This is a genomic window from Pseudoalteromonas sp. DSM 26666, assembly GCF_900116475.1.
GTDB classification, from domain to species: Bacteria; Pseudomonadota; Gammaproteobacteria; order Enterobacterales; family Alteromonadaceae; genus Pseudoalteromonas; species Pseudoalteromonas tetraodonis.
In genome coordinates this window covers 46,242-103,912 of sequence record NZ_FPAR01000004.1, presented here as the reverse complement: position 1 = coordinate 103,912, position 57,671 = coordinate 46,242, and the positions used below count along the sequence as shown (strand labels likewise).

The window sequence follows — 57,671 nt, the reverse complement described above, 5'->3', positions numbered from 1 at the left end:
TACTGCAAAGTCAGAGTCCATGGCTAAATAAAAATGCCCTTTGGCGACTCTAAAGGTGGCGTCTTGTTTAAACCAAAAGTCAAAGCCTGCTTCTTTTACCAGTAATATTGGATGTCGTTGCTGTGATTCAACCGGATATAAAATGACATCTTTAGCTAAATAAGGATTAGCCGTGGGCAATAGCATTTCACTTTGTGGCTGGCTAATCTGTGCAAGTGCTTCGAGCCAATGTAGCGACAATTTTTCAATTTTATAGGGGGTGTTATACCAAGCAGCTGTGTGTTCAGGCTCTACATCAGGATGAATAAGCACTAAACGCATGTTGTGCGGAGTTAACCACTGCATAGCCATTTCATGCGTGCTGGCTTTAAAGCCCTCCATTAAATAGTCACCCTGTAAGTAATTAACTTCATCGTAATGTTGCATGTTAATACTTAAATTACTGACCCAATCAATTAGGCGAGACTTTTCTTGGTTATCAAATGCGATTTGTAATAGTTTTTGCTTATCTTGATATAGGCGAGGTAATTTGCTGGTGTTGTTATTAATTAAACAAATGTATTCAAACACCATTTCAATAATATCTTCGTAGTATTCAATGCCTTCATCGGTCAGCGCCATACTAATATTAAAGTCTTTAAAATTACTGCCATTAATTCCGCCACCTGCAGAGAGGGCATTGATCCAACCTTGCTCTTTAAGCACAGAATACAACGAGCCTTGCCCTTCATAACCTAGTAAGTGCGCAATAAAGCTGACCGTTTTATGACGATAAAAATCGTCAATGTTTGGCATGGCAAAGCTAATAATCAGCTTTTGTACATGTTTGTGTGGCTCAATATGAAGCAACTTACCCAAGTCTTGGCTGCGATAAAGCGGCGCTTCTATAGGTGGCTTTAATTGGTGTTTATCTCCCTTTATCTGGGAAAAATACTGGGTTGCCCATGCCTCAAGTGTATCTAATGACTCATTGGCACAAATCACTAAAGTCATCCACTGAGCTTGGTAATGCTGATTAAAAAAGTCACGTAATTCATCACTAATACAGCGCTTTCTATCTGCTAACGTTTGTAAGTTGCCTACGGAAAATTTAGCAAATGGGTGTGCAGGGTTAACCGTTTCTTTATGCACTTGATAAATTCGACGGCCATCGTCTTTAATTTTTAATTTAAACTCAGCCTCAATAGCATTACGTTCTTTTTCTGTTTCTGCTGGGTTTAGTGTAGGCGCTATAAAAAACCGGCTAAATTGCGCTAATGCTGTTTCAATATGATGGTTATTAATATCAAAGAAATAGCAGGTATGCTCTGTGCCAGTCCACGCGTTGGTATTGCCACCAGACTGCGAGACAAAATTATTAAAACTTCCTGATTCAGGATAAAGGTCAGTGCCTAAAAACAACATATGCTCTAAAAAGTGCGCTAGGCCTTGTCTATCAAGTGGATCATCAAAGTGACCAGCGTTAACAGCCATGGATGCGGCAGCTTTTGCTGAGTCTTGATCGTGCACTAAAAGTACTTTTAGACCATTGTCCAGTGTTAGTGTGCGGTAAGCTCTGTTATCATTGGTGCTGATTTTCAAATGATGCTCCTGAAACTAAACGTATAATTGTTAACAACAGATGATAACTTCAGGAATGCAATGCTATTTACCTGAACATCATGAAAGAACTATTTTAAGAAAATAAATAGGTTTGAGTTATTAATATAGCGGAAATTCGAGCAAACTGGCTACTGTTTTATATTCTTTAATTGGTTGATTTTTTATGAAAACAATCTTGATAATGCGTCATGGTGAAGCAATACCGATGCACTCTGATGATGTCAGTAGAAATTTGACTCCTTTGGGCCATCAGCAGGTAGAAAAAATGGGGCTGTGGTTACAAAAAAAGCATGCTCCAACGGGGTTATTAGTGAGTCCTTATGTAAGAGCGCAGCAAACAGCTGAGGGTGTTAAAAAAAATAATACCTTTTTATTTGAAGAGACCTGCCAAGATATTATTCCTGAAGGTAACCCGCAGGTTGCTGCAGATTATTTAGAAACGTTAATCGCGCTTCATCCGGAATGCGATACTTGGCTTGTGGTTGCCCATATGCCTATGGTGAGCTATTTGGTTGATCAGTTGTGTGCTGGGCACATGCCTATTTTTAATACCGGCGCTGTTGCACAAATTAGTTATGATGAAACTCGCCATAAAAGTGATTATATCACCATCAATGCACCAGCGAATGTAGATGCATAGCGTGTAAACGAGCATTTAGCTAAGCCACTTTCTGTTAGATAAATGCCACTACTTTTAGGTATTTGTCTACAGTAGAATTGTTAACCACATACTAAAACTCACCACACTCAAAACTGTCGATAAAACAACCGCACTGGCTAACGTATCTTGATGTTGTTTTATTTGGCATGCAATTAAGTACGCATTAACTCCCAAGGGCGATGCGCTCAATAATACGAGTACTTTTAAGAGTGACTCATTAATAGCAAATACGTGTGTGCCTAACACTAATACTAAGGCGGGCAATATAACTAGCTTTAACAGGCTGGCAATAGCTGCCGCTTGCCAGTTATCGCTAATTTTATAAAAAGCTAAGTTTGCGCCTAAAACAAATAACGCACAGGCAATGGCAGGTTTAGCTAAAAGCGCTATGCCATTAGTTAAATCAGCAAATAAAGTAATCCCTGCTAAATTTACCAACAAACCCGTGCTAATACTCAATACGACAGGGTTGAGTAGCATATTTTTGGCAAATGTTGACCAAGAAAACGCATGACTGGCACTGTTTGCACTAATTAAAAAGGTAAGGGTGAACAATAGCGCGCTATGAAAGGTGATGATCATAAAAATAATGCCCATCATTTGCTCACCCATGGCGGCTATGATAATGGGCAAGCCCACCAATACGGTATTTGAATAACTACTGCCAAGGGCAAATACACTGTGACGTTCATATTGAGGATGTTTAGAGAGAGTGTAGCGGTCAATAATGAGCGCAAAAAAATAAATTAAAATAACGGGAATATAAAAGCTTAAAAAGCCATTCAAGCTCACGCTGGTTTTTAAGTCTGCCTGGGCCATATTTAAAAATAAAAAACTGGGTACACTAATGTAAAAAGTAAATTTACTGAGCCCTGTTATATGAATGCGTTCTAAAAACTGACTTCGGCTTGCTATGTAGCCGCATAACACAATAAAAATAAGCGGAAATATAATCGAAAATATATGCACTAAAAAAGACTCTTATTGATTGGCTCTAGTGCTCAGCGTCTAAACTCATCACTTTGCGGTAAGTTAATTAATATGAGTACCGCCCCTTTACCGCCATACTCAAGCGGAGCTTGGTGCATAGCAATTACATCGGGGTGTTGCACTAAATATTGCGGTACTTTATGCCTGAGGATATGGCCGCCAATTCCGTGTACAACACAGGCACAATAGTAATGCTTTTTTTTACACTCATGAATAAGCCCTGCGAGTTCATCTTTGGCTATCTCTTTATTCAAGCCATGCAGGTCGAGGGTTAAATCAGGAATAAAATCCCCTCGACGAAGTTGTTTGGCTAAAAAACGATCCTGACCCTGTTGCACATAATTAACGGTACCATGTGTGTCTATATCGGGCACATATTCATCAGAAAAGAAAAATTCTGACTGTTGTTGCTTTTTTTGCTGGGCAAATTGCTTCGCTTGTGACACTTTAGGTTTATTGCTAAAACGGTGAGTGTCTTGTTTAAATACACGCGCACCACTGATACTTTGACGAAACAAGTCAATGTCGTCAGGACTAATTAGGCTGTTTGAGTGGGGATCTTTTTTCATAGCGGCAGTCTAAACAAAAAAGCGGTAAAAATCGAGTAAAAAGGTGTGATACCCAAGCAGCTTTGAGGTGCATAGTACAGCGCCATTAAGGTTAGTTTAAAAGCGATTTATACTGCGTTATTGATTTGAACAATAGAGTGACTATTATTTGCAATCAAAGCCTTACCTAAATCGCTTTTAACACTAACTGCGCTCGCACCTAGAGGTGGCTTGGGTATACAATAGGGCAATCATGGGGCCAATGATGCACCCCGATTGAGTTTATTTTTTTTGAAAGTAGCAGGCAGATAATACTGATGAGTGAATTACTAATAGAAGAAGCAACCCTAGATGAAGCTGTTGCAGAACTTTCAACCTTACACGATTGGCTTCGTTGGACAACTAGTCAATTTGCAAGTAGCGGTATTTTCTTTGGTCATGGCACCGATAACGCATGGGATGAAGCGGTAAGTTTGTTATTACCAGCGCTTAGTTTGCCTATCGATGCACCCAAAGAGCTGATGCATGCGCGTTTAACCAGTACTGAAAAAAATCGTTTAGCGGGCTTAATTGCCGAGCGCATTAACGATTTTACCCCAGTACCTTACCTTACCAACATTGCATGGTTTGCTAACATGCCATTTTATGTGGATGAACGCGTATTAATTCCTCGCTCGCCTTTTGCTGAGCTTATTAATAATCGCTTCACCCCTTGGTTAGAAAAACCAGAGTCAGTAGGGCGTATTTTAGATTTATGTACAGGCTCAGGTTGTATTGCTATTGCCTTGGCACAAGCGTTCGAGAATGCGCAAGTTGATGCGGTTGATATATCCTATGAAGCGCTTGAAGTGGCTGATATTAATATCACTGACTATCAACTAAGTGACCGCGTATTACCGATTCAGTCTGACGTATTCAGTGGTGTACCTGGGCAAAAATACGACTTAATCGTAGCAAACCCACCGTACGTTGATGCTGAAGATATGGCTGATTTACCACGTGAATTTCACCATGAACCAGAGCTAGGATTAGCATCGGGACACGATGGTCTTGATGTAACACGTACTATTTTAGATCAAGCTAGTGAGCATCTAACAGATAACGGTTTGTTATTTGTCGAAGTAGGTAACTCTATGGTACATATGGATGCACTGTATCCAGGCGCACCATTTGAATGGATTGAGTTTGAACAAGGCGGATTAGGGGTGTTTGTTATTAGCAAACAACAACTAGATGCCTACTTTGCACAGTAATAATTAGTACTAGCCATTCATCCGAAATGGCTGGGCAAAACAATAGCCGAGTTAATCCTCGGCTATAAGTCATTAGGAATGAGGAAAGTTAATGGCAGGTAATAGCATAGGGCAGTTATTTAAAGTGTCCACCTTTGGCGAAAGCCACGGCGTTGCATTAGGCGGCGTAGTAGATGGCACGCCCGCAGGCCTTGAAATCACTGAGGCCGACATACAACACGATTTAGACAGACGCAAACCTGGGCAAAGTCGCTATACCACGCAGCGCCGTGAGAGCGACCAAATCAAAATTTTAGCGGGCGTTTTTGAAGGTAAAACCACTGGTACCAGCATTGGTTTATTAATTGAAAATACCGATCAACGTTCACAAGATTATGGCAAAATTAAAGATGTATTTCGCCCAGGCCACGGTGACTATACCTACTGGCACAAATACGGCCTTCGCGATTACCGTGGTGGTGGCCGTTCATCTGCGCGCGAAACCGCTATTCGGGTTGCCGCAGGCGCTATTGCTAAAAAGTATTTAAAGCAATTTCATGGTATTGAAGTACGTGCGTGTTTGAGCCAATTAGGGCCAATTAAAGCCGAAAATTACGATTGGGATGAGGTGGAAAATAACTTATTCTTTTTCCCAGACGTTAGCAAGCTTGAAGCACTCGATGAATATATGCGCGAGCTTAAAAAGCAAGGTGATTCAGTGGGTGCCAAAGTAAAAGTAGTGGCTAAAAATGTGCCAGTTGGTTTAGGTGAGCCGGTATTTGATAGGCTAGATGCCGAACTTGCCCATTCATTAATGAGTATCAACGCTGTAAAAGGCGTTGAAATTGGCGATGGCTTTGATGTGGTTGAGCAAAAAGGCTCAGAGCACCGTGATGAGTTAACCCCTGATGGTTTTACCTCAAATCATGCCGGTGGGGTGCTTGCAGGTATCTCTACAGGGCAAGATATTATCGCGTCAATTGCACTCAAACCGACATCGAGTATTACCATTCCAGGCAACAGTATTAACACTGAAAACGAAGCGGTGGAAATGATCACTAAAGGCCGTCACGACCCATGTGTTGGCATTCGTGCAATCCCGATTGCCGAGGCGATGATGGCCATTACTTTAATGGATCATTTACTACGTCAACGCGGTCAAAACCCGCATGTTCATCATGAGCATGGGCCAATTAAAGGCGCTATTTAAGCGCGCTTTACTATAAATTAATAATAAACGCGCACTAGCGCGTTTATTATGTACAGGCTATACGTCTTTATTGCCGCTCAATAATTTCCATGTGCTTAGCGCACCTAAAAATAAAGAGCAGTTATTATGCAAAAAAATAATCAATCTCACGTTACACAAGCTGAATATAAAGCCACCATAAAACGGCTTGAAGAGTTTAGCCGCTTTACCGACAGCAGCATTGGTATTCCGTTTACTAAATTTAGTTTCGGTGTCGAATCATTGATTGGGCTATTGCCAGTGGTAGGCGATTTAGCCGGGCTTATTTTATCTGGGTATGTACTAATTGAAGCGCAGCGATTGGGTGTTGGTAAGCGAGTAAAAAGCCGGATTATTTTAAACATGTTAGTTGATTTTGTAGGTGGGCTTATTCCATTTTTTGGAGATATTTTTGATGCCATGTTCAAAGCAAATACGCGCAATACCCGCATACTTAAAAAGCATTTAAGCGATAAGCTAACCACAAATCCATAAACCATTTAAGTTAATAAATGTGTAATTAGCTCCCATTATTAATTATTTATTTGGTATCAAAGAAGTACTTAGCGATGACCTGTTTTTGTTGCCCAAACTGATCAGAAATTCCAATTCCAATCCCAATTATTTCACCTTGTGCTTGCGGTGGCTCAGCTTGCATGACTTTATTAAACGCAGCCAATGTAGGGTTTTGCTCATTTGCAAGTAGGGTTAAATGTGGCTGAAAGTTTTGAAACACATTTGGGCTACCATAACGCTCAAAGGCCACGAGTTTATTAGGGTAATGCTTTACCCAACTTGGTACTGGCGCTTGATGATCGCGAAGTGGCTCAAGTTTAAGTGTCACTTCATCGGCTAAGCGTTGTAACTGATAAGATTTTTCTAAGTCTATAAAGGCCCAATTACTGGCAGATACACTAAACCCATTGGCTTTAATTTCAAAAGGTTGATGTTTCTTTACAATACGCTCCACCACCTGCTTAATTTCATTTTGTGCCTCTTGCGGATAATCAGTCAAATATAATGTGGCATGCACGGGTAAGCCTTGCTGATAAAACGTGGTTATTTGCTGTTTGGCTAGTTCATTGCTGGTTGTAGCCATGAGCTCAACAATTGGCGAAGAGGGAATAGCAAACACGTTAATACTCACGCTTTTTGCATAACTATTGGCAGAGGCACTCAGTAGCGCTAAAAAAGTAAGAATGCTAACTGGCCATGCTTTAGTGGTGTGTTGTTTAACCATAAGAGTGTATTCATTTAGGTTTTTAGTTTGCATATGGTAAGCGCAATTAGGTGTTCAGTAAATAAAGGCATAAAGTTTTTAAATTTCTGATTTTGTGACTAATATTATTTTAGCTCAAACAATTAATGATTAACTTACTTCATAGGCTTTGAATATTGCTAAATTGCAATTTTCAACGACGTATATTTACTGCTTTTAAAAGTGTCGCAAGGAACGTTCAATGATATTTAAAGCGCTTAAAAAGTTAACAAAAACAGTACGCTTTTCTATTCGTTTGACGGTTGTGGCAGTATTTGTGTTGGCAACGTCTATTACCGCTATTATAGCTACAAGCTTACAGTATTATTTCAGTGAAAAAATGGCGCTCGAGTCGAATGTGCAACACTTTAATATGACCACTCAATCGGTTGCTGATTACCTAACACGCATTAATGAAAAATCTGAAAATACTTTATATATGATGGTAAAAAACACCTCGTTAGTCGGTGAAAACCTTTCAGATAAAACAGAGCTACGAAATGTATTAAGTGAAATGATGGATTTGAACCCTTTGTTTTATGCTTTTTATATGGGCTATAACAATGGTGACTTTTTTGAGGTTATTAATCTTGAAAGTAGTGCGATGATTCGTCAGCGCCTTGGTGCAACGGATAATGACCGCTGGGTCGTTATTCAAATAAAATCTGAAGAAGGGCAAAGAATACAGCAAACGCTTTATTTTGATGCGTCATTTAGCTTAAGAGAAAAAACCAAAAAACCGACGTATTTTGATCCCCGCGAGCAAGCATGGTTTAAGCAAGCAAACTCACAGCAAGTAAACAAAACCAAGCCTTATCTATTTACCCATTTACAAACCTCTGGGCAAACGTATTCGATTAAGATAGCGGGTAAAAACCATGTGCTTGGCTTAGGGATTATCGTTGATAACATGTCTAATTATTTAATCGAACAGCAACAGCGTTTGGAGATGCACAGCTCAACACAGTTACTTATTTATAACCGAGAAGGAGAAATTATTGCATCAAATCAGCCCTTTAGCTCAACGGTTGAGGCAAGGCTAAATCGGTTGATACTGGATGAGCAACAGCAAAAAATAGTTGCCAAATATCCTACTATCACAGTTTCAAATGAAACCAATTGGGCACCTATGGATTTTAGTGTCAGTGGTAAGCCTAAAGGCTACAGTGTTGAATATATAAATGCGATTGCTGAACTGTTGGGTATTAAGGTTAATTATATTAATGGACTCAGTTGGCAAGAATTACTTAATTTATTTGAAAATAAGCAGATAGATGTGATTCATCCGGTACTTAATACAGCATCGAATAATGCATTGGGTATGCTCAGCACACCCATGGTAAGTTTGCCTTTGAGTATTGTTAATCAACAAAACAATCCACCAATTACCCATATGCAGCAACTTGCTGGTAAGTCAGTTGCGGTGGGAGAGGGCTGGTCAATTGTAAAAATATTACGAGCGCAATTTCCAGAAATTAACCTCGTGGAAGTTCCCAACACAAAGGCGTTGTTAATGCATGTTGCCAATGGTGATACTTATGCGGGAATAGACAGCAAAGCCGTATTGCAATATATACAGCAGCAATTTTTTATTGAGGGGATCCAGTACAATCCGCTTGATGAAGACAGTGCCGCGCTTTTTTCAAATGACTACCATGTATTGTTTCAAAACCAAGATGCACAATTAAAAGCTTTGTTTGATTACGCCGCCACGCAACTTCCTCTGCAATTTAAACAACAGCTTAGTGATAAATGGCTCAATACTAACTCAGGGAAAAAATCAAAAATTGTAGGCACTGTTCCTGATGAGCAATTAATCACTTTATTGGATGATGATAGTAACTTCTCTAAGCTACAGTTAGTGAACATTAATGGTAAAGAACAGTATGTTTTTATTAAGCCACTATCTGATTATTTAGCGCTAGCTAGTACGGGCTATTTAGCCATTATGGTTTCTAAAGAAGATGTATTGAGCTCCACAAGAGAAAAAATAAAGCTTTCAATAATAATTACGGTTGCCTGCTTAATTATGATGTTACCAGTGTCGTGGTTTTTTGCATCCCCCATTGTCGGTCCTATTAAAACGCTGGTGGGTGAAAACAATAAAATTAAAAATCGGCAGTTTAAACAAGTCTCGACTTTAAAAAGTCATATTAAAGAAATTAATACGTTAGCTTACTCTATGGTTGATATGAGTAAGTCGATACAGCAACATGAAGACAGTCAAAAAGCACTCATGGCGTCGTTTATCGAGTTAATAGCACAAGCCATTGATGATAAATCTCCCTATACAGCGGGGCATTGCGAGCGCGTACCTGAACTCGGTATTGAGCTTGCTAAGGCCGCTTCAGAGTCAGAGTTACCCGCTTTTAAAGGGTTTAAGTTTAAAAATGATGATGAGGTTGAAGAATTTAGTTTAGCCGCTTGGCTACATGATTGCGGTAAAATAACCACTCCAGAGCACATAGTTGATAAAGGCACTAAGCTGGAGACTATTTATAATCGTATTCATGAAATTAGAACGCGTTTTGAGGTACTTTGGCGAGATGCCGAACTTGATTACTATAAATCATTGCAACACAGTCCTCAAAATCAGCTCGACTTAACCAAGCAGTTGGCAGCTAAACAGCAACAGTTGCTGGACGACTTTGCTTTTATTGCACAATGTAATATTGGCGGCGAAAAAATCACAGAAGCTGCCCTTGAGCGTTTAACTGCGTTGAGTAATATTACTTGGCAGCGTCATTTTGACGATAAGTTAGGGCTTTCACCAGTAGAAATGTATCGCTATGAAGGGACTGATGACACGCTTCCCATCACAGAAAAATTACTCAGTGATAAACCTTGGCACTTAATTCCTCATGATAAGCCGATTGAATATGATGAGCGTTTAGGGATTAAAATTGCCCCATGTAAATATAAATATAACCTAGGGGAGCTTTATAATTTAACAGTTTCAAGAGGCACTCTTACTAAAGAGGATAGGTTTAAAATTAATGAGCACATGATAAGTACGATACGTATGCTCGATACACTGCCGTTCCCTAAAGAACTTGAGCGCGTACCGCGTTATGCCTCTACCCATCACGAAACATTAATCGGCACAGGCTATCCGCGTAAACTCAATGCGGATGACTTATCGATACCAGAACGAGTATTGGTGCTAGCTGATATTTTTGAAGCCCTAACGGCGGCCGACAGGCCCTATAAAAAGGCAAAAACACTCAGCGAGTCGATGAGTATATTAGCCAAAATGGTGGCCGATCATCATGTTGATAAAGCCGTGTTTGAACTGTTTTTAAGTTCAGGTATTTATCTTGATTACGCTAAACGCTACCTCAGTGCTGAACAAATAGATGAGGTAGATATCTCTCAATACTTGTCATAACAACAATGAGCATGACTTAGCGTGTGTAAACTTAAAGAGATTTATGTGAACATCGCTTTAAATCGCTAGCTTTTTACTTTGTGCAGAAAAGTACGTACAATTCGCCTCGTTTTTAGTGCGCTTTATATTAGTTTTATATGGCTATAAAGCATCGGGTTCAAACGAGTATACGAAATATTTATGCATCAAATAGCGGATTTAATTTCTATTTTCGAACACACTTTTTTCCAAAGCTATAATACGCGTTTGGTAAAAGGTGAGCACGAGCCTATCTACATTCCCGCAAATGATACAACCCCGTATCATCAAATTGTGTTTGCCCATGGTTTTTATGCCAGTGCACTGCATGAAATAGCCCATTGGTTAGTGGCAGGTTCTCAGCGCCGCTTAGTTGAAGATTATGGTTATTGGTATTGCCCCGACGGGCGCGATGCTTCACAGCAAGCAGAGTTTGAATCTGTAGAGGTAAAACCCCAAGCAATAGAGTGGGCGCTCAGTGTGGCCGCGGGATTTGATTTTAACGTATCGGTAGATAATTTAAATGGTGAACAAACCTGTCGATTTGCGTTTCAATCGCGTGTACATGCAAAGTTATTACAGCTGCTGCAAGACGGATTTAACCCACGTACTACAAGATTACTAAAAGCACTGTGTAAATTTTATAACACAACGTGGCCTTTAAATGCTGCGCAGTTTTCATGGCATTCTCCCGAGGAGCTAAAAGATGCAGTTTAAGTTAGGGCTGATTGTAAACCCGGTTGCAGGATTGGGCGGTAGCGTGGCGTTAAAAGGCAGTGACGGCGAAGACACCGCCGCTAAAGCCATTGCATTAGGCGCTGAGCCTAAATCAAATAGCCGCACTAAAGCTGCACTTGAAGTGCTTGTACCTCATCAGTCAAATATTACTATTTATACTGTTAATGATGAAATGGGGGAGCAAACAGCAAAATCACTCGGCTTTAATACGCAAGTGGTTTATCAAAGTAGCTCACCCACAACCAGTGACGATACTGAAGCGGCAGCACGTTTATTACAGCAGCAAGGTGTAGATTTAATTTTATTTGCAGGTGGCGATGGCACAGCACGTAATATTTGCCATGCGGTAGAAGACTCTGTACCTGTGTTGGGCATTCCTGCAGGGTGTAAAATTCACTCTGGAGTATATGCCATAACGCCAAAAGCTGCAGGCCGCGTAGTTGAAATGTTAGTTAAAGGTGAGTTGGTAACGCTAAGCGATGCCGATGTCATGGACATTGATGAAGTCGCCTTTCGCCAAGGAACAGTAAAAGCAAAACGTTATGGCGAAATGCAAGTACCCAGTGAAGTGCGCTATGTACAAGCGGTTAAAAATGGCGGTAAAGAAACCGATGAATTGGTACTTGCTGATATTGCCGCTTATGTGGTCAGTGAAATGGATGCCGATACCCTCTATGTAATGGGCAGTGGCTCTACCGTTGGCGCGGTGATGGAAGAAATGGGGCTTGAGAATACGCTGCTCGGTGTTGATTTAGTTGAAGATCAAGCTTTAGTAGGCCAAGACTTAACAGCTCAACAATTACTTGAACTTACGACAGGGCGTGAGACAAAATTAGTGATCACTCTAATTGGCGGTCAAGGGCATATTTTTGGTCGAGGTAATCAACAACTCAGTCCTGCGTTAATTAAAGCGATAGGCCGCGATAATATTATTGTTGTGGCTACTAAAACAAAATTACAGGCTTTAAATGGCCGACCGCTAATTTGTGATACCGGCGATAGCGAGTTAGATGATGAATTAAGCGGTTATATCCGTGTAACCAGTGGGTTTAACGACCATATTATGTATGCAGTAGGTCATCAAGATGGGCTGCACCTTGAGGAGAAGTAACACATGAGTTTAGTAAATTACATAGATGCTGCGCAGCAATATTTTGATGATTTAGTGATTAAAGCCACTGATGATGAGCTATTTGCCGGCGGTTATTTACGTGGTCACTTTGATTTAGCGGTAGGGTATGCCCAAGTTGAGGAGCTAAATTTAGAAATTACTGAGCTAAACGACACCGTTGAAAAAAGCCTAGTAAAAGCCTATCGCAATGGCGAACTTAATGAAGACGATAAAGCACTCGTAGTAAGAATATGGGATGAAGTAAAAGCACTCGCATAAGCTTTTTTATTCATTTATAACTGCGCGGCCACTGAGCCGCGTTTTTTTGTGCCTAAAAAAGAACTTGTTTATTCAGTTAAAATTTACCTCATTCCTTAGATACGCTAAAGTAGCACAGTCTAAATTCTAGGGAACAAGTGAAATGAATAACAATAATGATGCGACAATGCCAACGGGCATAGTTGCGCGATTTTTAAATTTTGTTGAGCGGGTAGGTAATAAGCTGCCTGATCCAGCAATTATCTTTTTGTTTGCCATGTTATTAATCTGGTTTTTGTCTTGGTGGTTTTCAAGCGTCACATTTGATGCAATAGACCCTCGTACTGGCGAAGCCATTATCATTAATAACATGCTTGCCAGCGATTCGTTGGCCACTTTTTTATCTTCTATGGTAAAAACATTCACCGGTTTTGCACCACTGGGTGTAGTGCTGGTTGCAATGCTAGGTGTGGGCGTTGCAGAGCATTCGGGCTTTATTAATACCGGCCTTAAATTAATGCTCAAAGTAACGCCTAGAAAATTACTAACACCCTCAATTATTTTGGTGGCTATTGTGAGCCATACGGCTACCGATGCAGGGTATGTGCTAGTTATTCCTCTTGCTGGGGTAATATTTTTTGCCGCCGGTCGTCATCCGCTTGCCGGTATTGCAGCGGCATTTGCTGGGGTAAGTGGTGGCTTTGGGGCTAACTTTATTCCATCTGGAATTGACCCATTACTGCAAAGCTTTACCCAAAGTGCAGCACAAATTATTAATCCGACAATGAGCATTAACCCGCTTAATAACTGGGGCTTTGCTTCAGCATCAAGTTTATTTATTGTGATGTTAGGTTGGTATATCACCGATAAAATTATTGAACCACGTTTAAAAAATTCACCCGTTGATGGCGAAACTCAAGACCTACCAGCATTTGAAGATGCGCGTAGCGACGAAAAGCGCGCCTTTCTTATTGCAAGTAGCGTAATGATTGCAGGTATTGCATTATTAGCGTATGTATCCGCACCCGCTGATTCAGCGATGCGCAGCAGCGATGGTTCTTTAACAAACTTTAGTTCACCATTAATGCAATCAATAGTGCCGCTAATCTTCTTATTATTTTGGATCCCAGGCGCAGTATATGGCTTTACCGTAGGCACCTTTAAAAGCTCTAAAGATATGATAGATGCGATGAGCAAAGCCATGAATGGTATGGCGTATTACATTGTTATGGCATTCTTTTGTTCATTATTTATTGCTGCATTTAGTAAATCAAACCTAGGTGCATTACTGGCAATTGAAGGGGCTCAAGTATTAAAAGCAATGGAGTTACCGAGCTCTGTAACGGTAGTAGGGATTATTTTCTTAACTGGTTTTGTAAACTTATTTGTTGGTTCAAGTTCGGCTAAGTGGGCACTATTAGGTCCGGTATTTGTGCCTATGCTAATGCAACTCGGTATTTCGCCAGACTTAACGCAAGCGGCGTACCGTGTGGGAGATTCTAGCTCTAATATTATCACCCCGCTCATGCCATACTTCCCGCTGGTGGTGGTGTACTGCCAAAAATACGTTAAAGGCACAGGCATAGGTACGCTTATCGCGATGATGCTACCGTATTCAATCGCCTTTATGATTGGCTGGAGTATCTTCTTGCTAGGCTACTGGGCACTCGGTATCCCATTAGGGCTTGATGCTAGTTACGTGTACCCAGCGGTAGCGCCTTAATAAATATAATCGCTATAACAAAGTAGAAGCCCCACCATGAACTGGTGGGGTTTTTTAGAACTTTAAATTAAGCATAATTTATTTAATCGGATTAAATAATAACTCTCTTAGCTTGAGTGTGCATTGAGGGACTTAAAGTAAATGAATAACAATAAACAGATTAGTAGTGTATTTACATATTCATATTTTTGGATAGCTATAATTATACCGGTTGGCTTATCTTCTTTACTGATGAGTTTTATTTTTATAAACGATGGCCTATCAATTGAATGGCCGAATAAGAAAACCTTATCTGTTTTCTTAGAGTATATGAATGTTCCCTTATGGATTTTAGGTTCAGCATTACCTCTTGCTACTTTAGCAACCGCTAACTTTCGTGCATTACAGTTTCAATCTAATTTGAATTACCAGGAAAGAACAATAAAAAGGCAAGAATTTGAGCATAAAATAGATCTTTATCATAAAGAGTTAACTCTATTTAAAGAAAAATTCTCTGCAGTTATATTTAATGGTAACTTTAAATGCATTCGACCCGAAGATGCTACACTAATTTTTACACGCTTTTATCCAAAACCAACAAAAAAAGAAGATCCATATTTCGAGATAGATATTGAGAAAATAGAATATATATATGAATTTATGAAACTATTCGAGGCTAAAGTTTTTGAATTCGGGAAAATAGCAAACACTAAAAGAAATAAGCTGAAGTTTATAAACTTATTGTTTCCAGACTTTTCGGAAGAGCAAAAAATAGAACAAGAGAATTCTATAAATATATATACCTTAAAAATAATATATCTTTTAGGGATTATGGACGCGACTCTTTTACAAGTTTGTCATGCTATAGGTATTCGCCACTTTTCAATTCAAAAAGAGCCTATTACTTTAATTATAAAATTAATTATAGATATTTACGCATTACAAACTAGCTTTCTTGACGATGGAGAGTCTAAAAATAGCTTTTATTTCTCTCAAAAAAGACAAAGTGCCTTAGTCGATATTTTAAATTTATGGATAAAATATAGTTCAATTTCTAATGTTAAGGCAGATGAATATACCGCTGACGACTTTCGACATGAGTGCTTTATAACAGAAGTATTGAGAAGTCAGCCCAGATAGAAATTAATTACAAATACATAAAATTTGATTTCTTTTTAAAGAGTTATTCTTAATAAAGATTAAATTATATTTTACGATTAATTCTCTAAGTTTTATATGTAGTTAAAAATTTAACGCCTAGCTGCTCAAACCTTTCACCTTGAACCTATTACCTTCAAATTCCAGACACAAAAAAACCTTGGCACTTTCATGCCAAGGTTTTTTTACTAAAGGGTCGTTGCTTACTTAGCGGTAAAGCTAACTGGGCGACGTTCTTTACGAGGGCCGCTACGCTTATCAGGGCGTTGACCATCTTTATTAAAGCTACGCTTCTTGTCACCAGCAGGGCGTTCAGAACGCTCGCCGCGTGGCTCAGAAGGGCCTTGATCTTGTGTTAATGTCATACCCATTGGGCGTTTACAAATAAACACTTTTTGGAAGTGATCAAGTACATCTTTAGGCATGTTTTGCGGTAATTGTACCGTACTGTGACTGTCGTGAAGACGAATGTCACCAATAAACTTGCTTGAAATGTCTGCTTCGTTAGCAATTGCGCCAACAATGTTCTTAACCTGAACACCATGCTCACGACCTACTTCGATACGGTATGTATCCATAGGGCCTGCATCACGGCTGTTACGCTCGCGTGGTTTACGCTCAGCGCGCTCACCACCACGTTCAGGGCGTTCGTTACGACGACCACGGTCATTGCTACGAGGATTACGATCATTACGTTCGTTACGCTCACGCGGTTGAATCTTAACTTCTTCAACTTTAATTGGTGATTGTTGCTGTGCTAAACACAGTAACGCACCCGCTAAGTCTTCAGGAGCAAGCTCAAGTTTTTGTGCCATGTTGGCAGCCACTTCATTGAAGAAAGTAATATCTTTGTTTTCAAGAGCAAGCGTAAGCTTTTCTTGTAAGGCATTGATACGTTTTTCTTCAACAACTTTAGCTGTAGGTAATTCAACTTGTGCGATTTCAGATTTAGTATGACGAATGATATTTTTAAGTAAATAACGCTCGTTATGCTTAACGAAAAGAATCGCTTTACCAGTACGACCAGCACGACCTGTACGGCCGATACGGTGAACGTAGGCTTCAGAGTCTTGTGGAATGTCGTAGTTGATAACTAAGCTTAAACGGTCTACATCAAGACCACGTGCCGCTACGTCTGTTGCAATAACAACGTTTAGCATGCCGCTTTTTAAACGATCAACCGTGCGCTCACGCGCTTGCTGGTTCATGTCACCGTTAAGTGGCGCTGCAGAGAAACCTTCGCGCTCTAATAACTCAGCAAGCTGCACTGTGTCGTTACGCGTACGTACGAAAACAATAGCACCTTCATATTGTTCAGCTTCTAAGAAACGAACAATCGCTTTGTTTTTATGTACGTGTGCATTCCAAAACACTTGCTCTACTGATGATACAGTTGAGTTGCGCGCAGAAATATGAACCTGTTCAGGGTTATTCATATATTTGCTGCTGATGTTTTGAATTTGCTTAGGCATAGTCGCAGAGAAAAGACATGTTTGCTTTTCACGCGGTGTTTTTTCCATGATGCTTTCTACATCATCGATAAAGCCCATACGTAGCATTTCATCGGCTTCATCAAGTACAAGTGCTTGTAAAGCATCAAACTTGATAGTGCCACGGTTTATGTGATCGATTAAGCGACCTGGTGTAGCAACGATAATCTGTGCGCCACGACGAAGTGCGCTCAGCTGGATGCTGTAGCTCTGGCCACCATAAAGTGCCAATACTTCAACACCACGAGTGTGTTTTGCATATTGTTCAAATGCCTCAGCTACTTGGATCGCAAGCTCACGGGTAGGTGTGAGTACAAGGATCTGTGGCTGTTTCACAGACGGGTCAATATTATTTAGTAATGGCAGTGCAAATGCTGCTGTTTTACCTGTACCCGTTTGTGCTAGTCCCAGTACGTCCTTTCTTTCTAGCAATAACGGTATACATTGAGCTTGGATTTCAGATGGTGTCTTGTAACCCAACTCTTCAACTGCCTTTAAAATTGCAGGAGAAAGATTTAGAGATTCAAACGTGACTGGTTCTGACATTAATACGCCTCAACGAATTTAAAGAGGCGCGCATTGTATAGGAAATGCGAGGCAAATGCTTGTATAAATTACAACTAATTTATATGTGCTTGATGTTGGTCGAAATTTAACCAGCTTCAATTGTGCGTTAATTGAGCTGGTTAACACTCTGTCTACAAAATTACTGGTAAAGGCCTAGGTTTTCTTTAGCATAAGCTTCAAATTCAGTGAATCCACCAATATGAGTTTGGTTTACAAAAATCTGCGGTACAGTTGGGCATGGTTTGCCTGCAGACTTCTCTAAATCTTCTTTACTGATACCTTCTTTGATGATGTCGATGTAGCGGTATTTAAAATCATCGCGATCATTAGCAAGTTGCTCTGCAACATCTTTAGCGCGAACACAAAAAGGGCAGCCTTCACGGCCAAAAATTACTGTTAACATAACGCTCTCCTCAAATTAGCTGACCCTAGTGTAACTAATTTCATTTTTTATTACAGTGCAAAAAAACGATTATTGCGTTCGCTTTTTTTAGGGCCTGTAAAAAAATAAAAATATTTTATAAAAAAATCTTGAAATAAAATTGCCCGCCCATAAATAGTTATTTGAGGACGCCTGATGGGTCTTCAGTAAATCAGAACTATTTGAAAATTATATTATTAATTAACTTTTGCCGTTACTTGTTCAAACGAAAAGTAGCAGCAATATATCGCTTAAATATGAGGATATTATTATGCGTACAGTAGATTTATCACCCCTATACCGTTCATTCATTGGTTTCGATCATTTAGCATCATTAATGGATGCCGCTGCACGAACTGATAAGCAGCCAAGTTTTCCTCCTTATAACATCGAAGCACTTGATAAAGACAAGTACCGTATCACTATGGCAGTCGCTGGATTTAGTGAAGACGAGTTAAGCTTGCAATCTGAAAACAACACTTTGGTTGTATCAGGCACTAAAGCAGGTAAAGAGCAAAATGATGAGCGCAAATTTATTCATCAAGGGATTGCCGAGCGTAACTTTGAGCGTAAGTTCCAGTTAGGCGACCACGTTAAAGTACTTGGTGCAGACTTAGCCAATGGCTTACTAAGCATCGACCTTGAACGTGAGATCCCAGAAGCGCTTAAGCCACGTAAAATCGAGATTGGCTCAGGCAATATGCTAGAAAGCAAATAGTTAAGCTAGCACATGTATTTTCCCTGTGAAAAGCCGCCATTTGGCGGCTTTTTGCGTTGTTAGTCTTTTAAGTTTATTTGCATTTGTTTTAAAGCGTTAATTTTATCTATCGCAACTTGCAGTTGTTCTTGTGAAAGCTTTTTTTGTCGGCCTTTAGCCAGTAATTCTTCAAGTTTTAATATTTTGGCTTGTGCAGCAATAACAAAACGTTGCTCTAGCTGTCTTTGCTGTTCAAGGTGGAAATCTTGATATGCCTGGTGATTATTTAAATCACCGCTGTACTGAGCAACTGGCTGAGTATTTTTTACTATGTTGGGTAAATAGGCAGGAGAGGTTATTGGTGGCAAAGGCTGAGGGCTCGTATTGTTAGTTGTAACCGTGTTTAATTGCGTGCTTTTCAGCTCTTGGGTCATGTCAGCAGTAGTCAGCTCAAGTGACGTTATTTGCTTAACACTTTTAGCTTGGTTAAGGGAATCAATATTCTTTATCGTTGGTTTACTAGTATATTGAGTAAAAAGTGCGTACATACCAACACAAGCTACAACAACAGAAACGAAAACTTTTTTGCTCATAAAATTACTCCTGTCTTATTTTGCCACTTGAGCCAAGTATCCTCATACTGTTGTACCGCTTTTTGTTTTGCGATGGCCTTTGTTGCTTGGTATCGAACGGTTTCATCTTCTGGCGAAAAGTACTCAAACTGATGCTCATAACTGTGTATCACCACCCATTCACCACTGGGTGTACGTATAACAGGAGAAATAGTGTTTTCTTTAGTTGTGAACGCAAGTTGTACAACCCAGCTACTTTTGTTTTTACGGTTTAATTCACTGTTGTATTGAGCATATATATCTTGTTTTCCTGATATTACTAATGCTTGTTTTAGCGTTTTGTTACCGGCCAAGGTGCGAAAACTTACAGCATTGGCTCGATGAGCAAATTGAGCTCCATGGGCTTTTACGTGGCTTAAAAATTTAAACTGCGATTTATTGGCTTGATAAAATGCTTTAATTTCGCTTTTGTTTACTTGTTTCTCTAGTTTTTCAAGAACGGGGCTTTGCATATGCATCATTGTATTTATACCTAGCCAGCTTTGAATGGAGGGGCGCAGAATATCTCCTTGAGCTATTTCATACAGATGTTCAATATCAATATTCTGTTTTGCCAAAATCGGTTTGGCTTTTGAAAACGCTATATTGAATTGCCGTTTTTTTATTAATTCACTTTTGAATAGTTCACTATCTCCTTTGTGGAGTTTAAAGCGTACCTGCATTGATAGTGAATCGACAAATTCATATAAATTAATAGCGTTATACAAAAGAGGGGTTAAATCAAACTGCTGCATTTTTTTGATGGCGCTTTGCACATACTGGCCATTTTTAGGGTAGGGGCCTAATGTGTGTTTAAGCCATTGGTTATCATAAATTTCAAGCTTTATCGGGCTTGACTGTGCGATTATAGCTAATTGTGAATCGAACAGATTTTTTAAGTAACGTTCAACATGGTATTGAGTACTAAAACCAACGGCAGATTGTCGTTTTATTATCGCAGGGGTTTTTAGCGCAGCTTGTTGTAATAAAAACTGATTCTCATACAGACGAGTTCTAACTTCATTGATTGTAATATCAGGGTTGTGCTTTAAATAAGCACGATGCATAAAGTTAATTTCATCACTGCTGTATTGTGTAAATGATGCCATTACTAGGGAGTGGTAAGACACACCTAGTAATGTAATCACTAAAATAGCCATTTTTTTCATTAGCGAGCAACCATGGCGTGGTTTAATAAGTGCACCACCATTGCTATTGCATGGGGCACGACCTGCTTAGCTATATTAAGGCGATCAAAATGATCTTCTGAGTTGAGTACAATCCCACCTTGTGCATAAGAAAATGAACCGCCTTGAGTTAATAATGGGCGAACATCTTGGCTATTTTTATCTAAAGGCGAGAACGTTTGCATTGCTTGAGTAACGAGTGATAAATCGTTGAGCTGCTCTTGGTCATAGTAATCGTTTACCCAACTTTCCCAACTAGAATGATTTAGATCTGATGTGGTCCATGTGTGGTGAGGTTGTAATAAATCAGTAGTATGGAACACAAACCCTAATACTTGCGGATTGCCGCTTTGTAAGTAACTTTGATACCAATATTGCCCTAAATTATCGATAGGTTGAAATGGCATTTCTTCAAAGTCATCGTACATAGAATAGGTTGAGTTGCTATCGATTCTGTAGTGAGATTCTGTTACACCATAACTGTTATATTTTGAAGAGTCGGCATTGAACCAACCTGTTTCTCCCCCTTTACCATCATCAAGATAGTCACCTTTAAGCCAAGCAGATGCAAGATTATCAATAGTTCCCCAAACGGTGAGCTTTTCATAATTATAACCACCAAAATCGTTTCCATGTTGGTCTGCACCTTGGGTATGATTTTGAAAATGCCAATAGCTTGTATATTTAACTATACTTTGCGCTGCTCCCCATACTGGCGCTTGAACACATGAACCTGTAATAGCACCACAGAAAAAGGTGTCTTCAAAGTCATCTACATCATAAGCAGCTTGTCCCAGCAGCTCGGCTAATTCAGAGATTGTCAGATTGTTTTGTGCAGCGTACTGACGTAGGGCAGCATATTCGGTGCTGGCTGGGTGTTGCTGCATATAATTTACGGCATCAAGAACAATACGTTTGTGAGTTTCTTGACTAAAAGCTTGAGCTTGGCCTGTACCGAGCAATAAAAGTGTCGCTGCCATTAATTGTTTTTTCATTTTATTCTCATCATAGTCTGGAGTATGAGGTGCTATTAAAAAATAAGCTCATTACACTGACATGACAAATAAATTAAACATTTAATTAACAACATTACCTATTTTGGTACTTTAATATTAACTATCAAGAATGCTGCCGTCAATTGACGGCATTTATATTTAAAGCTTTTCAATATTATTTAAATAGTGGCTAGCTTGCTCTAAGGTTTCTTGGCGCAATGATTCATCTTGTTTATCCCAATTGCGATAAACCATGCCTATCCGTGGATTTTTTTCAAGCCGCTCTCGGTGTGTTTGCATAAATTGCCAATAGAGGCTATTTAACGGGCAAGCGTCTTTTCCTACTTTTTCTTTCACCTTATATTGGCAGCTTTTACAGTAGTCGCTCATTTTATTTATATAGTTGCCGCTAGCCGCATAAGGCTTGGTAGCAATGATGCCATCGTCAGCAAATTGACTCATGCCACGGGCGTTAGGCATTTCTACCCATTCAATAGCATCGATATAAACACCCAAATACCATTCATCCACTTCATCAGGGTTAATAGCGGTTAGTAAACAAAAATTACCTATTACCATTAAACGTTGAATATGATGGGCATACGCGCTGTCTAAGCTTTGTGTTAATGAGTGGCTTAAGCAGTTCATTTTTGTTTTACCATTCCAAAAATAACGTGGCAGTGCACGGGTTGCATTAAGCTGGTTTTTGTTAGCGTAATCGGGCATGTTTTTCCAATACACGCCACGCACATATTCGCGCCAACCTAGTACTTGGCGAATAAAGCCTTCAACCTGAGAAATAGATATTTCATCTTGGCGTTGTTGGTATTCTTTGACCACACGGTCGATAACATAGCGAGGGTGTAAAATTTTGGCATTTAACGCAAATGATAACCGGCTGTGATAAAAGGTATCTTTATCAGGGCATTGATCTGTCATCGCATCTTGAAATTGACCAAAGCGGGGGAGTAAATGTGCACAAAAGTGATCAAGTGCGCTTATTGCTTGTTTGCGGGTTGTTGGCCAGCTTAATTGGGTTTCTATTTGCCCAAAGTATTTTATTTTATGTTTATCTAAACGCTCAATGATGGTGCTAACATCATTTTTAAATAACTTGGGTTTGGGGATATCGGCTAAATCGCTTTTTGAAAACTTATTACGGTTATTCGCATCAAAGTTCCATTGACCACCTTGAGGTTTGTCATCGTCCATTAAAATATCAAACTGCTTTCGCATTGCCCGATAAAAATGCTCCATAGTGACGTGTTTATCTTTTTTAAAGCGTTTGTCTATATCGTTAAATGCTAATAAAAAATGCTCGCTGTCACAGGCAGTCACAGCTAATTCGCTGTTAGTGGCAAAGTCGTGCAGTTGTGTTTTTAAACGGTACTCATCTGGGTATTGATATTCAATTGAGGTGCATTCATGCTGCTTAGCTAATCGAGTTAAAAGAGCGGGTAAGTTATCATCGTCTTTGGTGTCATCTAACGTTAAATGCAACACGTTAAAGCCGGCATCTTTTAAGGCGTTAGCGAAGTTTTCCATGGCTTTAAAAAATGCTGATATTTTTTGCACGTGATGCTTTACGTACTGCGCTTCTTGCATGAGCTCGGCAATAACAAACACCGTGTCATCGGATTTATCTTTAAACCAAGAATGAGCGGGGTTTAGCTGGTCACCTAAAATTAGTTTTAAGGTTTTGAATTTTTTCATAATGAGCCAAAATTATTTTTATACGCTGTATTTTAAAAAGCGATCGATTTCTACATGTCGTTTTAATCATAGAGCAAAGCAATAAACAGCATTGCTTTTTTTATCAACTTATTACTTATTGTGGTTGCTAATTTAGGTGTACATCTTTATAATAGCGGCCATTGTTTAGTAGGTTATAAAATTTACTAACAGCGATATTAAGTTATTAACTTTTTATCTATTGGCGCGGGATGGAGCAGTCTGGTAGCTCGTCGGGCTCATAACCCGAAGGTCGTTGGTTCAAATCCGGCTCCCGCAACCAATCTTAATAGTAAGTTTATACTTACTACTTTATATCGCGCATTCTAAGTAATGCGCGTTTTGCGTTTAAGCTAATGAAGTTTAATTTGGTCAGGGTACTGACTCGCAACCAAGCTTGGCCCTAGGCCACACAGTTTTGCGTTTTTTGGTGTGACGCCCCGCTTGGTTCGGGGCGTTGTTGTATCTGCACCGTTTGATTTAATGTTTATCGATTAAATCAAAATTTAAACTCAGTATTTTAGGGCTATAAGCCCTTTTTTTGTTTGTATGGAGGATTTTCGTGACAAAACTTGAACAAGATTTAGTAACCATGTTAACGCCTGCGGTAGAAATGTTAGGCTTTGAATTACATGGTCTTGAGTTTGTACAAGCGGGTCGCCATTCTACCTTAAGAGTATACATTGCTCATGAGGATGGGATTTCAGTTGACAACTGCGCCGATGCAAGTCGTCAAATTAGTGCGATTTTAGACGTCGAAGACCCAATTACAAACGAATACGATTTGGAAGTGTCGTCTCCTGGTGTTGATCGTCCATTATTCAAACAAGATCACTACGAGCAGGCGCAAGGAGAGGAAGTACGCGTGCGTACTAAGCTTCCACAAGATGGTCGCCGTAATTTTAAAGGCGACTTAATAGCAGTTAGCAGCGATATGATCACACTATCTAGCGATGGTGCGGAGCATTTAATCATGCTTAGTAACATTGAACGTGCGAACATAATCGCAAAGTTTTAATTCGAGTGCGAAGGAATAGGGCAAGCGAGGCATTACCCATGGCAAAAGAAATATTATTGGTTGCTGAAGCCGTTTCCAATGAGAAAGCGGTTCCAAAAGAAAAGATTTTTGAAGCTCTAGAGTTCGCATTAGCGACAGCGACAAAGAAAAAGCATGATGGTGAAATTGATGTACGTGTTGCAATTGACCGTAAAACCGGCGATTACGATACCTTCCGTCGCTGGCAAATAGCTGAAGTTTTAGAAGATGGTTCTTTAGAGAATCCATACAGCGAAATCACGTTAGAAGCTGCTCAAGTTGAAGAACCTGACTTGAAAATGGGCGACTACGTAGAAGAGCAGATTGAATCAATTAAATTTGACCGCATAACAACACAGATGGCTAAGCAAGTGATCGTACAAAAAGTACGTGAAGCAGAGCGCGCCTTAGTCGTTGAAGCATATAAAGATCAAGAAGGCGAGCTGGTAACGGGTGTTGTTAAAAAAGCAACCCGTGATGCAATCGTACTTGATTTAGGTAACAACGCAGAAGCAGTTATTTATCGTGACGACATGCTGCCACGTGAAAACTTCCGCCCGGGTGATCGTATCCGCGGTCTTTTATATGAAGTGAAGCCTGAAGCACGCGGTGCACAATTATTTGTAACCCGTTCTAAACCAGAAATGCTGATGGAATTATTCCGCATTGAGGTGCCAGAAATTGGCGAAGAAATGATTGAATTACGCGCTGCAGCACGTGATCCAGGTTCACGCGCTAAAATCGCGGTTAAATCTAACGACAAGCGTATTGACCCTGTTGGTGCGTGTGTTGGTATGCGTGGCGCACGTGTTCAAGCGGTATCGTCAGAACTTGGCGGTGAGCGTGTTGATATCGTACTTTACGATGACAACCCTGCACAGTTTGTTATTAACGCAATGGCACCAGCAGAAGTGGCTTCAATCGTAATGGATGAAGATACACACTCAATGGATATTGCTGTTGAAGCTGATAACTTAGCACAAGCTATTGGTCGTAATGGTCAAAACGTACGTTTAGCAAGCCAATTAACTGGCTGGGAATTAAACGTAATGACCGTTGATGAAATGCGCGCTAAGAACGAAGCTGAGTCAGATAAGTTAATTAACTTATTTACTGAAAACTTAGATATTGATGACGAATTTGCATCATTACTTATCAACGAAGGTTTCTCAACACTTGAAGAAGTTGCTTATGTTCCGGCTTCAGAGTTTTTAGAAATCGACGGCTTAGATGAAGAAACAGTGGACGTATTACGTTCACGTGCAAAAGATGCATTAACAACGAAAGCCCTTAAAACGGAAGAAAGCTTAGAAGGCGCTGAGCCTGCTGAAGACTTACTTGCGCTTGAAGGCTTAGAGCGTCATTTAGCATTTGTTATGGCAAGTAAGGGTGTAGTAACACTTGAAGACTTAGCTGAGCAAGGCATTGATGAGCTTGTAGATATTACAGAGCTATCTTCAGAGAAAGCGGGCGAGCTAATTATGGCTGCACGTAATATTTGTTGGTTTGCAGACGAGTAATTTATTAACGGAGGTATTAGAGACTATGGCAGAAGTAAATGTTGAAAAACTAGCCGGTGATATAGGTACAACTGTTGATAAATTACTACAGCAGTTTTCACAAGCCGGTATTACTAAACAAGCAGGCGATAATGTAACTGAAGCTGAAAAAGCGACGTTACTTGATCACCTAAGCAAGCAACATGGTGGCACGGGCTCTGAAGGCCCTGCTCGCATGACATTGCAACGTAAGAGTAAAAGCACATTAAGTGTGACGGGCTCTACGGGTAAAGCAAAAGCTGTGCAAGTTGAAGTTCGTAAAACACGCACTTATGTGAAAAAAAGTGCTGTTGAGCAAGAACAAGAACAGCAACGTCTAGCCGCTGAAGAAAAAGCACGTCTTGAAGAGCAGCAAAAAGCTGAACAAGCCGCTGCTGAATTAAAGGCAAAACAAGAGGCAGAACGTAAAGCAAAAGAAGACGCTGATCGTAAAGCCAAAGAAGAAGCTAAACGCAAAGCAGATGCTGAGCGTAAAGCGAAACAACAGCAGATGACCCCTGAGCAAAGTGCTAAGTCTGAGAAAGATCGCATCGAAGCTGAGCGTCTGCAAAAAGAAGCAGAAGAGGCCGCATTGAAGAAAGCTGAAGAAGAAGCGAAACGTCAAGCAGAAGAGGCAAGAAAGCTAGCTGAAGAGAACTCAGCACGCTGGAAGAAAGAAGAAGAAGAACGTAAGAAACGCGAAGAAACCGCGGATCACCACCTTACGACTTCAACATACGCACGTGAAGCAGAAGATGTAGCTGATGCTCGCGAAGAGCAAGGCTCTCGCCGTGCGAAGAAAAAGAAAAAAGCGCCAGCAAAAGATAAATTTGCAGCGTCTAAAGGTAAAAAAGGTAAGCTAAAAGCGCCAGCGTCATTACAGCACGGTTTCCAAAAACCAACGGCTGATGTTAAAAACGAAGTGCGTATTAGTGAAACAATTACAGTTGCTGAGCTTGCATCACGCATGGCGGTTAAAGGTGCTGAAGTTGTAAAAACTATGATGAAAATGGGTGACATGGTTACTATTAACCAAGTTATTGACCAAGAAACTGCGCAACTTGTAGCAGAAGAAATGGGCCATAAAGTTATCATCGTTAAAGAAAACGAATTAGAGCAAACAGTACTTAATGACCGCCATGAAGATGGTAAGTCAGAGCCACGTGCGCCAGTAGTAACTGTTATGGGTCACGTTGACCACGGTAAAACATCGACGCTTGATTACATTCGTTCAGCTAAAGTTGCATCAGGCGAAGCCGGTGGTATTACACAGCACATTGGTGCATACCACGTTGAAACTAACGGCAACATGATCACTTTCCTAGATACTCCGGGTCACGCCGCATTTACATCTATGCGTGCTCGTGGTGCTAAAGCGACTGATATCGTAATCCTAGTAGTTGCAGCCGATGATGGTGTAATGCCTCAAACTAAAGAAGCGGTACAGCATGCTCGTGCAGCTGGCGTTCCTTTAATCATTGCTGTTAACAAAATGGATAAAGAAGGCGCAGATCCAGATCGCGTTAAAAACGAACTAGCTCAGCTAGACGTTATCCCAGAAGAGTGGGGCGGCGATACACAGTACGTGCACATTTCAGCAAAAACTGGTTTAGGTATTGATGACCTGCTAGAAGCTGTATTAATGCAATCTGAGCTTTTAGAGTTAAATGCGCCGACCGAAGGTATGGCTGCAGGTGTTGTTATTGAATCACGTCTTGATAAAGGCCGTGGTCCTGTTGCGTCTATTCTTGTTCAGTCAGGTACGCTTAATCAAGGTGACATTGTATTATGTGGTCTTGAATACGGCCGTGTTCGTGCAATGCGCGATGAAAACGGTAAAGACATTAAGTCTGCCGGTCCTTCTATTCCAGTTGAGATTTTAGGTCTGTCTGGTATTCCAGCTGCCGGTGATGAAGCAACTGTAGTTAAAGATGAGCGTAAAGCGCGTGAAGTTGCACTTTACCGTCAAGGTAAATTCCGCGATGTTAAACTAGCGCGTCAACAAAAAGCGAAGCTTGAAAACATGTTTACGAACATGACTGAAGGCGACGTATCTGAAGTTAACGTGGTACTTAAAGCAGACGTTCAAGGTTCAATCGAAGCAATTTCAGACTCACTAACTAAGCTTTCTACTGATGAAGTAAAAGTGAAGATTGTTGGTTCTGGTGTTGGTGGTATCACAGAAACTGATGCAACTCTTGCGGCAGCGTCTAACGCGATTGTGGTTGGCTTCAACGTTCGTGCTGATGCATCAGCGCGTAAAGTGATTGATTCTGAAAACCTAGATCTTCGTTACTACAGCGTAATCTACGCGCTAATCGAAGAAGTTAAGCAAGCCATGTCTGGTATGCTTGCGCCTGAGTTTAAACAAGAGATCATTGGTCTTGCTGAAGTACGTGACGTATTTAAGTCTCCAAAAATTGGTGCAATTGCCGGTTGTATGGTTACTGAAGGTACAATTAAGCGTAGCGCTCCAATTCGTGTACTTCGTGATAACGTGGTTATTTACGAAGGTGAACTTGAGTCATTACGTCGCTTTAAAGATGACGTAGCTGATGTTCGTAACGGCATGGAATGTGGTATCGGCGTTAAGAACTACAATGATGTTCGCGTTGGTGACCAAATCGAAGTATTTGAAACAGTTGAAGTACAACGTACTCTTTAATTGTTATTAGGTGGTGTTGGACATTCAAGGTTGTACCTCGATAGCCCAATATAACCTATGCTAAGATTTTAAATGGGGGCTCAGCCCCCATTTGTGTATCCATTATTTAGTTAGCTTATTATTATTTTTCAATAAGTTATAATTTTAGGAAAGTGAAATGAGAGAATTTTCTCGCACTGATCGTGTTGCTCAGCAAATTCAAAAAGAAATTGCGGTGATTTTACAACGCGAAATTAAAGATCCACGCTTGGGCATGGTGACAGTGTCTGCGGTAGAAGTATCGCGCGATTTATCTTATGCCAAAGTTTTTATCACCGTGTTTAACACCGAAGATGAAAATGCAGCAAAACAAAGTGCAAAAGTACTGAACGAAGCAACGGGCTATATCCGTTCGTTATTAGGTAAACGTATTCGTGCGCGAATCATGCCTGAGCTTAAATTTGTGGTTGATAACTCATTAATGGAAGGGATGCGCATCTCTAACTTAGTGGACTCTATCATTCGTGAAGATAACGCTAAGCATGTTGATGATGAAACAGATAGCGAAGAAGGCACTAAAGACTAATGGCAAGACGCAGTAAAGGCCGTCCAGTTGATGGTATTTTGTTGTTAAACAAACCAGAAGGCATTTCATCAAACAAGGCATTACAGCAAGCGAAAGGTATTTATTTTGCGCAAAAAGCGGGGCACACAGGTGCGCTCGATCCGCTAGCGACCGGCATGCTGCCAATTTGTTTTGGTGAAGCGACTAAGTTTACCCAGTTTTTACTCGATACAGATAAAACCTATGTTGTTCGAGCTAAGCTAGGTGAACGTACTACCACGTCAGACTCTGATGGCGAAGTGGTCGAAACTCGCGATGTGAATGTCACTTCCCAATTACTAAGCGAAGAAATTGCTAAGTTTTTAGGTGAGTCAGATCAATACCCATCAATGTATTCAGCGCTTAAATATGAAGGCAAGCCTTTATATAAATATGCGCGTGAAGGCATAGAAGTTCCTCGCAAATGTCGAAAAATTAACGTATTTAGCTTAACGCTTGATGAGTTTGATGAGCAAGCTAACGAAATACAAATGACTGCCCATGTATCTAAAGGCACATATATTCGTACTATCGTTGATGACTTAGGTGAAAACCTTGGCTGCGGCGCGCATGTGATTATGCTGCATCGTAGTGCTGTAGGGCATTACCCAGCAGATAAAATGGTCACACTTGAGCAGTTAGAAACGTTATTAAATCAAGCGAAAGAACAAGACGTTGCGCCTTCTACTTACCTTGACGAACTATTATTGCCAATGGATACCGCGTTAGTTGATTTACCTGTTGTGGAAATTACTAAAGAGCAGGGAATAGCATTTAGCCATGGTCAAGCTGTGGTGCTAGGTAAAGAATTACCTGAAGGTGCAATAAAAGTTCTGGCTGACGGAATCTTTATTGGTACTGGTGAACGTAATCCTGATGGCCATCTAAAATCAAAACGTGGCTTGTCTAATCAGCAACCAGAGTAAAGTTTAACTTGTAGTTATGCTGATAATTGGTAGAATACGCCCGCTTAATCGTTTTGGCTGAATTAGTGATCGGCTAAAGCACCTATTAAATTTAACTTTTGGAGTTATTATGTCACTAAGCAATCAAGAAAAAATCGATATCATTGCTAAATTCGCACGCGCTGAAGGCGACACTGGTTCACCTGAAGTACAAGTAGCATTACTTACTTTTGATATCAACAAGCTTCAAGGTCACTTTGCTGATCACAAGCATGACTTCCACTCACGTCGTGGTCTGCTTCGTAAAGTAAGCACTCGCCGTAAACTGCTTGATTACCTTAAAGGTAAAGATATCTCGCGTTACACTGCGTTAATCAAAGAGCTTGGCCTACGTCGCTAAGAACTTGATTATCAAAAGGGGAGCTTTTTAGCTCCTTTTTTTGTGTCTGAATTTTCTCGCTTTCCTCAGTACTTCTCAGTAAACCCCTTGAAATATCGAATAAAAGCCATACTATTATCATTCACAAAGCGAATGTATTTGGCATTGTTGCAAGCACTATTTTATCTCGGTGCTAAGCTCGCAATTTTACCTGACTTTGTTATATACTATGGCGCGTAGATAAAAAGGTTTATCTACGGTTATTTACATCATTGCCAATTGTAGTACTTAATTGATTTCCAACTGAATACAATTATGTACTGTAATTGGTACTTTGATGAAAACTTAATTAATACTAAAAATACATTTAAGGAATATTTTAAGTGCAAGCAATTATAAAAGAATTTCAACTAGGTCAACACACAGTGACGCTAGAAACAGGTGCTATCGCTCGTCAAGCAGACGGCGCAGTACTAGCAAGCATTGGCGACACGTCAGTACTCGTAACGGTTGTTGGTAAGCGTGAAGCTCAACCAGGCCAAGACTTTTTCCCACTAACAGTTAACTACCAAGAGCGTATGTACGCTGCAGGTCGTATCCCAGGTGGTTTCCTTAAGCGTGAAGGTCGTCCTAACGATGGCGAAACGCTTATTGCACGTCTTATTGACCGTCCAATTCGTCCACTTTTTCCAAATGGTTTCGTAAACGAAGTACAAGTTATCGCGACGGTTGTTTCTGTAAACCCTGAAATCCAACCTGATATGGTTGCGATGATTGGTACATCAGCAGCACTTGCTATCTCTGGTATTCCGTTCAGCGGTCCAATTGGTGCATCACGTGTTGGTTACATCAACGGTGAATACGTACTTAACCCAACACTAAAAGAGCTTGAAGAAAGCCAACTTGATTTAGTTGTTGCTGGTACTGATAACGCCGTACTTATGGTTGAATCAGAAGCAGACGTACTTGCTGAAGACGTAATGCTAGGCGCAGTTGTATACGGCCATGAGCAATCACAGTCTATCATCAAGGCAATCAACGAATTTAAAGCAGAAGCAGGCAAGCCTACTTGGGATTGGACTGCACCTGAGAAAAACGTTGCATTAGAAGAGAAAGTAGCAACACTTGCTGCTGATAAAGTAGGCGAAGCTTACCGTATTACTGATAAAGTAGCGCGTAAAGAAGCATTAACTGCAGCAAAAGATGCCGTAGTTGAAGCGCTTACTAGCGAACTTGCTGAAGGCGAAACGCTTGATAAGCAAGAAGTAGGTAAAGTATTCGGTTCACTTGAGAAGAAAATCGTTCGTGGCCGTATCGCTGCTGGCGAAAAACGTATCGATGGTCGTGAACCAGATATGATCCGTGCACTAGATGTAATGACGGGCGTACTTCCACGTACTCACGGTTCTGCAATCTTTACACGTGGTGAAACGCAAGCATTAGTAACAGCAACACTTGGTACAGAACGTGACTCACAGTTAATCGATGATTTAACTGGCACGCACAAAAACCACTTTATGCTTAACTACAACTTCCCTCCATTCTGTGTAGGTGAAACGGGTTTTGTAGGTTCTCCTAAGCGTCGTGAAATCGGCCACGGTAACCTAGCTAAGCGTGGTATCCAAGCTGTAATGCCAACATTAACTGAGTTCCCTTACTCAATTCGTGTTGTATCTGAAATCACTGAATCAAATGGTTCATCTTCAATGGCATCGGTTTGTGGTACGTCTCTAGCGCTTATGAACGCGGGTGTACCAATTAAAGCTTCTGTTGCGGGTATCGCGATGGGCCTAGTTAAAGAAGAAGAAAACTTTGTAGTACTTTCAGATATCTTAGGTGATGAAGATCACTTAGGTGACATGGACTTTAAAGTAGCGGGTACAACTAACGGTATCACCGCACTACAAATGGATATCAAGATTGAAGGTATCACGCAAGAAATCATGCAAATCGCGCTTAAGCAAGCTAAAGCAGCTCGTTTACACATTCTAGGTGTGATGGACGAAGCGATTTCTGCACCTTCTGAAGAGTTATCTATGTTTGCTCCGCGTATTTACACGATGCAAATCCCACAGAAGAAAATTGCTGAAGTAATCGGTAAAGGTGGCGCAACTATTCGTCAGCTTACTGAAGAAACAGGCACTACGATTGAAATCGGTGATGATGGCACAATCAAAATTGCTGCTACAGACGGTGAAAGTGCAGCAAATGCAATTAGTCGTATTGAGCAATTAACTGCTGAGCTTGAAGTTGGTACTATCTACGAAGGTAAAGTTGTACGTATCGTTGACTTCGGTGCGTTTGTAAACATTCTTCCTGGTAAAGATGGCTTAGTGCATATCTCACAAATCAGCACAGAGCGTGTTAACAACGTTGCTGATCACCTTAGTGAAGGTCAAGAAGTTAAAGTTAAAGTACTAGAAGTAGACCGCCAAGGCCGTGTACGTCTAAGTATTAAAGAAGCAATGGAATCAGCAGCACCTGCAGCTGACGAGTCTAAAGACGCGTAATTGCTAATCTTTCATCCAGATAATTACTGGATAGTATAAAAAGGGGCTGTTTAGCCCCTTTTTTTATGCTTTAATGTTAGCAACCTATTATGTTCAAGACGTTAAGTAACATATAACAAGAATGAACCTTACAAGACAGCTTATGTCTTATCTATTTGCTACTTACCTCGGTATTAAGGATTTTAATGAGACTTAAACATTTAGCCTTGGCATCTTTTGCTATTTTGTCTTTAAGCGCTTGTCAGGCTACTACTAAACCCGCTGCTATTATTAATGTGCCATTTACTGCGCCGCTTGCATCAGACTTTAGAAATGAAATTGCCATTGCTCGTTTTTCAGAGCTATTAAATAGAGCAGACTTAAGTACAGAGCAACAAGCAAAGCTCTATTATGACCGTGGTGTGCTGTTTGATAGCTTAGGCATGACCACTTTATCGCGAATTGATTTTAACCGAGCAGTTAAACTGAAACCTGATTTGGCTGAAGTGTATAACTTTTTGGGGATTCAACATACCTTGATGCAGCAATACGAAAAAGCATACGAGTACTTTGATTCAGCCATAGAGTTAGACCAAGAACATGAATATGCGTATTTAAATCGCGGTATTGCTTTGTACTATGGCGATAGAGCCACGCTTGCAAAAGATGACTTTAAAACGTTCTTGGAGCGCTCTCCTAACGATCCTTATCGTGTGCTGTGGCTTTATTTAGCGCAAGCGGCACAAGATAAAACTCAGGCACTCGCTTCGTTAAAAGCCAATGCGGCAGCCCTTGATGAAAACGAATGGGCATATCAGCTTATTGCCTTGTATGTAGGTGATATGAGTGAAAAAGCATTTTTTTCAGGCATAGCCGATGGTGTAAGTTCACAACAAGAATATGCTCAACGTTTATGTGAAGCTTATTTTTACTTAGCTAAACAGCACCAAGCCGCAGGTGAGCTCTCAATTGCAACAGATTACTTTAAGTTGGCGCTGGCAACGAACGTTCACGAATTTATAGAATATAAATATGCGCGTTTAGAGCTTGAGTTGATGGCAAGTGAAAGCGCGGGCTAATTTTTTTAAATTAGCCATTTTATTACTTTTTACTAGCTTAATTAGTGGCTCCAGTAATAAACAAAATAGCATTGGCTTTTGGCAAGTATTGCACGCCAAAGCCAATGTAATTGATAGTTATTGGCAATTTCCTGGTTACTTTGCATCGCATATTTTACAACTTCCCCCGACCTCATTAGCAACCTTAGCACGCAATAAAATAGCCCATGCACAATACGGATATGGGTTATCATTATTAACCAATAATCAAACTGAAACCGCCAAGCTTTTTTGGCAAGCAAGCCTTGATGAGATAACAATTGAACAACAAAAACATCTCGCAGCTTCATTGCTTGCTCAACAGCGCTGGCAAGATTTAGCGTTATTAAAAGCCCACAATAAGCTCCCTAAAGGGGATGCCTTTTATCATTTACAGTTACAACAGCGTGCTCCCTTCGATGCATTAAACCACTCCTTTATGAATAAATTAGGGTTTTTGGTAGCGAGCGAGCAAATTGAGATACAAAAGCAATGCACATTTAATGTGCTAATGCTGAGCGATCACCGTGATGGTTTATATAGGCTCAACCACTTTGTGAAAAAATACGCACAACACCCAGAGCCTAGTAGTAATGCATTTTGTTTTTCAAAGCCTATATATGTTGGTAATGCAATTGCTTGTAACAGCACTAAAGCAACGCTTGCACAGTGCGATTGGCAACAGTCATCACTTAAGCAGCGGCTTCCTAAAGGATTCGATTTTGCGATTATGATGCCCAAGCAAGGTACTGCCAATGTGCATCAGGGCTTAATGCATATTAACTCGCAGGCTAATTATGCAGTCTTTTTACATGAATTAATGCACTTTAATGGTTTTGAAGATGAATACGCTTTACCAGCAAAAAAACAAGCTTGGCTTTGTCAGCTTGAGGGGTTGGTTGCCCCTAACTTGTTTATTGCTCATAACACTGATGCGCCAAAAGGATGGCACAAAAGCAAAAGCTGTCAGCAAGGAGGTGTTGCTTATAAGCCAAGCGCACAGTGGTCTATTATGCAATATCAACAGGTTGGACTTTCAGAGCAATATCGGGCTTTGTGGCAAACTCATATAGAGCAACATGCAGATTTATTCCCGCGCTTTTAATCATTAAATAGAGTGCTTTTAGGTTGTTTAACCAATGATTATATGAGCCTATTAAAACTGCTTAAAAGCTGAGCCGGTTTTATCCCAGTTCATTAATTTATAGACTTTTTTGTTTGATTATTGCCCCGCTAGAAGCGCTTTCTATAGACAAAAACCGTGTTTATCAGTATAACTGTACGTATTAATGTTGTTAAAAAACAGATATAAAACGTATACCCAAGTCACTTTGGTATTTAATAATAACAAGTAGCGAATTGATAAACTTTATGATTCAAAAAGGCCCTTCATTATGACTTTGCTCTGGATACCCCTGTTATCCTTATTAGGCAGTGTTATTTCTGCATGCACCGGCAAACTTTCTCGAAATCAGGCAACGAGCCTAACGGCTATTGCGCCTTTAGCTGCGCTTGCAATTACACTTTATCATGCGCCTGCGGTTCTCGCGGGAGAAACCATTCGTTTTAGCGCGCAGTGGATACCTGCTTTAGGGCTGGATATTTCCTTACGCTTAGATGGTTTGAGTTTACTGTTTTTATTTATGATTTTAGGAATAGGGCTGCTGGTTATTTTGTATGCCCGTTATTACCTAAGTCAAAACGATTCACTGCCAAAGCTATTTAGTTACTTAATGTTATTTATGACCGCCATGCTGGGCATTGTTATGTCAAACAATGTGATTCAGTTATGGGTATTTTGGGAGCTAACCAGTATTAGCTCGTTCTTGTTGATTAGTTACTGGTGGCATAAATCAGAGGCGCGCAAGGGGGCGCGTATGGCACTGGCGGTAACCGGTGCGGGTGGTTTAGCATTACTGGGCGGCTTAATGCTGCTAGGTGATATTGTTGGAAGCTACAACCTAGACACTATTTTAGCTAGCAAAGCGATTATTCAATCACATGATTTATACGAATTAGCGCTGGTGCTAGTATTACTAGGCGCCTTTACCAAGTCTGCACAATTTCCGTTTCATTTTTGGTTACCCCATGCCATGGCAGCACCTACACCGGTTAGTGCCTATTTACACTCTGCCACTATGGTAAAAGCGGGTATCTTTTTACTTGCGCGTTTTTATCCAGCACTGGCGGGAACCGACACTTGGTTTTTATTAGTCGGTTTGACGGGTTTAACTACACTTTTATTTGGCGCTTACATCGCGCTATTCAAACATGATTTAAAAGGCTTATTAGCCTATTCAACAATTAGTCATTTAGGCCTAATTACTCTATTACTCGGCCTAGACACACAACTTGCAACCGTAGCCGCTATTTTTCATATTATTAACCATGCTACGTTTAAAGCGTCGTTATTTATGGCCACGGGTATTATTGACCATGAAACCGGCACGCGTGATATGCGCAAACTCAATGGCATGTGGCGCTACTTACCTTATACGGCCACATTGGCGATGGTGGCCGCTGCCGCTATGGCGGGTGTACCGCTATTAAATGGTTTCTTATCTAAAGAAATGTTTTTTGCTGAAACACTGCATCAGCAAGTACTTGGCTCTATGTCGTGGTTAATTCCTGTGCTGGCAACCGTTGCAGGTGCGCTGTCGGTAGCGTACTCATCTCGCTTTATTCATGACGTGTTCTTTAATGGTGAACCGATAGACTTACCACGCACCCCTCATGAGGCGCCACGTTATATGCGTGTGCCTATCGAAATTTTAGTGGTGCTATGTATTTTAGTGGGTATTTTTCCGCACTTTGCAGTAGATGGTATTTTATCGGCTGCCTCATTGGCGGTGCTTGGTCAAGCTATGCCTGAGTACAAGCTAACTATTTGGCACGGTTTCAATTTACCTCTACTTATGAGTGGTATGGCGGTGATTGGTGGTTTATTTATTTACGTTAATCGTAAGTACTTGTTCCAGTTTCAGGCGTCGTTACCTCCTTTTAACGCTAAAAAAATCTTCGAGCGTTTTTTAGCGGTTGTGGTTAATTGGTGTCAAAACAAAATCCAATCAACAGAAAATGGCTCATTACAACGCTATGTATTTATTATGTTAGGTGTTGTATTACTTGCCTCAGGTTGGCCATTATTTGAAATGAAACAGCTAGCTGGCAGTGTACCTAACACCCCAGTTGATATTCAAAATGCTATAGGTGCAGGGCTACTGATTATTGGTGCTATTGCTACCGTTATTTGGCATCGAATTCGGATGGTGTCGTTATTAATGCTGTCGATTGTGGGATTAATGGTGTCGGTAGCGTTTACACGTTTTTCAGCGCCTGACTTGGCCTTAACGCAACTTACAGTAGAAGTTGCGACCATCATATTATTAATGTTGGCACTGTTTTTCTTACCGCAAAGTACGCCAAGAGAGTCAAGCTCGTTGCGTATTTTACGTGATGTGGTTATTTCCTCTACGGTGGGGGTAATTATTGCTAGTATTTGTTATGCATTACTGACCCGTCCTCTTAATTCAATTTCTGAATTCTTTGTTGCTAATGCTAAAACAGGCGGTGGGGGTACTAACGTTGTTAACGTTATTTTAGTTGATTTTAGGGGCTTTGATACCTTAGGTGAAATCACCGTGTTAGGGATTGCAGCACTGGGTATATTTAAACTGTTATCAAGAATTCCGCTTTATATGCCAGCAAGCGACAGTGAAGGGCGCCCATGGTCTAAAGACCGTCACCCTATTTTATTGGCTTGTATTTCACAAAGCTTATTACCATTGGCGCTATTAGTATCCGCTTATATTTTCTTACGTGGTCATAACTTACCGGGCGGTGGATTTATTGCCGGCCTAGTGACCTCTATTGCCTTTATTTTACAATATATGGCCCATGGTACTGCGTGGATTAATGAACGTTTTGATGTTAACTATCGAAAAATTATTGCATCAGGTATCGCTATCGCCATGTTTACGGGTGTCGGAAGTTGGTTCTTCGATAAACCATTCTTAACTACCTGGTTTGATTACTTTGATATTCCGTTTGTTGGTAAAACAGAGCTAGCTAGCGCCATTGTATTTGACTTGGGCGTGTACTTAACCGTCGTTGGCGCGACGCTAATGATCCTTGCGAGCTTAGGTAATATGACAGCGAACGCAGAGAAAGAAGAGGTAAATATTTAATGGAACTGTTATACGCATCTTGCGTTGGCGTGCTAGTCACCTGTGGTGTGTTCTTATTATTGAGAGCGCGCACATTCCCAGTGGTATTGGGGCTGACAATGATTTCTTACGCGGTTAATTTGTTTTTATTCTCATCAGGGCGCTTAACTATCAATAAAGCGGTGGTACTTGGAACTGGCGCTGATTACGCCGATCCGCTGCCACAAGCCTTAGTATTAACAGCTATTGTGATAGGATTTGCCATGACTGCGTTTGTGGTTATTTTATCGATACGAGGGCGAGCAGATTTAGGGAATGATCATGTTGATGGCACCCTAACCAGAAGTAAACGCAAGGAGAGAAAATGATTCAGCATTTAGCATCTTTGCCTGTTTTAATGCCTATGCTAGCGGCAATCATTCTGCTACTGCCACCGTGTGGCAAAAGTTTATTTGCACGGCGATTAACTTCAAGCCTAATGGCTATTTTAACCTTTGTAATTACAGTATTACTGCTGGTTCAGGTTAAAGATAACGGGATTATTGTTTATGCAATCGGTAACTGGTCAGCGCCGTTTGGTATTGTACTGGTAGCAGATATGCTCTCAACTTTACTGGTTACTTTAACCGCCTTTTTAGGTCTTGGTGTGGTTTTATATGGGTGTGCCGGCGATGACGAGCAAGGCAGCTTTTTCCATCCCTTGGTTCATTTTTTAATATTAGGGGTAAATGGTGCGTTTTTAACGGGTGATTTATTTAACGTCTTTGTCTTTTTTGAAGTGTTACTAATTGCTTCTTATGCGCTATTAATGCACGGCGGCGGTAAACCAAAAACACGTGCAGCACTGCATTACGTTATTTTAAACTTGGTTGGCTCAAGTGTATTTTTAATCGGCTTAGGTATTTTATATGGGGTATTGGGTACCCTAAACATTGCTGATATGGCTAATAAAGTACCGCAGTTAACTGGTGATGATGTTTATTTAGCTAAAGCGGGCGGGTTACTATTGCTTGTAGTATTTGCCCTTAAAAGTGCACTATTACCACTGCATTTATGGCTCCCAAATGCCTATTCAAGTGCGACACCTGTGGTTGCTGCATTATTCGCGATTATGACCAAAGTAGGTGTTTACGCCACTTTACGCGTATATACAGTGGTATTTGGTGAGCAAGCCGGTGAACTTGAGCATATGGCGCAGTCTTGGCTATGGGCGTTGGCCATTGCTACTATAGTGATTGGGGCAATCGGGGTGTTGGCAGCACAAGATTTACGTAAGCTTACCGCAAACTTAGTACTGGTTTCTGTGGGTACTTTAGTGGCACTGGTTGCACTTCAAAATATAAACGCCACAGCTGCACTATTGTATTATTTGGTGCACTCAACGTTAGTGACTGCAGCACTATTTTTACTGGCTGATTTAATTGCAACTCAGCGAGGTAAAGCCGGCGACAGATTAGTTGGCGGACGCGCAGTTAAACAACCATTCTTGTTGGGAGCGTGTTTTATTATCGCTGGACTAACCGTCATAGGTATGCCGCCACTTTCAGGTTTTGTAGGTAAAATTTGGATTTTAAAAACCACCTTAAACAGTGAGCAAGCACTGGTATTTTGGCCTGTTTACTTAATTATGAGCTTAGCGTTAATTGTTGCTATATCACGTGCAGGCACGAGTTTGTTTTGGGAGCATAAAGACAAAGGCGGTGAGGCTGGTGATGTTGCTAATGCACATCCGTTGCAAGTTATCGTACTTGTTGGCCTGCTCACAAGCTCAATACTGTTGGTTGTTTTTGGTGATTTGGCAACGCAATATGCACTTGAAACAGCAACACAACTTCATGATATTAGTGGTGGTATTAATGCGGTACTCAAGGGAGGTCTGTAATGCGCTTAGAAGCTCGTTTTCGTTGGTTACCCACACCGTTTCGTAGTCTATTTTTATTTATAGTATGGCTATTATTAAATAACAGTGTGTCTGTAGGGCATATTATATTGGGTGCATTGTTAGCACTGCTTATTCCTTTATTCAGTATGTCATTTAGAGATCCACAACCACTCATATTAAAGCCTGGCTTGGCGTTTAAGCAGTTACTTATTGTGCTTTACGATATTATTGTGGCTAATTTACAAGTGGCCTTATTAATATTGGGCCCTTCAAAAAATTTACGTCCAGGTTTTGTTAAAGTGCCTATCGATTTAATGCATGAAATGCCAATTACTATTTTAGCTAGTTGTGTGTCTTTAACGCCGGGTACAGTAAGTGCTGAGGTTTATCCTCTCATTAAGTCACTTAATGAAGACGATGAACCGGCGCAGCGATATTTATTAATTCACGTGTTAGATTTAGATGATGAGCAAGCACTTATCAAACAAATTAAAGCACGCTACGAAGCTCCCCTAAAGGAGATATTTCAATGTTAGATACAGTATTACTGATTGTTTTTTCAATGGTTGGATTGTCATTACTACTAAATTTATGGCGACTTATTATTGGTCCATCAGTACCAGATCGTATTTTGGCGCTCGATACAATGTACATTAACGTTATTGCATTGATTATTTTATATAGCATCAGTATGGGAACAGGTTTATATTTTGAAGCCGCTTTGCTTATCGCAATGTTAGGCTTTATAAGTACGGTGGCAGTATGTAAGTATTTACTTCGTGGCGATATAATTGAGTAAGGTATTAAAATGATAAGTGAATGGATCGTATCAATATTGCTGTTATTAGGTGGGCTCTTTATTTTAATTGGCTCTATTGGCTTAATTAAACTGCCGGACTTTTTTATGCGTTTACATGGGCCAACTAAAGCAACCACTTTAGGGATGGCAAGTATACTCACGGCTGCGATGGTATTTTTTGCCAATTCAGCTAGTGGCTTAAGCGTAAAAGAAATATTAATCACTATATTTTTATTAATCACGGCGCCCATTAGTGGTTATATGCTAATTAAAACCGCTATTCATCATAAGTTAAAAGCCAAAGATGGAACGAAAGGACTCGATAATATCGAAAAAGATTAACCCTAACAAACGACAAAAAGCCGAATAATGGTAGTTATTCGGCTTTTTTTTTTTTTGGTTGTTCCCATTTACAACACTTATTGAACATGTGAGTATGGCGTAAATTCAAATACAAAAAGGATATTAATATGGGTAAGGTATTACTTTTATCACTACTTATTTTTTCAACTAACTTATATGCAGCGCAAACTACTAAGCAACAAAAAATTGATGAGCTAGTAGAGGTGATGGATATGGACGCCATGGTTGACTCTATGTATTCTCAAGTTGAGGGCATGATGCAAAATATGTCGGTGCAAATGGGAGTAAAGCCAGATGAAAAGCCAATATTTGATAAATATTATGCCGATATGACTGAGGTGCTAAAAACCAAAATGAGCTGGCAAAAAATGCAGCCTATGATGGTTAACCTTTATGATAAGCAATTTAGTGAGCAAGAGATTAGCGATATGCTCGATTTTTATAAAACAGAGTCAGGGCAAGCTATTTTGAAAAAAATGCCACAGGTGATGCAAGCATCTATGCAAATGTCACAATCTTTAGTGCAAGAAGCCATGCCTGAGATCCAAGCAATTGCTGGGCAGCTAGGTGAAGCACTTAAACAATCGCGTAGCGAAGCAAATTAAACTATAGTTAACCTAACTCGTAGCAAAATAACGTCTACATTATCTAGCAGTCACTATTTTGTGACTGCTGTATTCTTCCTCTTCTTTAAGCAAACGTAATCACTTATTTAATGTGCCGATAACGCATTCCCTGAGTTTTAAAATAGCGGTTGACCTGTGTGTTACACATAGGTTTATTATGTCACTACTAAAACCCGATGGAGTGAGTTATGTATGTTAAACAGCTAGCTGAAATCATGGGAGTGACCCAAGATACAGTGCGGCACTACACGCGTATAAAGCTACTTAAACCCATTCGTAGCCAAAACAATGGCTATCAGGTGTATAACAAAGACGATCAACAACGTTTAAAGTTTATTATTAGTGCACGGCAACTCGGTTTTTCTATTAAAGATATTCAGCAAATAGTTGCTCAATCGGAGCAAGGGAATTGCCCATGCCCACTGACACGACAATTAATAACTAAACGGCTCGAAGAAACAGAGCGGCTATTTCAAGAAACACTCAAACTAAGAACGCGTATGCAAGCTGCGGTAAAACAGTGGGAAAACTCAAGCGATGGTGCTGTAAGTGCCGATATATGTAGTTTAATTGAGACCTTTGTAGATCCCCTTAACGAACAAGTTAGCTCCGAGGAAGCAAAATGAGCAACATTAAAGACACAGTGCAAAACTTTATAATTGAAGGTGCTAATTGCGGGAGCTGCGTCGCAAAAATAGAAAAAGCGCTAAAAAGTGTATCAGGTGCGCAGCGTGTTGAAATGAACTTTGCTGATCGCAGTGTGCAAGTTGAAGGCAATGCGCCATCAGCAGAGCTGATTGAAGCAGTCGAAAATATTGGTTACAAGGCTAAGCCAATGAATAGCGAGTCGGAGCAAGACGCGCTAGATGAAAAAGCCAAAGCCGATAACGCACACTATAAAAAGCTAATGCGTAATATGGTATTGGCGCTAGGCGTTGGCGCTCCGCTTATGCTTTATGGGCTTATTTTTGATATGAGTGTTACCACTAACGCGCAGCGTATTGGCTGGTTTATTGTTGGTATAGTCACTTTAGTGGTTATGGCCATTGCGGGTAAACAGTTTTACAACGGCGCATGGCAGTCATTTAAAAACCACACCGCCAATATGGATACACTGATTGCATTGGGCACAGGTACCGCGTGGTTGTATTCTATGGTGGTAGTCATTGCGCCAAGCGTGTTACCCGAGGTGGCTAGGCATGTTTATTTTGAAGCCTCAGCGATGATCATCGGTTTAATTAGCCTAGGCCTTGCCTTTGAAGTAAAAGCCCGCGGTCGCACATCTGAGGCGATAAAACGCTTAATCGGTTTGCAGCCAAAAACCGCTCGGGTAGTGCGTGATAACGAAGAGCAAGATATAGCTATTAGTGAGGTACTAAAAAACGATACTGTGCGTGTACGCCCCGGTGAAAAAATCCCTGTAGATGGTGAAGTCATTGAAGGTAGCAGCTCAGTGGATGAGTCAATGCTCACGGGTGAGCCTATGCCAGTGAACAAAATTGAGGGTGATACCATTGTTGCAGGCAGCATTAATAAAAGTGGCACGTTACTATTTAAAGCCACCCATATTGGCAGTGAAACCACACTTGCCAGTATTATTAATATGGTTAAACGAGCACAAAATTCTAAACCCTCCATAGGGCGTTTAGCCGATGTAATATCCGGCGTATTTGTTCCTACGGTAATGATTATTGCAGTGCTCGCGGGCCTTGCATGGCTTAATTTTGGCCCCGAGCCGAGCATTGCTTATGCGGTAGTAGCCGTGACCACGGTGCTTATCATTGCCTGTCCGTGTGCGCTGGGTTTAGCAACCCCTATGTCAATTATGGTTGGGATAGGGAAAGCCGCTGAATCGGGAATACTTATTCGTAATGGAGAAGCGCTGCAAACCACCTCTAAAATAACCACCATGATTTTAGATAAGACTGGCACGATCACAGAAGGAAAACCCACCGTTACCGATATCATTAATTTTAATGACAGCGATAAAGTACACGTGCTAAAGCTTGCCGCTAGTCTTGAAAGCGGCTCCGAACATCCTTTAGCGCAAGCTATTGTAAGTTATGCTGAAAATGAAGATATCACGATTGAAAAAGTCAGCGATTTTAACGCTGTGACGGGGCAAGGTGTTACAGGCACATTAAATGGACAAACTTTATTGTTTGGCAATGAAGCGCTTATGAGCCAACACAATATCAGTATTGCAGAGGCAAAAGAGCAAGCTGAGCAATTAGCCAGCGCCGCTAAAACGCCAATGTATTTTGCTATTGATACCCAACTACAAGCCATTATAGCGGTAGCCGATCCGATAAAAGACGATTCAGCAGAGGCCATTAAACGTCTACAAAAAAAAGGTATCCATGTTGTTATGCTGACCGGTGATAACCAAGCTACCGCCAGAGCCGTCGCTAACAAAGTCGGTATTAAGGACTTTATTGCCCAAGTAATGCCTGATGACAAAGCCAGTGAAGTAACTAAACGCCAAGCTAAAGGTGAAATAGTCGGTATGGCGGGTGATGGTATAAACGATGCGCCGGCACTGGCACAGGCTGATGTTGGGTTTGCTATTGGCACTGGCACCGATGTGGCGATAGAGAGCGCTGATATCACCTTAATGCGTGGTTCATTACAGAGTCTTGGCGATGCCATTGCGATTAGTAGCGCCACTATAGTCAATATTAAGCAAAATTTATTTGGTGCATTTATTTACAATGTGGCAGGTATTCCAATTGCTGCGGGGCTGTTATATCCATTTTTTGGTATATTACTCAACCCGGTTGTTGCAGGTGCTGCTATGGCGTTGTCATCACTAACTGTGGTCACAAACGCCAATCGCCTGCGCTTTTTTAAACCCAGTAAATCGTAATTTTATAAATAGGAGTAGCATTATGTTGATGATCAATATACTCGGCGCGTTGTTAATTGCGGTTATTATTTACTGGTTTTGGCTATACAAACCTAAGCAAGTGCAGAGTAATAATAACAAAATAACGATAGTGGTTAATAACGGCGTTTATTATCCTGCCCATATTAAAGTGGCTGCTGATAAAAAAGTAACGCTGACGTTTAATCGACAAGACAGCGCCCCATGCGCCGAAACGGTGGTGTTTCCTTCACTCGATATCAGTAAAACGCTCGCTATGGGTGAGAATAACACTGTTGAGCTACCAGCACTTAAAGTGGGTGAATATGCTTTTCATTGCCAAATGCAAATGTATAAAGGCACGTTATTAGTGTCTTGAATATCAGATTAATAAAACTAAAAATGGCTCTGATGCGTATGTTCAAGCAGAAAACTTAGAAGGCGTAGTATGAATAAATTAAATCCTAAAAAACTGCTTAATAGTAAATGGACAGCGATCCCAGCAATTAATAAGGAAAAACATTTTATTATTGTTGAGGTTGAGTTTGATGAAGACGGCAACGTCATTGAATGTATCACTGAGGCGGTAATGTCAAAAAACCAATACCCAATCCAGTGGCGCGATTTAAAAGATCAACAAAAATGGCTGCAAGGTTGGAAATAAAGCAGACTTTGTAAAACACATTGCTCATGCTCATAGCCCTTATGAGTATGAGCGACTAGTTTATTGATTTTTAGAGCAACACATAGCTAGCGACTCTTCTCTTATACAGCTTTTTTCATCCCAATTCGCCATTTGGCAACAAAACGATAGTTTTTAATTCGCTCTTAAAAAATTTTTATAAAAATAATAGAAATATTATTTTAGTTATTATATTTCAATGCGTTATGCGTATTATTTTATACCGTTAAAGTAAGTATGTCGGATGTGTTCAGAGTCGGTTTATTCTCATAACTGCTCTAAACATGATTTTTCCGGTTTTTTCATTCCCATGTCTCTTTTTATTATAATTTAACTTATTGATTTTAAATGTTTATTTATTTCAGCCTCAGTGGTTGTTGCTAAAAAGCAACAAAATCATGGTTTATTTTTATTAAAATGCTTCAAAATCATTCTAACTTCATGTTTTTAAATAACTTTAAAAACATGGCATCGAAGTTGTAATACCTAAGCTGTATTTAGCAAAAACGTGATAAAGCATATCGCTTTTATCGCACAACCTAATGAAGGAATTACATTATGAAAACACTTAAATCAACACTGGTATTAATGGCTTTAGCTTCTTCATCAGCGGCTTTTGCAGCAACCGATTTTGACACACTCGATGTGGATGGCAACGGCGCTATTAGCCAAGCTGAAGCATCAGTTGACGCCTCACTTATGAGCCAGTTTACTGAGCTTGATACTGACCAAAACGGTGAGTTATCTAAAGCAGAGTTTTCTAAGGCGTAACCAGCTTTAGTGCTCAATACTACTACTGATTCTGAGTTGCCCAAGACAACCTAAATAGGCAAGGGAGCCTATGACAAAGAATCGCAAGGATATGAGGTTGATAGTTTTGAGCCAATTATTTTTTATTTGACGATCATTGCACACTTTGAAGGATTATATTATGAAAAAGTTACAATCAACACTGGTATTAATGGCGCTTGCTTCTTCATCTGCAGTATTTGCAAGCACAGACTTTGAAACGCTTGATGTAGATGGCAGTGGCACCATCAGCCAAGCAGAGGCATCGGTTGCTGCTGAGCTTATGGAGCAATTTGCAGAGCTAGATGTAGATGGTAATGGTGAACTTTCTAAAGACGAATTTTCAGCGTACTAGTTTCCCTTAAGGATCTTTGAAAAGGACTTCTTACCATTTTAATTAAGGCATTTAGCCTAAGGATTAATTATGAAAACATTTACTAAAACACTCGCTTTAATTGCACTTGCTTCATCTTCAGCGGCTTTTGCTGCGGTTGACTTTGATTCTTTCGATACTGATGGCGACGGCGTTATTAGCCAGTCTGAAGCACAAGCTAACTCACAACTAGCTCAATTATTTGATGATTTAGATGTTGATAGCAACGGTGAGCTTTCAAAAGAAGAGTTCGCAAAAATTCAGTAATTACATTACGGATGAAAGCGTTTATGTAATTTATAAACGAGACATAAAAAGCAGCTAAGTAGTAAATACTCAGCTGCTTTTTTGTGCGTGGCGAGAAATAGTGTGTGCAGTTGTCACTAAAATAGTGCAATGGCATCAATGTATTTAATTTAATCTATTGATTTTTAAGTTCTTTAATTTTTGGTTTTAAACTTGCTTAGCTGTTGATTAGGGTATTTAAGGAGCCTAACTATGGCGAGAATGAGTTATATAAGTAGTGTTGAGCGCTATAACGAATATGAGCAGATAATACATAGCTTATTAGAATCAATTTTAATGAGTATAGATGACGGCATCGCTAATAATCGTGATATGCGCTATTTAACAAAGCATTATCCTTTTTTAGAATTACAATACTGTTTGGACGAGAAGGGCTCACAACAGGGCAATAACGTTTGTTTTAAACGTGCCTACAATAAAAAATTAGCACAGAGAGGCAATAATCAGGATTTAAGTGAGCGGCCTTATTTTTTAAATGTAAAAGCCTGTAATGCTATTTGTTTTACTGCGCCTTATATTTCTATTGCGACCAACCATTTATGTATATCTGCGATTAAAGAATTAAACAAACCTATCAATAATCAACATTATTTAGTTGTTGATGTAAGTTTAACGCAGCTTATTGAGTTTGTGATGGGTGATACCGCACGTGCGACTATGTCACCTTATTTTAAAGCAGGTTATGGCATTATTGTGGCGTGCTTATTTAGTTTGGTGCTTTTTTTACTCAACATCGTATTTATCGACATCTATGAATTAATAACTCACGTAAATAGTTCGTCCGATCCCCTAGAACCCTTTAGCATCATTATTTATATCACGTTAGCATTGGCTGTTTTTGATCTTGGCAAAACAATTCTTGAGGAAGAAATCCTCATGCATAAAGATATTTTTAGACACTCATCAACACGACGAACCATTACCCGGTTTATCTCTACCGTGTTAATTGCTATATCAATTGAAGCACTACTCACTATGTTTAAAGCCGCATTAGGGCAATCAGAGTATTTAATGCCAGCTATAGCGATGATGCTTGCAGTGGTGGGACTTTTAATTGCTTTAGCGATATATGTGTATTTAGGGGCAAAAGCTGAAACATTGCTTACACAGGCACGGGTAAAACTAAAATCCTCCGAGTAGGAGGATTTTAAGTAGTAATGTTTAATTGTATTTATTGTTTGTCAGCGGTGCGTTTGGCTTTAAAGTCAGACTCGCTTGTCCATTTTGGCCAATCACCGTTATTCGCCAGTTGTGAGGCTATATCAACAATCAGTTCTACATCTTGTTTTACCCCACCTAATGACCAATCTGCTGAGTAATCGTCAGCTTCTTTATGGTATTTATGAGTGATGTAGTCAGGATCGGTATCACCTAGGCTCATAAACAGTAAGCTTGGCACACCTTGTTTGGCGAGTGAAAAATGATCCGATCTAAAAAATAAGCCATTTTGTGCACGAGGATCCAGTTTAACTTGACGTCCTTGCGCGTTTGCGGCTTTAGCTAAATAGTGTTCCATAGTCGAGAGGTCTTTACCGTACTGTAAAATATAGTCGGTGCTATCGAGTACGTTCATCCCATCAATATTTAGTAGGGCAACCATATTCTTTGTTGGGATCACGTCACCAGAGGCAAACTGGGCTGAACCAATTAAACCGGTTTCTTCGGCGGTGAAGTTGGCAAAAATAATCGAGCGTTTAAACGGTGTTTGCTGATGCATTTTTTGCATTATACGAGCAATCTCAAGGGTGGCCGCTGTGCCTGATGCGTTATCAACGGCGCCATTATAAATTTTAGGACCGCTGTCAGTTTGTTTAGTGCCAAAGTGATCCCAATGGGCACTAATAACGATGTATTCATCTGGGCTTTCACTGCCTGTGATTTTTGCGACCACATTATGTGATTTTGCATGTGACACTTCGTTTTTAAATGCAAGGGTCGCTTTTAAATTCAACGCTTTAGCTTGAAATTGCTCACTAAGTGCTTGTTGTTTTAATTGTTGGTAATTTAAGTGGGCTGATGCAAATATTTGCTCGGTGGCATCGAGTGTTAGCCAGCCCATAACGGGCAATTCAGATGCATTGAGGTTGTTATCCATTAGACTGTATTTAGTGCCGGTATTTGAGCTTTCAACTACCCCCCAAGGGTATGCGGCAGGAGCTGTTTCGTGAACAATAAATACCGCTTTAGCGCCTTGGCGCGCGGCTTCTTCATATTTATAAGTCCAACGACCATAATAAGTCATGGCATTACCAGTAAATAACGTATCGTCTTGAGTGGCAAAGCCCGGATCGTTTACCAGCACAATAACGGTTTTACCAGTTACATCAATATTGGCGTAGTCGTTCCAGTTATATTCAGGGGCATTTATACCATAACCGACAAAGACCACATCAGAATTGCGAACATCAATAACAGGCTGTAATTGTTTAGTACGAGCAGTAAAGTCTTTACCCGCTTTAAAGCTTAAATCACCCATGGTCAATTGCATGTTTTGATCTGCGGTGATCATGGCCATTTTAACCGGATGTAAAAAATCACCGTTATAGGCACCAGTTAACCCTATGGCTTTGTATTGTTCACTCAAATAGCCAACGGTTTTTACTTCACCCAATGTTAATGGACCGCGACCTTCAAAGTCATCAGAGGCAAGGGTTTTAATATGCTGTTTTATATTATTTAAACTAACGCCCGGACTGTTTTCGAGCGAGGAAGTCGGGGTTGCAGACTCTGAGCAACCCGTTAGTACAATAACTAAAAAAAATGTGATGGTTTTTATATAAGACATAATAAGTTAGGAAATAATATTTTTTTCGACTATAACCCCAAACAATAACACAATGCGAATTTTTATCCCTTTTAAACCTATTTTTATGCAGCTTACCTCTTTGGCCCTTTACCCATTAACCGCCATTAGGTAAGTTAAAAATAATAACAAAAGGGATAAGTAATGAAGCAATTTAATCGTCGGGATTTTTTAAAGGCAGCCAGTGTAGCTGCCGCTGCTGGTGTGGTTAGTGGCTGTGCATCTAGTGGCAGTGTTCATACTAGCGCGCCTATGCAACAAGGGAGCTCCGTTATCGGTTTGGTCGCACCTAAAATGGATGTGGTGAGAGTAGGGTTTATTGGTGTGGGTCAGCGCGGGTATGGCCATGTAAAGCGTATGAGCCACATTGAAGGCACTCAAATAGTGGCTATTTGCGATACTCATACAGAGGTTTTAGAACGTGCCGCTAATTATTTAGTTGATACGGGAGTGGCAAAGCCTGCATTGTATAGTGGCAGTGAGCGCGCTTATCAACAAATGCTCGAACGACAAGACATTGATATTGTGATTATTTCAACACCATGGGCATGGCATGCGCCAATGGCTATCGATACCATGAACAGCGCAAAACATGCTTTTGTTGAAGTGCCTCTGGCACTGACTGTTGATGAAATGTGGCAAATTGTCGATACCGCAGAGCGTACGCAAAAAAACTGCATGATGATGGAAAATGTTAACTACGGCCGCGACGAGTTAATGGTATTAAACATGGTACGCCAAGGTGTATTTGGGGAGCTGTTACATGGCGAAGCGGCGTATATTCATGAACTGCGCTGGCAAATGAAAGAGCTTGAGCACAAAACAGGCTCATGGCGAACGCAGTGGCATGCAAGACGTGACGGTAATTTATATCCTACGCATGGATTAGGGCCGGTATCGCAATACATGAATATAAATCGTGGCGATCGGTTCGATTTTTTAACCTCAATGAGCTCACCTTCACTTGGCCGAAGCGCCTATGCGCAACGTGAGTTTGCTGCCGATCACCCCCGTAACCAGCTCAATTATATTGCTGGTGACATGAACACGACGCTGATTAAAACTCTCAAAGGGCGCAGTATTATGGTGCAGCACGATACGACAACCCCTCGACCGTACTCACGACATAACTTAATACAAGGCACGAATGGCGTGTTTGCAGGTTTCCCTAATCGTATTGCCCTTGAAACTGGTGGCTCAAAAAGTTTTCATGAGTGGGATTATGATATGAGCGCATGGTATGAGCAGTACGACCATCCCTTATGGACAAAAATGGGTGAAGAGGCGCAGCGCAATGGTGGTCACGGTGGCATGGACTTTTTAATGTTTTGGCGGATGATTTACTGCTTAAGAAATGGTGAACCGCTAGATCAAGACGTTTATGACGGGGCGGCATGGTCGGTTATTTCGCCGTTATCAGCCCAGTCTGTGAGTGAGCGTAGCCGCTCAATAGATATTCCCGATTTTACTCGCGGGGCATGGCAAACCGCACAGCCTTTGGGCATTGTAAGCTAAGCCAAATAAAAAAAGAGCGCATGCGCTCTTTTTTTATTTATTGGTTATGTTTATTAGCTACTTCTCACATCAACCTTGAGTTTAAGCTTTTGGCCTGGCTGTAAGTATTTTTGCCCAGCCAAGTCATTCCATTTAATTATATCGCTCACGGTTAAATTAAACTTAGAGGCTATACGCGCTAATGAGTCACCCCGACGCACTTTATAAGTAATAGTGCGATTGGTGTTATTCGCTGACTCTTTGGGCTGATTTGCTGATTTATAAACAACCAATTTTTGATTTAAACGCAGTACTGCATTTTTCTTCAGCTTATTCCACTTAGCTAATTCACCCATAGTGACATCGTATTCGCGGCTTATGTCCCACAATGTGTCGCCACTTTTTACCGTGTGTGAGAGCTTAGTACGCAAACTTTTATTAGCGGCCGCGCGTACTTGCTGAGGCAAATGTTCACTGTTAATTTTACCATCTGTTAGCGGCACTAAAATTTGTTGGCCAACACGAATGACGTTTGAATTAAGCTTATTTAATGACTTTATTGCATTGGTGCTAGTGGTAAATTTACTGGCAATTACCGACAGGCTATCACCTTTTTTAACTTTGTATTGTTGCCAGCGAAGACGATTTTTAATGTCAGTTGCAGCCAATTTTTCTGTAAATTGCTCTACTTTATCGGTGGGTATTAATAAAAAGTGTGGGCCATCAGGGTCTGTTGCCCAGCGGTTAAATCCAGGGTTTAGTCTGTATAGCTCGGTAAGGGTCATGTCAGCCATGTCGGCTGCCAGCGCTAAATCAATTTGTGACTCAATATTGACCACTTCAACCACTTGCGCGTTAATAATAGGCTTCCATGACACATTAAAATCATCAGCGCGCTTTAATAAATCGGCTAATGCTAATAATTTAGGCACGTAGGCAGTGGTTTCACGAGGTAAATCAAGTGACCAAAAATCGGTAGGTAAATGCTTTTTACGATTCTTTTTAATCGCACGCAGTAAGCGGCCTTCACCTGAGTTATAAGCTGCAATTGCGTTCAGCCAGTCACCCTCAAGGGTTTTGTGTAAGTATGAGAGATAATCAAGCGCTGCGCGAGTTGATTGCACAATGTCGCGACGGCCGTCATACCACCAGTTTTGTTTTAAATCAAAACGCTCGCCGGTTGCTGGCATAAATTGCCAAATACCCGATGCGGTGCGATGCGAGTAGCCATAAGGGTCAAAAGCACTTTCTACTATAGGTAAAAGTGCAATTTCGATTGGCATTTCACGCTTTTCAATTTCTTCAACAATAAAGTGCAAATACGGCTCAGCACGTTTAGAGATACGATCTAAGTATGCTTGATGGCGCGCATAATAGTTACGCTCAGCGACCACTGGGCGATTTTGGGGAATATCGATAGATAATTGGTAACGAATACGCTCCCAAACATCGTCAAACACAGGGGCTTCCTCTTCGATATCGTTCACTTGTTGATATTGCGCGTTCATCATCAGCGCCGTGCTAATATCGTTTGGGCTTGCGCCTTCAAGCTGGTCTAGTGCCTGATTTTGTGAATCTGTGTTTAACGTTGTCAGTGTTTGACAACCGCTTAGCGTCATCGCTAAGACCAATAAAAGAGGAGATTTATTCATAAATACCAATACATAGGGTAAAAAACTCGGCGAATACTACCCATAATGAGTCAACATTGCCACTTATGACCGTTAAAAGTTCCAAACAAATATGATTAGAAAATGTTAACTTATTGTTTATTAACTAATCGTTTTATTATTGTTGTTAGCGCATGTTTAACCTTGAAAGGTCAACAGGCCCAAATTAAAAATGATCTTTGAACTTTCTCAGACTAGCAAAGTTTTCCCAAGGTTCATTGTTTTTTGTAACTAAACAATATTCTTTTGGTATTAATTCTGTAATGTTTGGCAAATTACTACGCATAAAAGGGTTAATTTTTAGCTCTTGGCCTATGGTACTTGGCAACGTTATTTCATCTTTATTACGCAATTCATCCACTTGCTGGCTGTAAGCGAGTAACTCGGGGTTTCGTGGCTCAACCGCTTTTGCAAACGCCAAATTCGCCTGGGTGTATTCATGAGTGCAATACACTTTGCAATCACTCGGTAGTGCACTAAGTTTATTAAATGAATGCCACATTTGTTCTGGAGTGCCTTCAAATAAGCGCCCACAACCACCGCTAAATAATGTGTCGCCAGTAAAGGCAAGTGCATCATTAACATAACAAATATGATCGAGTGTGTGGCCAGGCGTGGTGATAATATTAAATGAGGTGCCTAAAACGGTAATCGTTTGGTCTTCATTTAAAGGCTCTGTTATTCCTTTAAATGGACTGTTACTTGGGCCGTAAACCTCAACGTTTGGATACTGTTTTACTAATTGGGCAACGCCATCAGTGTGATCATAATGATGATGCGTTATTAAAATACCGCCTAGGGTTAAATTATACTGTGCTAAATGCTCAGTGACCGGCGCAGATTGGCCAGGGTCAACCACCCACGCTTGATTATTATGCTCGGTGGTTAAGCACCAAATGTAGTTATCAGAAAAGGCTTTAATTGCTTTGACTTGCACCATGTATCGTTGCTCTATAAAGTGGTATTTAATTAATATTATAACGAGCTTATATAATGAAACCAGCCCTTAGTTTTCAAGAAGGCCCCAAACCGTTGTCATGGCAACAGTTTCCGCATGGTGATTATTTACGTTGTGATATAGAACGCAAATTGTCGCCGTGGTTACCACGTATGTTTGGCTATCATATGCTTAAATTGGGTAATTTAAGTGGCGAGTTAGATACCAGCAAAAGTTCCATTAAGCATCAAGTATGCGTTGCAGAGCCAGGCCCTTATACCGGAGTGGTGGCTGACATAGACGAACTGCCTTTTTATGAGCACTCTATAGATGCTTGCATTATGAGCCATTGTTTAGAGTATCACTCAGATCCGCATCATATATTACGTGAGGCTCATCGTACGCTTATTCCCGGCGGTTATATTGCCATTACCGGTTTTAATCCTTTTAGCTTTTGTGGGTTAGCGCAATTACTGCCATTTAGTGGTCAAAAATTACCGTGGACAGGGCGCTTTTTTACCCCTGCACGGGTAAAAGACTGGCTTAATTTGCTTGGGTTTGAAATTGTGGCCGATGAACGCTTTATTTATTCATCGTTGGCACGCGGTAACCGGTTGTCGCGGTTTGCGTTTTGGCGCAGCTTTACCAAGCAATATTTAAAACCTATGGGCAGTGTATATTTGCTGGTGGCACGAAAGCGTGTTGCGCCACTTACGCCAATAAAACCTAAGTGGCATGCACGGCCACAATTTGCGCCAATAAAAGGGGTAGGGCTTAGGCAGACCTCAAAGCAACATTATCAGCAAAATAAAAAATAGTGCGATATTGAGGGTTACGGTTGGTAACCTTCATCATCAATTAAGTTGTTGCCGCTGGCCGCATCACGGGCAAGGTCGTCAACAATTTCATTATATTTATGGCCACTGTGACCTTTTACCCATTTCCAAGTAACATCGTGCTCGGCGCAGGCTTTATCGAGACGTTTCCATAAGTCGACATTTTTAACCGGCTTTTTAGCAGAGGTTTGCCAACCGCGTTTTTTCCAATTGGTGATCCACGACTCAATGCCTTGTTTTACGTATTGGCTATCGGTAGTCAGGGTAACAGGGCATGAACGATTAAGTGATTCTAGCGCAACAATGGCAGCTAGCATTTCCATGCGGTTGTTTGTTGTGAGTTTGTAACCTTGACTTAATTTTTTTTCATGGGCTTCATAAATCATAAAAATACCATAACCACCGGGGCCTGGATTACCTAAACACGAACCATCGGTGTAAATCTCTACGGTTTTTTGCACTGTTTTACCTTGATATTATGTACAATAAAGTGATTATAGAAAGATACCAGAGTCAGGCTTAATTCGATATGGCACGCAGACAAATAGTTTTAGATACAGAAACCACCGGCATCGACCCTAAACAAGGGCATCGAATCATTGAGATTGGCTGTGTGGAGCTAATGAATCGCCGGTTAACCGGCAATAATTTTCACGTTTACATAAATCCACAACGCAGCATTGAAGAAGAAGCAATCGATGTTCACGGTATTACCAACGAATTTTTACGCGATAAACCGCTTTTTCGAGATATTGCCCAAGAGTTTTTTGACTATATTAAAGGCGCAGAACTCGTTATTCATAACGCGCCGTTCGATATTGGCCATATGGATAATGAATTTGCGTTATTAAATCAAGGTTATCAAAACACCCATGATTTTTGTGGCGTGCTTGATACCCTTAAAATGGCGCGTGACTTGCATCCAGGACAAAAGAACAACCTAGATGCGCTTTGCCGTCGCTACGATGTTGATAACACTAAGCGTACGTTACACGGCGCCTTACTGGATTCTGAGATTTTAGCCGATGTTTACTTGGCAATGACCGGGGGACAAGTAAAGCTAAATCTTAATCAAAATAAAGATGACTCAAGTGAAGATCAAAAGGGCGGTATTAGGCGCTTAAACAGCGATAGAGCCCCATTGGTTGTTGTAGCAGCAAGCGAAGCAGAGCAAAGCGCACATCAATCACGTTTAGACATTGTACAAAAGGAGGGCGGCCATTGTTTATGGCGCGCTGAATAAGGCACTATTATGAAAACGCTATTAGTAGTTTCACTGTTTTTAATCGCCGCGTGCTTCATTCCCGATGCACATAGCGTTAAACAAGTTGAAGAGTTAAAAGGCAGCGGAAAACAAAATGAAATACCGTTACTGGATAACCGTTTTCGTATAGATGACAAAATTGATGAAATAAAATTAATATTTTTTAGACGTCCTGGCTCGCCTGCCGTTATTTTAGTTAGACCCGATGGCACTAAGTACTTTGCAACCAATGCGGTAAGAAACACCAGCCTAGATTGGTACGACGAATTAAATTACGATCTAGTGGTTATTCGCAACCCTATGCCTGGGCCATGGCAAGTTATTGGCCAAATAATGCCACAGAGCCGTATTGTTGTAATTGGTGAGCTATCGCTTAAGGTTGATCCACTCCCTAAGATTCTTTTTCAGGGTGAAACTGTAAAGGTAACCGGTGAGATTTTAAATGATGGCGAGCCCATTCGCGCTAATCTTTTCAAAGATGCGGTATCGCTCAATGTGAGTTTTGTGAGTACTAATAATGAAAATTTTGAAAATTTTGGAGCAGGCATACAGCAAGTTACTGAATTTAAAGACGATGGCTACGGATTTGATGAAAGTGCAAAAGACGGTGTGTTTACGGGTGAGTTTACTTTAAATTTTACTCCAGGCGAGTGGCGGCCAGAACTTTATATTACCACCGATGTCCTTGAGCGACGAGTTGTTCAAGACACGATAGTTGTGCATGAGCCGCCTTTTAGTTTTACCTCAGTTGAAGCAACCGATGAGGGGGACGATCACCGTATTACTATAAATATTGATGAAAAGTTATTAAAGCCTGAAACCGTGATCATGCAAGGGAAAATTTATTATCCCAATAATGAAGAGCAAGTATTTTACTTAGACACTAATAACACCGCAGTAAGAGAACTGGCTTTACAAGATTACGGATGGGGACGTTACAATATTGAAATTTCTGTGTTTGGCTCAACAGTAAATGACAGAGAGTTTATGGCTACGTTGCCAACCTATTTATTTGAAATAGAAAGACCGATAGAAGTTATTCCTGAAATTCCAAAAGCGAGCCTCATTAAGGAAGAAAATATTCCAGAGCCTGTTATAAAACCAAAAGTAATGGCAACCGGTGTAATGGTAAGTTTAATTATTGGTGGGAATTTGGCCATATTATTTATTGGTTGGTTATGTATTCGTGTTTTTGTGCAGAATAAACCAATAAAACTTAAATTGAATTTTGCTTTTTTAAAGAAAAAGAAAGCAACCGAGGCAAAAAAATCAGAACAGCAAAAAACAACTGATGCAGAAAATGGCTCAAAAAATGACAAAACAGGTGAAATTTTAAACCTTTCGATGTCAGATGACTAAAAAACCTGTAAAAAAACAAAAAAGCCCTTGACGAAGTAGGGGCTGGTTCGTATTATTCACGCCGCTGTCAGGGGAGACTCAGACAGCAACGAAAATGCGGAGTGGTAGTTCAGTTGGTTAGAATACCGGCCTGTCACGCCGGGGGTCGCGGGTTCGAGTCCCGTCCACTCCGCCAA

53 protein-coding genes and 2 tRNA genes (1 of these 55 only partly in view) are annotated in these 57,671 nt (G+C 40.5%); 41 read left to right on the top strand and 14 right to left on the bottom strand.

The window, feature by feature from the left end; translation table 11 throughout:
• Nucleotides 1-1,581: the 5' portion of an insulinase family protein gene (locus tag BM380_RS08750; RefSeq protein ID WP_090494001.1), read on the bottom strand. It extends 1,143 nt beyond the left edge of the window; the window shows 1,581 of its 2,724 coding nt (coding positions 1-1,581); its start codon is at nt 1,579-1,581; its stop codon lies off the left edge, out of view.
• Between the two features lie 184 nt (nt 1,582-1,765).
• Between BM380_RS08750 and sixA the strand changes: the two genes are divergently transcribed.
• The gene (sixA, locus tag BM380_RS08745) at nt 1,766-2,242 is read left to right on the top strand and encodes a phosphohistidine phosphatase SixA (RefSeq protein ID WP_024602806.1); all 477 of its coding nucleotides are present in this window, start codon (nt 1,766-1,768) and stop codon (nt 2,240-2,242) included.
• A 66-nt stretch (nt 2,243-2,308) separates the two neighbouring features.
• On the opposite strand, the gene BM380_RS08740 is transcribed toward sixA, so the two are convergent.
• Both BM380_RS08740 and smrB read right to left on the bottom strand, forming a co-directional pair.
• Complete coding sequence (locus BM380_RS08740; protein ID WP_024602805.1) at nt 2,309-3,232, bottom strand: AEC family transporter; 924 nt, start codon at nt 3,230-3,232, stop codon at nt 2,309-2,311.
• Nucleotides 3,233-3,264: 32 nt separating this feature from the next.
• Nucleotides 3,265-3,822 carry an endonuclease SmrB gene (smrB, locus tag BM380_RS08735; RefSeq protein WP_016899440.1) on the bottom strand — a complete coding sequence of 186 codons (558 nt, stop codon included), beginning with the start codon at nt 3,820-3,822 and terminating at the stop codon, nt 3,265-3,267.
• A gap of 296 nt (nt 3,823-4,118) precedes the next feature.
• Between smrB and prmB the strand changes: the two genes are divergently transcribed.
• The 3 genes from prmB (at nt 4,119) to BM380_RS08720 (ending at nt 6,756) form a co-directional block, all read left to right on the top strand.
• Nucleotides 4,119-5,054, top strand: a complete 936-nt coding sequence (gene prmB / locus BM380_RS08730; RefSeq protein WP_013464520.1) for a 50S ribosomal protein L3 N(5)-glutamine methyltransferase — start codon at nt 4,119-4,121, stop codon at nt 5,052-5,054.
• Between the two features lie 91 nt (nt 5,055-5,145).
• Complete coding sequence (aroC, locus tag BM380_RS08725; RefSeq protein ID WP_090493999.1) at nt 5,146-6,243, top strand: chorismate synthase; 1,098 nt, start codon at nt 5,146-5,148, stop codon at nt 6,241-6,243.
• Nucleotides 6,244-6,369: 126 nt separating this feature from the next.
• Nucleotides 6,370-6,756, top strand: a complete 387-nt coding sequence (locus BM380_RS08720) for a DUF4112 domain-containing protein (RefSeq protein ID WP_028835364.1) — start codon at nt 6,370-6,372, stop codon at nt 6,754-6,756.
• Between the two features lie 46 nt (nt 6,757-6,802).
• Here the strand turns inward: BM380_RS08720 and BM380_RS08715 are convergent, their stop codons facing one another.
• Nucleotides 6,803-7,501 carry a 2'-5' RNA ligase family protein gene (locus BM380_RS08715; RefSeq protein WP_175527458.1) on the bottom strand — a complete coding sequence of 233 codons (699 nt, stop codon included), beginning with the start codon at nt 7,499-7,501 and terminating at the stop codon, nt 6,803-6,805.
• Nucleotides 7,502-7,721: 220 nt separating this feature from the next.
• Here BM380_RS08715 and BM380_RS08710 point away from each other — a divergent pair, with 220 nt between their 5' ends.
• The 6 genes from BM380_RS08710 (at nt 7,722) to BM380_RS08685 (ending at nt 15,874) form a co-directional block, all read left to right on the top strand.
• Nucleotides 7,722-10,907, top strand: coding sequence for an HD domain-containing phosphohydrolase (locus BM380_RS08710; protein ID WP_090493997.1), 3,186 nt, complete (start codon nt 7,722-7,724; stop codon nt 10,905-10,907).
• Nucleotides 10,908-11,087: 180 nt separating this feature from the next.
• Complete coding sequence (locus BM380_RS08705; RefSeq protein ID WP_008114523.1) at nt 11,088-11,642, top strand: elongation factor P hydroxylase; 555 nt, start codon at nt 11,088-11,090, stop codon at nt 11,640-11,642.
• Nucleotides 11,632-12,774, top strand: a complete 1,143-nt coding sequence (locus tag BM380_RS08700; RefSeq protein ID WP_028835360.1) for an ATP-NAD kinase family protein — start codon at nt 11,632-11,634, stop codon at nt 12,772-12,774. The genes BM380_RS08705 and BM380_RS08700 overlap by 11 nt, the downstream gene beginning before the upstream one ends.
• A gap of 3 nt (nt 12,775-12,777) precedes the next feature.
• Nucleotides 12,778-13,053 (top strand): YfcL family protein, encoded by a 276-nt coding sequence (locus BM380_RS08695; RefSeq protein WP_024602794.1) that lies wholly within the window; start codon nt 12,778-12,780, stop codon nt 13,051-13,053.
• Between the two features lie 142 nt (nt 13,054-13,195).
• Nucleotides 13,196-14,755 carry an AbgT family transporter gene (locus BM380_RS08690; protein ID WP_010391381.1) on the top strand — a complete coding sequence of 520 codons (1,560 nt, stop codon included), beginning with the start codon at nt 13,196-13,198 and terminating at the stop codon, nt 14,753-14,755.
• A gap of 141 nt (nt 14,756-14,896) precedes the next feature.
• A complete protein-coding gene (locus BM380_RS08685) occupies nt 14,897-15,874 on the top strand; it encodes a hypothetical protein (protein WP_090493995.1) in 978 nt (325 codons plus the stop codon).
• 221 nt (nt 15,875-16,095) lie between these two features.
• Here BM380_RS08685 and BM380_RS08680 read toward each other — a convergent pair whose 3' ends face one another.
• Both BM380_RS08680 and BM380_RS08675 read right to left on the bottom strand, forming a co-directional pair.
• Nucleotides 16,096-17,928, bottom strand: a complete 1,833-nt coding sequence (locus tag BM380_RS08680) for a DEAD/DEAH box helicase (protein WP_016899447.1) — start codon at nt 17,926-17,928, stop codon at nt 16,096-16,098.
• Between the two features lie 160 nt (nt 17,929-18,088).
• Nucleotides 18,089-18,352 (bottom strand): GrxA family glutaredoxin, encoded by a 264-nt coding sequence (locus tag BM380_RS08675; RefSeq protein WP_090493993.1) that lies wholly within the window; start codon nt 18,350-18,352, stop codon nt 18,089-18,091.
• A gap of 289 nt (nt 18,353-18,641) precedes the next feature.
• Here BM380_RS08675 and BM380_RS08670 point away from each other — a divergent pair, with 289 nt between their 5' ends.
• Nucleotides 18,642-19,088 (top strand): Hsp20 family protein, encoded by a 447-nt coding sequence (locus BM380_RS08670; RefSeq protein WP_016899448.1) that lies wholly within the window; start codon nt 18,642-18,644, stop codon nt 19,086-19,088.
• A 59-nt stretch (nt 19,089-19,147) separates the two neighbouring features.
• Here BM380_RS08670 and BM380_RS08665 read toward each other — a convergent pair whose 3' ends face one another.
• The 4 genes from BM380_RS08665 to BM380_RS08650 all read right to left on the bottom strand — a co-directional run bounded on the left by BM380_RS08665 (nt 19,148) and on the right by BM380_RS08650 (nt 23,573).
• Entirely contained in the window at nt 19,148-19,660 is a 513-nt protein-coding gene (locus BM380_RS08665) for a hypothetical protein (RefSeq protein WP_016899449.1), read from the bottom strand.
• Complete coding sequence (locus tag BM380_RS08660) at nt 19,657-20,847, bottom strand: peptidyl-prolyl cis-trans isomerase (RefSeq protein ID WP_090493991.1); 1,191 nt, start codon at nt 20,845-20,847, stop codon at nt 19,657-19,659. The genes BM380_RS08665 and BM380_RS08660 overlap by 4 nt, the downstream gene beginning before the upstream one ends.
• Complete coding sequence (locus BM380_RS08655) at nt 20,847-21,860, bottom strand: phospholipase C/P1 nuclease family protein (RefSeq protein ID WP_090493989.1); 1,014 nt, start codon at nt 21,858-21,860, stop codon at nt 20,847-20,849. Before BM380_RS08655 ends, BM380_RS08660 begins: the two co-directional genes overlap by 1 nt.
• 159 nt (nt 21,861-22,019) lie before the next feature.
• Nucleotides 22,020-23,573, bottom strand: coding sequence for a cryptochrome/photolyase family protein (locus BM380_RS08650; protein ID WP_090493987.1), 1,554 nt, complete (start codon nt 23,571-23,573; stop codon nt 22,020-22,022).
• Between the two features lie 224 nt (nt 23,574-23,797).
• On the opposite strand from BM380_RS08650, the gene BM380_RS08645 reads away from it, so the two are divergent.
• The 25 genes from BM380_RS08645 (at nt 23,798) to BM380_RS08525 (ending at nt 48,272) form a co-directional block, all read left to right on the top strand.
• Nucleotides 23,798-23,874, top strand: a tRNA-Met gene (locus tag BM380_RS08645).
• A gap of 279 nt (nt 23,875-24,153) precedes the next feature.
• Nucleotides 24,154-24,609, top strand: coding sequence for a ribosome maturation factor RimP (gene rimP / locus BM380_RS08640; RefSeq protein ID WP_008114543.1), 456 nt, complete (start codon nt 24,154-24,156; stop codon nt 24,607-24,609).
• Between the two features lie 38 nt (nt 24,610-24,647).
• Nucleotides 24,648-26,147 carry a transcription termination factor NusA gene (gene nusA, locus BM380_RS08635; protein ID WP_013464535.1) on the top strand — a complete coding sequence of 500 codons (1,500 nt, stop codon included), beginning with the start codon at nt 24,648-24,650 and terminating at the stop codon, nt 26,145-26,147.
• Between the two features lie 25 nt (nt 26,148-26,172).
• Nucleotides 26,173-28,830 carry a translation initiation factor IF-2 gene (infB, locus tag BM380_RS08630; RefSeq protein ID WP_013464536.1) on the top strand — a complete coding sequence of 886 codons (2,658 nt, stop codon included), beginning with the start codon at nt 26,173-26,175 and terminating at the stop codon, nt 28,828-28,830.
• A gap of 157 nt (nt 28,831-28,987) precedes the next feature.
• Nucleotides 28,988-29,395 (top strand): 30S ribosome-binding factor RbfA, encoded by a 408-nt coding sequence (gene rbfA, locus BM380_RS08625; RefSeq protein ID WP_008467148.1) that lies wholly within the window; start codon nt 28,988-28,990, stop codon nt 29,393-29,395.
• Nucleotides 29,395-30,339 (top strand): tRNA pseudouridine(55) synthase TruB, encoded by a 945-nt coding sequence (truB, locus tag BM380_RS08620; protein ID WP_090493985.1) that lies wholly within the window; start codon nt 29,395-29,397, stop codon nt 30,337-30,339. Before rbfA ends, truB begins: the two co-directional genes overlap by 1 nt.
• 109 nt (nt 30,340-30,448) lie before the next feature.
• Nucleotides 30,449-30,718: a 30S ribosomal protein S15 gene (rpsO, locus tag BM380_RS08615; RefSeq protein WP_006793376.1), complete on the top strand. Its 270-nt coding sequence runs from the start codon at nt 30,449-30,451 to the stop codon at nt 30,716-30,718.
• Between the two features lie 362 nt (nt 30,719-31,080).
• The gene (gene pnp / locus BM380_RS08610; RefSeq protein ID WP_013464538.1) at nt 31,081-33,207 is read left to right on the top strand and encodes a polyribonucleotide nucleotidyltransferase; all 2,127 of its coding nucleotides are present in this window, start codon (nt 31,081-31,083) and stop codon (nt 33,205-33,207) included.
• Nucleotides 33,208-33,392: 185 nt separating this feature from the next.
• Entirely contained in the window at nt 33,393-34,265 is an 873-nt protein-coding gene (gene nlpI, locus BM380_RS08605; RefSeq protein ID WP_013464539.1) for a lipoprotein NlpI, read from the top strand.
• On the top strand, nt 34,249-35,388 hold the full coding sequence (locus tag BM380_RS08600; protein WP_090493983.1) for a hypothetical protein: 1,140 nt from the start codon (nt 34,249-34,251) through the stop codon (nt 35,386-35,388). The genes nlpI and BM380_RS08600 overlap by 17 nt, the downstream gene beginning before the upstream one ends.
• A gap of 289 nt (nt 35,389-35,677) precedes the next feature.
• The gene (locus BM380_RS08595; protein WP_028835352.1) at nt 35,678-38,470 is read left to right on the top strand and encodes a monovalent cation/H+ antiporter subunit A; all 2,793 of its coding nucleotides are present in this window, start codon (nt 35,678-35,680) and stop codon (nt 38,468-38,470) included.
• Entirely contained in the window at nt 38,470-38,817 is a 348-nt protein-coding gene (locus BM380_RS08590; protein ID WP_013464542.1) for a Na+/H+ antiporter subunit C, read from the top strand. The genes BM380_RS08595 and BM380_RS08590 overlap by 1 nt, the downstream gene beginning before the upstream one ends.
• Nucleotides 38,814-40,331, top strand: coding sequence for a monovalent cation/H+ antiporter subunit D (locus tag BM380_RS08585; protein WP_090493981.1), 1,518 nt, complete (start codon nt 38,814-38,816; stop codon nt 40,329-40,331). The genes BM380_RS08590 and BM380_RS08585 overlap by 4 nt, the downstream gene beginning before the upstream one ends.
• On the top strand, nt 40,331-40,867 hold the full coding sequence (locus BM380_RS08580) for a Na+/H+ antiporter subunit E (RefSeq protein WP_016899457.1): 537 nt from the start codon (nt 40,331-40,333) through the stop codon (nt 40,865-40,867). The genes BM380_RS08585 and BM380_RS08580 overlap by 1 nt, the downstream gene beginning before the upstream one ends.
• Nucleotides 40,861-41,130, top strand: a complete 270-nt coding sequence (locus BM380_RS08575) for a K+/H+ antiporter subunit F (protein ID WP_008114565.1) — start codon at nt 40,861-40,863, stop codon at nt 41,128-41,130. Before BM380_RS08580 ends, BM380_RS08575 begins: the two co-directional genes overlap by 7 nt.
• A 9-nt stretch (nt 41,131-41,139) precedes the next feature.
• A complete protein-coding gene (locus BM380_RS08570; protein WP_013464546.1) occupies nt 41,140-41,472 on the top strand; it encodes a Na+/H+ antiporter subunit G in 333 nt (110 codons plus the stop codon).
• A 128-nt stretch (nt 41,473-41,600) separates the two neighbouring features.
• Nucleotides 41,601-42,098: a DUF2059 domain-containing protein gene (locus BM380_RS08565; RefSeq protein WP_036956928.1), complete on the top strand. Its 498-nt coding sequence runs from the start codon at nt 41,601-41,603 to the stop codon at nt 42,096-42,098.
• Nucleotides 42,099-42,307: 209 nt separating this feature from the next.
• The gene (locus BM380_RS08560; RefSeq protein ID WP_090493979.1) at nt 42,308-42,745 is read left to right on the top strand and encodes a MerR family transcriptional regulator; all 438 of its coding nucleotides are present in this window, start codon (nt 42,308-42,310) and stop codon (nt 42,743-42,745) included.
• The gene (locus BM380_RS08555) at nt 42,742-44,985 is read left to right on the top strand and encodes a heavy metal translocating P-type ATPase (protein ID WP_090493977.1); all 2,244 of its coding nucleotides are present in this window, start codon (nt 42,742-42,744) and stop codon (nt 44,983-44,985) included. Before BM380_RS08560 ends, BM380_RS08555 begins: the two co-directional genes overlap by 4 nt.
• A 22-nt stretch (nt 44,986-45,007) precedes the next feature.
• Entirely contained in the window at nt 45,008-45,361 is a 354-nt protein-coding gene (locus BM380_RS08550) for a cupredoxin domain-containing protein (protein ID WP_024602783.1), read from the top strand.
• A gap of 69 nt (nt 45,362-45,430) precedes the next feature.
• A complete protein-coding gene (locus BM380_RS08545) occupies nt 45,431-45,646 on the top strand; it encodes a TIGR02450 family Trp-rich protein (protein ID WP_008467123.1) in 216 nt (71 codons plus the stop codon).
• Between the two features lie 576 nt (nt 45,647-46,222).
• Nucleotides 46,223-46,435, top strand: a complete 213-nt coding sequence (locus BM380_RS08540; protein WP_008467122.1) for an EF-hand domain-containing protein — start codon at nt 46,223-46,225, stop codon at nt 46,433-46,435.
• Between the two features lie 160 nt (nt 46,436-46,595).
• On the top strand, nt 46,596-46,808 hold the full coding sequence (locus tag BM380_RS08535) for an EF-hand domain-containing protein (protein WP_008467121.1): 213 nt from the start codon (nt 46,596-46,598) through the stop codon (nt 46,806-46,808).
• A gap of 69 nt (nt 46,809-46,877) precedes the next feature.
• Complete coding sequence (locus BM380_RS08530; RefSeq protein ID WP_013464551.1) at nt 46,878-47,093, top strand: EF-hand domain-containing protein; 216 nt, start codon at nt 46,878-46,880, stop codon at nt 47,091-47,093.
• 231 nt (nt 47,094-47,324) lie between these two features.
• Nucleotides 47,325-48,272, top strand: coding sequence for an EAL-associated domain-containing protein (locus BM380_RS08525; RefSeq protein ID WP_016899465.1), 948 nt, complete (start codon nt 47,325-47,327; stop codon nt 48,270-48,272).
• Nucleotides 48,273-48,303: 31 nt separating this feature from the next.
• Here the strand turns inward: BM380_RS08525 and BM380_RS08520 are convergent, their stop codons facing one another.
• Nucleotides 48,304-49,917: a M28 family metallopeptidase gene (locus BM380_RS08520; protein ID WP_090493975.1), complete on the bottom strand. Its 1,614-nt coding sequence runs from the start codon at nt 49,915-49,917 to the stop codon at nt 48,304-48,306.
• A gap of 162 nt (nt 49,918-50,079) precedes the next feature.
• Here BM380_RS08520 and BM380_RS08515 point away from each other — a divergent pair, with 162 nt between their 5' ends.
• Nucleotides 50,080-51,450 carry a Gfo/Idh/MocA family protein gene (locus tag BM380_RS08515; protein ID WP_090493973.1) on the top strand — a complete coding sequence of 457 codons (1,371 nt, stop codon included), beginning with the start codon at nt 50,080-50,082 and terminating at the stop codon, nt 51,448-51,450.
• A 53-nt stretch (nt 51,451-51,503) separates the two neighbouring features.
• Here BM380_RS08515 and BM380_RS08510 read toward each other — a convergent pair whose 3' ends face one another.
• Nucleotides 51,504-53,081: a lytic transglycosylase gene (locus BM380_RS08510; protein WP_033103893.1), complete on the bottom strand. Its 1,578-nt coding sequence runs from the start codon at nt 53,079-53,081 to the stop codon at nt 51,504-51,506.
• 184 nt (nt 53,082-53,265) lie between these two features.
• Nucleotides 53,266-54,039: a hydroxyacylglutathione hydrolase gene (gloB, locus tag BM380_RS08505; protein ID WP_090493971.1), complete on the bottom strand. Its 774-nt coding sequence runs from the start codon at nt 54,037-54,039 to the stop codon at nt 53,266-53,268.
• A gap of 53 nt (nt 54,040-54,092) precedes the next feature.
• Between gloB and BM380_RS08500 the strand changes: the two genes are divergently transcribed.
• A complete protein-coding gene (locus BM380_RS08500) occupies nt 54,093-54,854 on the top strand; it encodes a class I SAM-dependent methyltransferase (protein ID WP_008465729.1) in 762 nt (253 codons plus the stop codon).
• A gap of 14 nt (nt 54,855-54,868) precedes the next feature.
• On the opposite strand, the gene rnhA is transcribed toward BM380_RS08500, so the two are convergent.
• Nucleotides 54,869-55,333 carry a ribonuclease HI gene (rnhA, locus tag BM380_RS08495; protein WP_013464557.1) on the bottom strand — a complete coding sequence of 155 codons (465 nt, stop codon included), beginning with the start codon at nt 55,331-55,333 and terminating at the stop codon, nt 54,869-54,871.
• Nucleotides 55,334-55,401: 68 nt separating this feature from the next.
• Here rnhA and dnaQ point away from each other — a divergent pair, with 68 nt between their 5' ends.
• From dnaQ to BM380_RS08480, 3 genes are all read left to right on the top strand, one after another.
• Nucleotides 55,402-56,115 carry a DNA polymerase III subunit epsilon gene (gene dnaQ / locus BM380_RS08490; protein ID WP_090493969.1) on the top strand — a complete coding sequence of 238 codons (714 nt, stop codon included), beginning with the start codon at nt 55,402-55,404 and terminating at the stop codon, nt 56,113-56,115.
• A 9-nt stretch (nt 56,116-56,124) separates the two neighbouring features.
• Entirely contained in the window at nt 56,125-57,495 is a 1,371-nt protein-coding gene (locus BM380_RS08485) for a TIGR03503 family protein (protein ID WP_033103896.1), read from the top strand.
• 98 nt (nt 57,496-57,593) lie between these two features.
• Nucleotides 57,594-57,670: transfer RNA gene (locus BM380_RS08480), tRNA-Asp, on the top strand.
• The last annotated feature ends 1 nt before the right edge of the window (nt 57,671 follow it).

Bases quoted from the DNA above. Each gene is read 5' to 3' on its own strand.
- BM380_RS08655 (WP_090493989.1), bottom strand. From the start codon at position 21,860: ATGAAAAAACAATTAATGGCAGCGACACTTTTATTGCTCGGTACAGGC.
- BM380_RS08705 (WP_008114523.1), top strand. From the start codon at position 11,088: ATGCATCAAATAGCGGATTTAATTTCTATTTTCGAACACACTTTTTTC.
- nlpI (WP_013464539.1), top strand. From the start codon at position 33,393: ATGAGACTTAAACATTTAGCCTTGGCATCTTTTGCTATTTTGTCTTTA.
- BM380_RS08540 (WP_008467122.1), top strand. From the start codon at position 46,223: ATGAAAACACTTAAATCAACACTGGTATTAATGGCTTTAGCTTCTTCA.
- BM380_RS08590 (WP_013464542.1), top strand. From the start codon at position 38,470: ATGGAACTGTTATACGCATCTTGCGTTGGCGTGCTAGTCACCTGTGGT.
- gloB (WP_090493971.1), bottom strand. From the start codon at position 54,039: ATGGTGCAAGTCAAAGCAATTAAAGCCTTTTCTGATAACTACATTTGG.
- aroC (WP_090493999.1), top strand. From the start codon at position 5,146: ATGGCAGGTAATAGCATAGGGCAGTTATTTAAAGTGTCCACCTTTGGC.
- BM380_RS08670 (WP_016899448.1), top strand. From the start codon at position 18,642: ATGCGTACAGTAGATTTATCACCCCTATACCGTTCATTCATTGGTTTC.
- BM380_RS08660 (WP_090493991.1), bottom strand. From the start codon at position 20,847: ATGAAAAAAATGGCTATTTTAGTGATTACATTACTAGGTGTGTCTTAC.
- BM380_RS08575 (WP_008114565.1), top strand. From the start codon at position 40,861: ATGTTAGATACAGTATTACTGATTGTTTTTTCAATGGTTGGATTGTCA.
- prmB (WP_013464520.1), top strand. From the start codon at position 4,119: ATGAGTGAATTACTAATAGAAGAAGCAACCCTAGATGAAGCTGTTGCA.
- BM380_RS08535 (WP_008467121.1), top strand. From the start codon at position 46,596: ATGAAAAAGTTACAATCAACACTGGTATTAATGGCGCTTGCTTCTTCA.
- BM380_RS08485 (WP_033103896.1), top strand. From the start codon at position 56,125: ATGAAAACGCTATTAGTAGTTTCACTGTTTTTAATCGCCGCGTGCTTC.
- nusA (WP_013464535.1), top strand. From the start codon at position 24,648: ATGGCAAAAGAAATATTATTGGTTGCTGAAGCCGTTTCCAATGAGAAA.
- BM380_RS08585 (WP_090493981.1), top strand. From the start codon at position 38,814: ATGATTCAGCATTTAGCATCTTTGCCTGTTTTAATGCCTATGCTAGCG.
- BM380_RS08690 (WP_010391381.1), top strand. From the start codon at position 13,196: ATGAATAACAATAATGATGCGACAATGCCAACGGGCATAGTTGCGCGA.
- BM380_RS08570 (WP_013464546.1), top strand. From the start codon at position 41,140: ATGATAAGTGAATGGATCGTATCAATATTGCTGTTATTAGGTGGGCTC.
- BM380_RS08515 (WP_090493973.1), top strand. From the start codon at position 50,080: ATGAAGCAATTTAATCGTCGGGATTTTTTAAAGGCAGCCAGTGTAGCT.
- truB (WP_090493985.1), top strand. From the start codon at position 29,395: ATGGCAAGACGCAGTAAAGGCCGTCCAGTTGATGGTATTTTGTTGTTA.
- BM380_RS08545 (WP_008467123.1), top strand. From the start codon at position 45,431: ATGAATAAATTAAATCCTAAAAAACTGCTTAATAGTAAATGGACAGCG.
- BM380_RS08675 (WP_090493993.1), bottom strand. From the start codon at position 18,352: ATGTTAACAGTAATTTTTGGCCGTGAAGGCTGCCCTTTTTGTGTTCGC.
- rpsO (WP_006793376.1), top strand. From the start codon at position 30,449: ATGTCACTAAGCAATCAAGAAAAAATCGATATCATTGCTAAATTCGCA.
- dnaQ (WP_090493969.1), top strand. From the start codon at position 55,402: ATGGCACGCAGACAAATAGTTTTAGATACAGAAACCACCGGCATCGAC.
- BM380_RS08560 (WP_090493979.1), top strand. From the start codon at position 42,308: ATGTATGTTAAACAGCTAGCTGAAATCATGGGAGTGACCCAAGATACA.
- BM380_RS08720 (WP_028835364.1), top strand. From the start codon at position 6,370: ATGCAAAAAAATAATCAATCTCACGTTACACAAGCTGAATATAAAGCC.
- BM380_RS08715 (WP_175527458.1), bottom strand. From the start codon at position 7,501: ATGGTTAAACAACACACCACTAAAGCATGGCCAGTTAGCATTCTTACT.
- BM380_RS08710 (WP_090493997.1), top strand. From the start codon at position 7,722: ATGATATTTAAAGCGCTTAAAAAGTTAACAAAAACAGTACGCTTTTCT.
- smrB (WP_016899440.1), bottom strand. From the start codon at position 3,822: ATGAAAAAAGATCCCCACTCAAACAGCCTAATTAGTCCTGACGACATT.
- BM380_RS08595 (WP_028835352.1), top strand. From the start codon at position 35,678: ATGACTTTGCTCTGGATACCCCTGTTATCCTTATTAGGCAGTGTTATT.
- BM380_RS08525 (WP_016899465.1), top strand. From the start codon at position 47,325: ATGGCGAGAATGAGTTATATAAGTAGTGTTGAGCGCTATAACGAATAT.
- sixA (WP_024602806.1), top strand. From the start codon at position 1,766: ATGAAAACAATCTTGATAATGCGTCATGGTGAAGCAATACCGATGCAC.
- BM380_RS08685 (WP_090493995.1), top strand. From the start codon at position 14,897: ATGAATAACAATAAACAGATTAGTAGTGTATTTACATATTCATATTTT.
- BM380_RS08555 (WP_090493977.1), top strand. From the start codon at position 42,742: ATGAGCAACATTAAAGACACAGTGCAAAACTTTATAATTGAAGGTGCT.
- BM380_RS08665 (WP_016899449.1), bottom strand. From the start codon at position 19,660: ATGAGCAAAAAAGTTTTCGTTTCTGTTGTTGTAGCTTGTGTTGGTATG.
- BM380_RS08695 (WP_024602794.1), top strand. From the start codon at position 12,778: ATGAGTTTAGTAAATTACATAGATGCTGCGCAGCAATATTTTGATGAT.
- BM380_RS08550 (WP_024602783.1), top strand. From the start codon at position 45,008: ATGTTGATGATCAATATACTCGGCGCGTTGTTAATTGCGGTTATTATT.
- BM380_RS08680 (WP_016899447.1), bottom strand. From the start codon at position 17,928: ATGTCAGAACCAGTCACGTTTGAATCTCTAAATCTTTCTCCTGCAATT.
- BM380_RS08500 (WP_008465729.1), top strand. From the start codon at position 54,093: ATGAAACCAGCCCTTAGTTTTCAAGAAGGCCCCAAACCGTTGTCATGG.
- rbfA (WP_008467148.1), top strand. From the start codon at position 28,988: ATGAGAGAATTTTCTCGCACTGATCGTGTTGCTCAGCAAATTCAAAAA.
- BM380_RS08530 (WP_013464551.1), top strand. From the start codon at position 46,878: ATGAAAACATTTACTAAAACACTCGCTTTAATTGCACTTGCTTCATCT.
- BM380_RS08520 (WP_090493975.1), bottom strand. From the start codon at position 49,917: ATGTCTTATATAAAAACCATCACATTTTTTTTAGTTATTGTACTAACG.
- BM380_RS08700 (WP_028835360.1), top strand. From the start codon at position 11,632: ATGCAGTTTAAGTTAGGGCTGATTGTAAACCCGGTTGCAGGATTGGGC.
- BM380_RS08510 (WP_033103893.1), bottom strand. From the start codon at position 53,081: ATGAATAAATCTCCTCTTTTATTGGTCTTAGCGATGACGCTAAGCGGT.
- BM380_RS08650 (WP_090493987.1), bottom strand. From the start codon at position 23,573: ATGAAAAAATTCAAAACCTTAAAACTAATTTTAGGTGACCAGCTAAAC.
- BM380_RS08580 (WP_016899457.1), top strand. From the start codon at position 40,331: ATGCGCTTAGAAGCTCGTTTTCGTTGGTTACCCACACCGTTTCGTAGT.
- BM380_RS08565 (WP_036956928.1), top strand. From the start codon at position 41,601: ATGGGTAAGGTATTACTTTTATCACTACTTATTTTTTCAACTAACTTA.
- infB (WP_013464536.1), top strand. From the start codon at position 26,173: ATGGCAGAAGTAAATGTTGAAAAACTAGCCGGTGATATAGGTACAACT.